53 protein-coding genes, 2 tRNA genes and 1 other RNA gene (1 of these 56 running past the window's edge) are annotated in these 57,113 nt (G+C 70.5%); 29 read left to right on the top strand and 27 right to left on the bottom strand.

Features of this window, described 5'->3' with window-relative positions:
• The 4 genes from ABD932_RS37640 to ABD932_RS37625 form a co-directional block, all read left to right on the top strand.
• On the top strand, nt 1-1,491 hold the 3' portion of the coding sequence (locus ABD932_RS37640) for a bifunctional glycosyltransferase family 2/GtrA family protein (RefSeq protein WP_345020119.1). 3 nt of this gene lie to the left of the window's left edge; only the last 1,491 of its 1,494 coding nucleotides appear in the window; its start codon lies beyond the left edge, outside the window; the stop codon is at nt 1,489-1,491.
• On the top strand, nt 1,488-3,731 hold the full coding sequence (locus tag ABD932_RS37635; RefSeq protein WP_345020117.1) for an ArnT family glycosyltransferase: 2,244 nt from the start codon (nt 1,488-1,490) through the stop codon (nt 3,729-3,731). Before ABD932_RS37640 ends, ABD932_RS37635 begins: the two co-directional genes overlap by 4 nt.
• A gap of 102 nt (nt 3,732-3,833) precedes the next feature.
• Complete coding sequence (locus tag ABD932_RS37630) at nt 3,834-5,348, top strand: MFS transporter (protein WP_345020115.1); 1,515 nt, start codon at nt 3,834-3,836, stop codon at nt 5,346-5,348.
• A 121-nt stretch (nt 5,349-5,469) separates the two neighbouring features.
• Nucleotides 5,470-6,234, top strand: a complete 765-nt coding sequence (locus ABD932_RS37625) for a TetR/AcrR family transcriptional regulator (RefSeq protein WP_345020113.1) — start codon at nt 5,470-5,472, stop codon at nt 6,232-6,234.
• Nucleotides 6,235-6,260: 26 nt separating this feature from the next.
• Here ABD932_RS37625 and ABD932_RS37620 read toward each other — a convergent pair whose 3' ends face one another.
• From ABD932_RS37620 to ABD932_RS37605, 4 genes are all read right to left on the bottom strand, one after another.
• Complete coding sequence (locus tag ABD932_RS37620; RefSeq protein WP_345020111.1) at nt 6,261-6,734, bottom strand: PPOX class F420-dependent oxidoreductase; 474 nt, start codon at nt 6,732-6,734, stop codon at nt 6,261-6,263.
• A gap of 176 nt (nt 6,735-6,910) precedes the next feature.
• A complete protein-coding gene (locus ABD932_RS37615) occupies nt 6,911-7,735 on the bottom strand; it encodes a YceI family protein (protein ID WP_345020109.1) in 825 nt (274 codons plus the stop codon).
• A gap of 98 nt (nt 7,736-7,833) precedes the next feature.
• Complete coding sequence (locus ABD932_RS37610) at nt 7,834-10,266, bottom strand: MFS transporter (RefSeq protein ID WP_486389374.1); 2,433 nt, start codon at nt 10,264-10,266, stop codon at nt 7,834-7,836.
• Between the two features lie 122 nt (nt 10,267-10,388).
• Nucleotides 10,389-10,838, bottom strand: coding sequence for a MarR family winged helix-turn-helix transcriptional regulator (locus ABD932_RS37605; protein ID WP_345020105.1), 450 nt, complete (start codon nt 10,836-10,838; stop codon nt 10,389-10,391).
• 206 nt (nt 10,839-11,044) lie between these two features.
• Between ABD932_RS37605 and ABD932_RS37600 the strand changes: the two genes are divergently transcribed.
• Nucleotides 11,045-11,245 carry a hypothetical protein gene (locus ABD932_RS37600; RefSeq protein WP_250087824.1) on the top strand — a complete coding sequence of 67 codons (201 nt, stop codon included), beginning with the start codon at nt 11,045-11,047 and terminating at the stop codon, nt 11,243-11,245.
• 46 nt (nt 11,246-11,291) lie between these two features.
• On the opposite strand, the gene ABD932_RS37595 is transcribed toward ABD932_RS37600, so the two are convergent.
• The 9 genes from ABD932_RS37595 to ABD932_RS37555 form a co-directional block, all read right to left on the bottom strand.
• Nucleotides 11,292-12,041, bottom strand: a complete 750-nt coding sequence (locus ABD932_RS37595; RefSeq protein WP_345020100.1) for a hypothetical protein — start codon at nt 12,039-12,041, stop codon at nt 11,292-11,294.
• A gap of 49 nt (nt 12,042-12,090) precedes the next feature.
• Nucleotides 12,091-13,011, bottom strand: coding sequence for an RNA polymerase sigma factor SigF (locus tag ABD932_RS37590; protein WP_345020098.1), 921 nt, complete (start codon nt 13,009-13,011; stop codon nt 12,091-12,093).
• A 268-nt stretch (nt 13,012-13,279) separates the two neighbouring features.
• Nucleotides 13,280-14,164 (bottom strand): RNA polymerase sigma factor SigF, encoded by an 885-nt coding sequence (locus ABD932_RS37585; protein WP_345020096.1) that lies wholly within the window; start codon nt 14,162-14,164, stop codon nt 13,280-13,282.
• 146 nt (nt 14,165-14,310) lie between these two features.
• Nucleotides 14,311-14,604: a Dabb family protein gene (locus ABD932_RS37580; RefSeq protein WP_126393354.1), complete on the bottom strand. Its 294-nt coding sequence runs from the start codon at nt 14,602-14,604 to the stop codon at nt 14,311-14,313.
• Nucleotides 14,605-14,625: 21 nt separating this feature from the next.
• On the bottom strand, nt 14,626-14,805 hold the full coding sequence (locus ABD932_RS37575) for a hypothetical protein (RefSeq protein WP_126393353.1): 180 nt from the start codon (nt 14,803-14,805) through the stop codon (nt 14,626-14,628).
• A 152-nt stretch (nt 14,806-14,957) separates the two neighbouring features.
• Nucleotides 14,958-15,042 (bottom strand) — tRNA-Ser (locus ABD932_RS37570).
• A gap of 55 nt (nt 15,043-15,097) precedes the next feature.
• Nucleotides 15,098-15,529, bottom strand: coding sequence for a tRNA adenosine(34) deaminase TadA (gene tadA / locus ABD932_RS37565; RefSeq protein WP_345020283.1), 432 nt, complete (start codon nt 15,527-15,529; stop codon nt 15,098-15,100).
• Nucleotides 15,530-15,603: 74 nt separating this feature from the next.
• A complete protein-coding gene (locus tag ABD932_RS37560; RefSeq protein ID WP_345020281.1) occupies nt 15,604-16,134 on the bottom strand; it encodes a tRNA adenosine deaminase-associated protein in 531 nt (176 codons plus the stop codon).
• A 316-nt stretch (nt 16,135-16,450) separates the two neighbouring features.
• A complete protein-coding gene (locus ABD932_RS37555) occupies nt 16,451-16,663 on the bottom strand; it encodes a hypothetical protein (protein ID WP_345020095.1) in 213 nt (70 codons plus the stop codon).
• Between the two features lie 138 nt (nt 16,664-16,801).
• Between ABD932_RS37555 and upp the strand changes: the two genes are divergently transcribed.
• The gene (gene upp / locus ABD932_RS37550; RefSeq protein ID WP_126393350.1) at nt 16,802-17,437 is read left to right on the top strand and encodes a uracil phosphoribosyltransferase; all 636 of its coding nucleotides are present in this window, start codon (nt 16,802-16,804) and stop codon (nt 17,435-17,437) included.
• Between the two features lie 128 nt (nt 17,438-17,565).
• Here the strand turns inward: upp and ABD932_RS37545 are convergent, their stop codons facing one another.
• Nucleotides 17,566-18,207, bottom strand: a complete 642-nt coding sequence (locus ABD932_RS37545) for a LytR C-terminal domain-containing protein (protein WP_425587578.1) — start codon at nt 18,205-18,207, stop codon at nt 17,566-17,568.
• Between the two features lie 144 nt (nt 18,208-18,351).
• Entirely contained in the window at nt 18,352-18,648 is a 297-nt protein-coding gene (locus ABD932_RS37540; RefSeq protein WP_003999914.1) for a type II toxin-antitoxin system VapB family antitoxin, read from the bottom strand.
• A gap of 623 nt (nt 18,649-19,271) precedes the next feature.
• On the opposite strand from ABD932_RS37540, the gene ABD932_RS37535 reads away from it, so the two are divergent.
• Complete coding sequence (locus tag ABD932_RS37535) at nt 19,272-20,975, top strand: helicase HerA-like domain-containing protein (RefSeq protein WP_345020092.1); 1,704 nt, start codon at nt 19,272-19,274, stop codon at nt 20,973-20,975.
• Nucleotides 20,976-21,160: 185 nt separating this feature from the next.
• Here ABD932_RS37535 and ABD932_RS37530 read toward each other — a convergent pair whose 3' ends face one another.
• From ABD932_RS37530 to ABD932_RS37505, 6 genes are all read right to left on the bottom strand, one after another.
• Nucleotides 21,161-21,286 (bottom strand): hypothetical protein, encoded by a 126-nt coding sequence (locus ABD932_RS37530; protein ID WP_345020090.1) that lies wholly within the window; start codon nt 21,284-21,286, stop codon nt 21,161-21,163.
• A gap of 47 nt (nt 21,287-21,333) precedes the next feature.
• Nucleotides 21,334-21,663 (bottom strand): hypothetical protein, encoded by a 330-nt coding sequence (locus ABD932_RS37525; protein WP_345020089.1) that lies wholly within the window; start codon nt 21,661-21,663, stop codon nt 21,334-21,336.
• Between the two features lie 86 nt (nt 21,664-21,749).
• On the bottom strand, nt 21,750-22,439 hold the full coding sequence (locus tag ABD932_RS37520) for an HdeD family acid-resistance protein (protein ID WP_345020087.1): 690 nt from the start codon (nt 22,437-22,439) through the stop codon (nt 21,750-21,752).
• A gap of 89 nt (nt 22,440-22,528) precedes the next feature.
• On the bottom strand, nt 22,529-23,122 hold the full coding sequence (locus ABD932_RS37515; protein ID WP_126393348.1) for an HhH-GPD-type base excision DNA repair protein: 594 nt from the start codon (nt 23,120-23,122) through the stop codon (nt 22,529-22,531).
• Between the two features lie 25 nt (nt 23,123-23,147).
• Complete coding sequence (locus ABD932_RS37510) at nt 23,148-24,635, bottom strand: hypothetical protein (protein ID WP_345020084.1); 1,488 nt, start codon at nt 24,633-24,635, stop codon at nt 23,148-23,150.
• Nucleotides 24,636-24,766: 131 nt separating this feature from the next.
• The gene (locus ABD932_RS37505; RefSeq protein WP_345020082.1) at nt 24,767-25,486 is read right to left on the bottom strand and encodes a siderophore-interacting protein; all 720 of its coding nucleotides are present in this window, start codon (nt 25,484-25,486) and stop codon (nt 24,767-24,769) included.
• A gap of 78 nt (nt 25,487-25,564) precedes the next feature.
• On the opposite strand from ABD932_RS37505, the gene ABD932_RS37500 reads away from it, so the two are divergent.
• The 4 genes from ABD932_RS37500 to ABD932_RS37485 are packed head-to-tail and all read left to right on the top strand — an operon-like array spanning nt 25,565 to nt 29,595.
• Complete coding sequence (locus ABD932_RS37500; protein ID WP_345020278.1) at nt 25,565-27,697, top strand: penicillin acylase family protein; 2,133 nt, start codon at nt 25,565-25,567, stop codon at nt 27,695-27,697.
• Nucleotides 27,690-28,355, top strand: a complete 666-nt coding sequence (locus tag ABD932_RS37495; protein WP_345020081.1) for a GNAT family N-acetyltransferase — start codon at nt 27,690-27,692, stop codon at nt 28,353-28,355. The genes ABD932_RS37500 and ABD932_RS37495 overlap by 8 nt, the downstream gene beginning before the upstream one ends.
• Nucleotides 28,352-28,825, top strand: a complete 474-nt coding sequence (locus ABD932_RS37490) for a cupin domain-containing protein (protein ID WP_345020079.1) — start codon at nt 28,352-28,354, stop codon at nt 28,823-28,825. The genes ABD932_RS37495 and ABD932_RS37490 overlap by 4 nt, the downstream gene beginning before the upstream one ends.
• Nucleotides 28,822-29,595, top strand: a complete 774-nt coding sequence (locus tag ABD932_RS37485; RefSeq protein WP_345020077.1) for an SDR family NAD(P)-dependent oxidoreductase — start codon at nt 28,822-28,824, stop codon at nt 29,593-29,595. The genes ABD932_RS37490 and ABD932_RS37485 overlap by 4 nt, the downstream gene beginning before the upstream one ends.
• Before the next feature lie 82 nt (nt 29,596-29,677).
• On the opposite strand, the gene ABD932_RS37480 is transcribed toward ABD932_RS37485, so the two are convergent.
• Nucleotides 29,678-30,031, bottom strand: coding sequence for a hypothetical protein (locus ABD932_RS37480; protein WP_345020075.1), 354 nt, complete (start codon nt 30,029-30,031; stop codon nt 29,678-29,680).
• A 385-nt stretch (nt 30,032-30,416) separates the two neighbouring features.
• Between ABD932_RS37480 and ABD932_RS37475 the strand changes: the two genes are divergently transcribed.
• From ABD932_RS37475 to ABD932_RS37450, 6 genes are all read left to right on the top strand, one after another.
• Nucleotides 30,417-32,171, top strand: coding sequence for a copper resistance CopC/CopD family protein (locus tag ABD932_RS37475; RefSeq protein WP_345020073.1), 1,755 nt, complete (start codon nt 30,417-30,419; stop codon nt 32,169-32,171).
• 223 nt (nt 32,172-32,394) lie between these two features.
• Entirely contained in the window at nt 32,395-33,708 is a 1,314-nt protein-coding gene (locus ABD932_RS37470; RefSeq protein WP_345020072.1) for an ABC transporter substrate-binding protein, read from the top strand.
• Nucleotides 33,705-34,682 (top strand): carbohydrate ABC transporter permease, encoded by a 978-nt coding sequence (locus ABD932_RS37465; RefSeq protein ID WP_345020070.1) that lies wholly within the window; start codon nt 33,705-33,707, stop codon nt 34,680-34,682. The genes ABD932_RS37470 and ABD932_RS37465 overlap by 4 nt, the downstream gene beginning before the upstream one ends.
• The gene (locus tag ABD932_RS37460; protein WP_345020068.1) at nt 34,679-35,563 is read left to right on the top strand and encodes a carbohydrate ABC transporter permease; all 885 of its coding nucleotides are present in this window, start codon (nt 34,679-34,681) and stop codon (nt 35,561-35,563) included. Before ABD932_RS37465 ends, ABD932_RS37460 begins: the two co-directional genes overlap by 4 nt.
• 46 nt (nt 35,564-35,609) lie before the next feature.
• The gene (locus ABD932_RS37455) at nt 35,610-36,926 is read left to right on the top strand and encodes a glycoside hydrolase family 36 protein (protein WP_345020066.1); all 1,317 of its coding nucleotides are present in this window, start codon (nt 35,610-35,612) and stop codon (nt 36,924-36,926) included.
• A complete protein-coding gene (locus tag ABD932_RS37450) occupies nt 36,923-38,950 on the top strand; it encodes a beta-galactosidase (protein ID WP_345020064.1) in 2,028 nt (675 codons plus the stop codon). Before ABD932_RS37455 ends, ABD932_RS37450 begins: the two co-directional genes overlap by 4 nt.
• A gap of 30 nt (nt 38,951-38,980) precedes the next feature.
• Here ABD932_RS37450 and ABD932_RS37445 read toward each other — a convergent pair whose 3' ends face one another.
• The 4 genes from ABD932_RS37445 to ABD932_RS37430 form a co-directional block, all read right to left on the bottom strand.
• Entirely contained in the window at nt 38,981-39,454 is a 474-nt protein-coding gene (locus tag ABD932_RS37445) for a hypothetical protein (RefSeq protein ID WP_345020063.1), read from the bottom strand.
• Between the two features lie 217 nt (nt 39,455-39,671).
• The gene (locus ABD932_RS37440) at nt 39,672-39,872 is read right to left on the bottom strand and encodes a hypothetical protein (RefSeq protein ID WP_345020061.1); all 201 of its coding nucleotides are present in this window, start codon (nt 39,870-39,872) and stop codon (nt 39,672-39,674) included.
• A gap of 8 nt (nt 39,873-39,880) precedes the next feature.
• Nucleotides 39,881-41,467 (bottom strand): alpha/beta hydrolase, encoded by a 1,587-nt coding sequence (locus tag ABD932_RS37435; RefSeq protein ID WP_345020060.1) that lies wholly within the window; start codon nt 41,465-41,467, stop codon nt 39,881-39,883.
• A 206-nt stretch (nt 41,468-41,673) separates the two neighbouring features.
• Nucleotides 41,674-42,468 carry a polysaccharide deacetylase family protein gene (locus ABD932_RS37430; RefSeq protein WP_345020059.1) on the bottom strand — a complete coding sequence of 265 codons (795 nt, stop codon included), beginning with the start codon at nt 42,466-42,468 and terminating at the stop codon, nt 41,674-41,676.
• Nucleotides 42,469-42,699: 231 nt separating this feature from the next.
• Between ABD932_RS37430 and ABD932_RS37425 the strand changes: the two genes are divergently transcribed.
• The 10 genes from ABD932_RS37425 to ABD932_RS37380 all read left to right on the top strand — a co-directional run bounded on the left by ABD932_RS37425 (nt 42,700) and on the right by ABD932_RS37380 (nt 55,015).
• Nucleotides 42,700-43,896, top strand: coding sequence for a hypothetical protein (locus tag ABD932_RS37425; protein WP_345020057.1), 1,197 nt, complete (start codon nt 42,700-42,702; stop codon nt 43,894-43,896).
• Between the two features lie 380 nt (nt 43,897-44,276).
• Nucleotides 44,277-45,758, top strand: coding sequence for a xanthine dehydrogenase small subunit (locus ABD932_RS37420; RefSeq protein WP_345020055.1), 1,482 nt, complete (start codon nt 44,277-44,279; stop codon nt 45,756-45,758).
• Nucleotides 45,755-48,190, top strand: a complete 2,436-nt coding sequence (gene xdhB, locus ABD932_RS37415; protein ID WP_345020053.1) for a xanthine dehydrogenase molybdopterin binding subunit — start codon at nt 45,755-45,757, stop codon at nt 48,188-48,190. The genes ABD932_RS37420 and xdhB overlap by 4 nt, the downstream gene beginning before the upstream one ends.
• Before the next feature lies 1 nt (nt 48,191).
• Nucleotides 48,192-49,001, top strand: a complete 810-nt coding sequence (gene xdhC / locus ABD932_RS37410; RefSeq protein WP_345020051.1) for a xanthine dehydrogenase accessory protein XdhC — start codon at nt 48,192-48,194, stop codon at nt 48,999-49,001.
• A 262-nt stretch (nt 49,002-49,263) separates the two neighbouring features.
• Entirely contained in the window at nt 49,264-49,716 is a 453-nt protein-coding gene (locus ABD932_RS37405; RefSeq protein WP_345020276.1) for a nucleoside deaminase, read from the top strand.
• Between the two features lie 249 nt (nt 49,717-49,965).
• Entirely contained in the window at nt 49,966-50,925 is a 960-nt protein-coding gene (locus ABD932_RS37400) for a cucumopine synthase-related protein (protein ID WP_345020049.1), read from the top strand.
• Between the two features lie 88 nt (nt 50,926-51,013).
• On the top strand, nt 51,014-52,060 hold the full coding sequence (locus ABD932_RS37395) for an NAD(P)/FAD-dependent oxidoreductase (protein ID WP_345020047.1): 1,047 nt from the start codon (nt 51,014-51,016) through the stop codon (nt 52,058-52,060).
• Between the two features lie 67 nt (nt 52,061-52,127).
• Complete coding sequence (locus tag ABD932_RS37390; protein WP_345020045.1) at nt 52,128-53,894, top strand: carbamoyltransferase family protein; 1,767 nt, start codon at nt 52,128-52,130, stop codon at nt 53,892-53,894.
• A gap of 12 nt (nt 53,895-53,906) precedes the next feature.
• Nucleotides 53,907-54,392, top strand: coding sequence for an SRPBCC family protein (locus ABD932_RS37385; RefSeq protein ID WP_345020043.1), 486 nt, complete (start codon nt 53,907-53,909; stop codon nt 54,390-54,392).
• Nucleotides 54,389-55,015 (top strand): histidine phosphatase family protein, encoded by a 627-nt coding sequence (locus ABD932_RS37380; RefSeq protein ID WP_425587577.1) that lies wholly within the window; start codon nt 54,389-54,391, stop codon nt 55,013-55,015. Before ABD932_RS37385 ends, ABD932_RS37380 begins: the two co-directional genes overlap by 4 nt.
• Before the next feature lie 64 nt (nt 55,016-55,079).
• On the opposite strand, the gene ABD932_RS37375 is transcribed toward ABD932_RS37380, so the two are convergent.
• Nucleotides 55,080-55,167 (bottom strand) — tRNA-Ser (locus ABD932_RS37375).
• Nucleotides 55,168-55,240: 73 nt separating this feature from the next.
• On the opposite strand from ABD932_RS37375, the gene ffs reads away from it, so the two are divergent.
• Together ffs and ABD932_RS37365 are read left to right on the top strand one after the other, a co-directional pair.
• An RNA gene (gene ffs / locus ABD932_RS37370) (signal recognition particle sRNA small type) lies at nt 55,241-55,337 on the top strand.
• A gap of 263 nt (nt 55,338-55,600) precedes the next feature.
• A partial coding sequence (locus tag ABD932_RS37365) for a DNA polymerase III subunit gamma and tau (protein WP_345020041.1) occupies nt 55,601-57,113 on the top strand: 1,513 nt, incomplete at its 3' end.

Here is a 57,113-nt window from a genome sequence, read left to right as displayed (position 1 = left end):
CGAACCGACTCTTCTCCCGGCACCCTGCCGGCGCGGGAGCACCTCCCGGCCGGCGACGCCGGTACGCCTGTCCTGGACGTAGTGATCCCCGTCTACAACGAGGAGAAGGACCTCCAGCCGTGTGTGCTGAGACTGCGTGATCACCTCAAGCGCACGTTCCCGTACGCGTTCCGCATCACCATCGCGGACAACGCGTCGACGGACACCACCCCCCAGGTGTCCCAGCGGCTGGAGGCGGAGCTCCCGGAGGTCAGGGCCTTCCGGCTGGAGCAGAAGGGGCGCGGCCGGGCGCTGCGGGCCGTCTGGTCCGCCTCGGACGCCCCGATCCTCGCCTACATGGACGTGGACCTGTCCACCGACCTCAACGCGCTCCTCCCCCTGGTGGCGCCGCTGATCTCGGGTCACTCGGACCTCGCGATCGGTTCCCGTCTCTCCCGCTCCTCGCGCGTGGTGCGCGGGGCGAAGCGGGAGTTCATCAGCCGCTCGTACAACCTCATCCTGCGCGGCTCGCTCCAGGCCCGCTTCTCGGACGCCCAGTGTGGCTTCAAGGCCATCCGGCGCGATGTCGCGCAGGTGCTGCTGCCGCTGATCGAGGACACCGGCTGGTTCTTCGACACCGAGATGCTCGTCCTCGCCGAGCGGGCCGGGCTCCGTATCCACGAAGTCCCCGTCGACTGGGTCGACGACCCCAACTCCACGGTCCACATCGTGAAGACGGCGACCGACGACCTCAAGGGTGTGTGGCGGGTCGGCAAGGCCCTCGCCTCCGGCGCTCTGCCGCTGGACCGGCTCACCCGCCCCTTCGGTGACGACCCCCGCGACCGCGACGTCCAGGACGTCCCCCGGGGCCTGGCCCGCCAACTCGTCGGCTTCTGTGTCGTCGGCGGCCTGTCCACCCTCTTCTACCTGCTCCTCTACAGCGGCTTCCGGGTCTTCACCGGTTCGCAGATCGCCAACGCGCTCGCCCTCCTGGTCTCCGCGATCGCCAACACGGCGGCCAACCGGCGTCTGACCTTCGGGGTGCGCGGCCGCGGTGGCGCCGTACGGCACCAGGCGCAGGGCCTGGTCGTCTTCGGCATCGGCCTCGCCCTGACCAGCGGTTCGCTCGCCGCCCTCAACGCGGCCAGCAGCAACCCGGCGCACTCCACCGAACTCGCGGTCCTGATCGCCGCCAACCTCGCGGCGACCGTGCTCCGCTTCCTGCTCTTCCGGGCGTGGGTGTTCCCGGACCGACGCGATACCGACTCGACGGTCGTCGCCTCGGACCTGCCGGGCCCCGACCCGTCCTCGCCGAGCTACTCCATGGCCGGGCAGCCCGCTGCCCACTACGGCCCGCTCCCGCAGCGCCCGGTGGCGCAGGGCGCGCCGCACCACACGGACGAAACCGCACAGTTCCGCGCCGGTGAAGCCGCGGACGGCACCTGGCGGGACACCACCGTGCGACTGCAGCCGGTGCGCCCGCACAACACCGACCCGAGGGACTCCCGATGACCATCCACTACGACCGGACGACGACACAGGGCAGAGGCACGAGCCCCGGCGCCTGGGGGCGCCCCCCGGCACCTCCGTCCGCCGCCACACCGGCCCCCGACTCCGGTGAACCCAAGCAGCCCTTCGTACGGCGGCTGTGGCGCGGCCGCCCCGAGGACCCGCGCTGGGCCCGCCCGGCCTTCCTCGGCCTGCTCCTCGCCACCCTCGCCCTCTACCTCTACAACCTGAGCGCCTCCGGCTACGCCAACTCCTTCTACTCGGCGGCCGTCCAGGCCGGCAGCCAGTCCTGGAAGGCCTTCTTCTTCGGCTCCCTGGACGCGGCCAACGCCATCACCGTCGACAAGCCGCCGGCCTCCCTGTGGCCGATGGCCCTGTCGGTGCGGCTGTTCGGGCTCAGCTCGTTCGCGATCCTGCTGCCCGAGGTCCTCATGGGCGTCGGCACGGTGGCCGTGGTCCACGCGGCCGTGCGCCGCCGGTTCAGCCCCGCGGCCGGCCTGATCGCGGGCGCCGTGCTCGCGCTCATCCCCGTCGCGGCGCTGATGTTCCGGTTCAACAACCCGGACGCGATGCTGGCCCTGCTGATGGCCGTGGCCTGCTACTTCGTCATCCGGGGTCTGGAGGACGGCCGTACCAAGTGGCTCGTGTGGGCCGGTGTCGCGATCGGCTTCGCGTTCCTCGCCAAGACCCTGCAGGCCTTCCTGATCCTGCCGCCGCTCGCGATCGTGTACGCGGTCTGCGCGCCGGTGTCGGTGAAGAAGCGGATCGGTCAGCTGGCCGCGGGCCTGGTCGCGATCGTCGTCTCCGGCGGCTGGTGGGTCGCGATCGTCGAGCTGTGGCCCGCCTCCTCCCGCCCGTACATCGGCGGCTCGCAGAACAACTCCTTCCTGGAGCTGACCTTCGGCTACAACGGCCTCGGCCGGCTCAACGGTGAGGAGACCGGCAGCGTCGGCGGCGGTGGCGGCGGCAACGGCGGCGGCAACTGGGGCGAGACCGGCTGGGACCGGCTGTTCAGCTCCAGCATCGGCGGCCAGATCTCCTGGCTGATCCCGGCCGCGCTGATCCTGCTGGTCGCGGGTCTGGTGGCCACGCGCAAGGCGCGCCGTACGTCGGTGACCCGCGGTTCGTTCCTGGTCTGGGGCGGCGCGCTGATCACGACCATGCTGGTCTTCAGCTACATGCAGGGCATCTTCCACGAGTACTACACGGTGGCCCTCGCCCCGTACATCGCCCCGCTGATCGGCATGGGCGCGGCGCTGCTCTGGGAGAAGCGCGACACGGCGTGGGCGTCGCTGAGCCTCGCGGCCGCGATGACGGCCACCGCGGTCTGGGGCTACGTCCTGCTCAACCGCTCCACCGACTACCTGCCCTGGCTGAAGTGGCTCGTCCTGGTCGGCGGTCTGGCCGCCGCGCTGGGCCTGATCTTCGCCTCCAAGCTGGGGCGTCAACTGACCATGGCCGTCGTCGGGTTGGGCCTCACCGCAGCGCTGGCCGGCCCGACCGCGTACACCCTCACCACGGTGAACGAGGGCCACACCGGCTCGATCGTCACCGCCGGTCCGGCGGTCGCGGGCGGCCGGGGCGGCCCGGGTGGCGGAGGCGGCGGCATGGGCGGCGGTCCCGGTGGGGGCGGCATGCCGGGCCAGAACCAGCAGGGCCAGCAGGGCCAGCAGAACGGCAACGGCTTCCCCGGTGGCGGTATGCCGGGTCAGCAGGGGCAGAACAACCAGCAGGGTCAGCAGAACGGCAACGGCAACACCCAGGGCCAGGGCCAGGGCCAGAACCAGGGCCAGAACCAGCAGGGCGGCATGCCCGGCGGTGGTCAGATGGGCGACGGCGGCGGCATGGGTCGCGGTGGTGGCATGGGCGGCCTGCTCAACGGCGCCAGCGTCAGCGACGAGGCCAAGGCGCTGCTGGAGAAGAACGCCGGTGACTACACCTGGGCGGCCGCGGCCATCGGCGCCCAGAACGCGGCGAGCTACCAGCTCTCCACCGGCGACCCGGTGATGGCGATCGGCGGCTTCAACGGCACCGACCCGTCCCCGACGCCGGCCGAGTTCAAGAAGTACGTGGAGGACGGCAAGATCCACTACTTCATCGCCAGTGGCAGCGGCGGCGGCATGGGTGGCAGCAGCGACGGCACCTCCTCGCAGATCAGCTCCTGGGTCCAGGAGAACTTCGAGTCGGTGACGGTCGACGGCACGACGTTCTACGACCTGACGCAGCCCAAGAGCGCCGGCTGACGGCAGCTGACGGTCTCTGGTGAGGGGGCGGTGGCTCGGTCCACCGCCCCCTCTTCGTATCTCCGTTGTACGCCGTATAGGAAGTGTTCTACGGTGTACAGCATGACGACGTCCCCCCAGGAACAGGCCCCGGCCCAGCCGGAGCCCCAGCCGCAGCCCCAGTCACCGGGCGGTCACCCCCAACGCTGGCTGATCCTCGGTGTCATCTGTCTCGCGCAGCTCACCGTGCTGCTCGACAACACGATCCTGAACGTGGCGATCCCCTCGCTCACCAGCGAACTGGGCGCCGCCACCTCGGACATCCAGTGGATGATCAACGCGTACTCACTGGTGCAGTCCGGTCTGCTGCTGACCGCGGGCAGCGCCGCCGACCGCTACGGCCGCAAGAAGATGCTGGCCGTGGGCCTCGTCCTGTTCGGCGTCGGCTCGCTGGTGGCCGGACTGGCGGACAGCTCCGGGCAACTGATCGCCGCCCGGGCCGGCATGGGCATCGGCGGCGCACTGCTGATGACCACCACACTCGCCGTCGCGATGCAGATCTTCACGCTGGAGGAGCAGCCGAAGGCGATCGGCATCTGGGCGGCCGTGAACTCGCTGGGCTTCGCGACCGGACCGCTCCTCGGCGGCTTCATGCTGGACCACTTCTGGTGGGGGGCGATCTTCCTGATCAATCTGCCGGTCGCGGCGCTCGCCCTGGTGGCGGTCGTCATCCTGGTCCCGGAGTCGAAGAACCCGCAGGGCGACCGACCCGACCTCCTCGGCGCCGTGCTCTCCACGATCGGCATGTCCTCCCTGGTCTTCGCGATCATCTCCGGCCCCGAGCACGGCTGGACGTCCGGCAGGGTGCTGGCGTCGGCGGCCGTCGCGGTCGTGGTGCTGGCCGGCTTCGCGTACTGGGAGAGCCGGATCCCGTATCCCATGCTCGACATGCACTTCTTCAGGAACCGCCGGTTCACGGGAGCGGTGGCCGGCGCGGTGCTGATCGCCTTCGGCATGGGCGGATCGCTCTTCCTGCTCACCCAGCACATGCAGTTCGTGCTCGGGTACGGCCCCCTGGAGGCGGGGCTGCGCACGGCGCCGCTGGCGTTGATGATCGTCGCCCTGAACTTCACCGGAGTGGCGGCGAAGTGGTCGGGCAAGCTCGGGACACCCGTCGCCATCGGGCTGGGCATGACGGCCATGGCCGCCGGCCTCGTCTCGATCGCCACGCTCACCGAGCACGGGTATCCGGGCACGCTGCTCGGGCTGGTCCTCATCGGCGTGGGCGCCGCGATCGCCAGCCCGGCGATGGCCCACGCGATCATGAGCGCGATCCCGCCGGAGAAAGCCGGCGTCGGCGCCGGTATCAACGGCACGGTGGCGGAGTTCGGGCAGGGCTTGGGCGTCGCGGTGCTGGGCGCTGTGCTGAACTCGCGGTTCGCGGCGTTGATTCCGGTGGCGGCGAGTTCCCTGCCGGGGGCGTTGGCGGCGGCGGGGTCGGCGGAGGAGAAGGGACGCATCACCGATGCGTTCGCCTCCGGGTTGGAGACCAGCCAGTTGGTGGGGGCGGGGGCTGTGCTGGCCGGAGGGTTGGTGGCGGCGGGTCTGCTGCGCAGGGCTGAGCGGGCCGGCGCCTAGGAGCTCGGGGCGCTGGGTAGTTGTGCGACTGCGGGCCTCATTGTGGCTGGTCGCGCAGTTCCCCGCGCCCCATTGGGGGCGCTTAGCATGACCAGCATCAGAACGTCGAGGAAGGTGCGCCATGGCCAGGGCAGCCGGGGAGTCCGCGCGGACCAGCGTCTGGCTGGAGGGCAAGGAACGCCGAAGCGGACGCGGCGGGGGACAGCCCTCCGGCCTGGACCGTGACCGCATCACCGCCACCACGGTCCGGCTGCTGGACGCCGAGGGGCTGGCCAAGTTCTCCATGCGGCGGCTGGCGGCCGAGCTGAACGTGACCGCGATGTCCGTCTACTGGTACGTCGACACCAAGGACGACCTCCTCGAACTCGCCCTGGACACCGCCTTCGGCGAACTGACGCTGCCCGACCCGGAGGCCGACGAGGACTGGCGGGACCAGCTGCGCGCGCTGGCCCGCATGTACCGCGACCTGCTGGTCCGCCACCCGTGGCTGTCGCCGCTGATCGGCACCTACGTCAACATCGGCCCGAACAGCCTCGCCTTCTCCCGCCTGGTCCAGCGCATCATCCGCAAGACCGGGCTGCCCGCGCACGGCCTCGTGGCCGCCATCTCCGCCGTCTTCCAGTTCGTGTACGGCTTCGGCACGATCGAGGGCCATTTCATCGCCCGCAGCGCGGCCTTCGGCATGACCCCCGACGACTACTTCCAGCACGCCATGAGCACGGTGACGCAGTCCCCGGAGGCCGCCGACATCGTCCAGGAGTCGGCCGAACTGATGGAGGCGCGGGGCGGCGACACGGTCGAGGAGATGTGGCAGCGGGACTTCGAGTTCGCCCTGGACCTGTTGGTGGCGGGCATCGAGGCGATGGTGGAGCGCAGCGCCTCTTGAGGGGCGCGGGGCTGTGTCGACAGGTCTCAGGCGTCACCCTCGACAAGCCGCGCAGGAAACCCACCCGTAGCCACCGGCCCCCACTTCTCCGGCGTCACCCGAATGATCGACTTCCCCTGCTTCACCATCGCCGCCCGGTACTCGTCCCAGTCCGGATGCTCCCCGGCGATGTTCCGGTAGTACTCGACGAGCGGCTCCACGGAATCCGGCGAGTCGATGACCTCCGCCGTCCCCTCGACCTGCACCCAGGGCCCGTTCCAGTCGTCACTCAGCACGAGCAGGCTGACCCGCGAGTCCCGCTTCGCATTCCGCGTCTTGGCCCGCTCGGGATACGTGGAGACCACGATCCGCCCCGAATCATCGACCCCGCAGGTCAACGGCGAGGCCTGCGGGCTGCCGTCGGCCCGCCGGGTCAGCAGGATGGCGCGATGACGGGGCCGTACGAAGTCGAGCAACTCTTCGAGCGAGACGCGGGTGTTGGTCGCGATGTTCGGTGCCATGGGCTCAGCGTAGGCGCTGGGCGTCCGTCTCAGCGTGACCCTGCCGTGCGTAGCCTTGCGGCGGCCTCGCTCGCAGCACTACGAGTCGACGGCACCGACTACTCGTACTTGGCCACAAGCCACGTTGCCGTGCCGGGCACGCTCCACGTCAGAACAAGCAGTCCTGCCCCGCAGCGTCACGCCTGAGGGAGCCCTTCCCCCTGCACCGCCTGAACATCCAACTCCACCTTCAACGTCGTCCCGATGGCCGCGATCCCCGCCTGCACCACCTGGTTGTAGTTCATCGCGAAGTCGTCCCGGTGCAGTTCCGCCGTCGCCCGGAACGCCGCCCGTGTCCCGCCCCACGGATCGGCTCCCGTGCCGAGGTAGGACAGGTTCAGGTCCACGGGCCGTACGACGCCGTGCATGCCGAGCTCGCCGTGCACCGTCCAGCGGTCGGAGCCGGCGGCAGCCGTGACGCCCGTCGAGCGGTAGGTGATCTCGGGGTACTTCTCCACGTCCAGGAAGTCCGGCGACTTCAGGTGCCCGTCCCGCATGGCGTTGCCCGTGTCGATCGAGTCGGCCCTGATGACCGCCTCCACCCGGGACTTGGTGACGTCGTCGGGCGCGATCTCGACGGCTCCCGTGAACTCCGTGAAACGCCCCCGGACGCTGGAGATGCCCAGGTGCTGGGCGACGGCGGCCACGGACGAGTGCGCCGGGTCGATGGTCCACGGCCCCGGCGGCGGCAGTTCCGTGCCGCCCTGGCGGGCCAGCGTCACCGTGCCGACCTCGGCCCGGCCGCTCGCCGTCACGATCGCGCTCGCGGCGGCGGGGGCGTATCCGACGGCGGTCACGATGACGGTGTACGCCCCCGCCGCCAGCGGCATCGCGTCCCGTACGGCTCCCTCCGCGTCCGCCTCGGCCCGCAGCACCTGCGTCCCGGTCATGTCGGTCACCGTGACGACCGCGTGCGACACGGCCCATCCGTCCCGGGTACGGATCCTCGCGGTCAGTCCCATCTCACGTACTCCTCACAAGCTCAAAAGAAACCGGCCCGTGGCGGGCGGCACCGCCTCCGCTCAGAGCGCGCGCCGCCTCACCACGGGCCGGGGCCCGACTACTCGCCGGGGTGGGCGAGTTCGATGTCGTGGTCGTCGGCGCCGCGGCCGGTGACCGTCAGGGCGGTGGCCACCGGCGGGTAGCCCGTCGCGATGACCGTGTACTCGCCGCCGTCCAGGTCGGTGAAGGCGTACGCCCCGTCCGCGCCGGTGGTGGCGGTGCCGACGACGTTGCCCGCCGCGTCGACCAGCGTCACCCGCGCGTCGGCCAGCGGACCGTGCGGCGCCCGTACGACGCCCTGGACCTGGGCGCCGGCGTCGAGGTCCACCTCGATCCGGGTCACCCCCGTGCCGCCGATCTCGACGGGCAGGGCGCGCGGCCGGAACCCGGCGGCGTTCACCGCGACGGTCACGGCACCCGGCACCAGCTCGGCGAAGCCGAACTCGCCCTGCTCACCGGTGGCGGCGGTGGCCAGCAGGTCGCCGCGGACATCGGTGACGATCACCATGGCGTCCTTGACCGGCAGCGCGCTCCCCGCGGCCCGGACCAGACCGGTCAGGCCGCTCGTGCCGCTGAGCAGGATGTCGTACGCCACCGGCTCGTCGCCGCCCACCACGATCGTGGACGCCTGCGGCTGGAAGCCGTCGGCGGAGGCGATCAGGACGTACGAGCCCGCGCCCGGCGCGTCCACGGCGTACGCACCGTCGGCCTGCGCCACCGACCGGCCCAGCTGCCGTCCGGCCAGCGAGATCAGCGTGACCGCCGCCTGCGGCACCGGCGCGCTCTCGGCGCCCCGCACGAAGCCGCGCACCGGGACACCACCGGACGAACCGGCGGGCTCCTCGGGCCGTGCCACCGTGGCGACGGCGGCGAGCTTCTGGGTGCCGTCGGGAGCGGCCTGGGTGTCGGAGGAGGTGACGGCCCAGCTCGGGACCCTCTCCTGCGCGGCGGCCGGCGCCGGAACCTCGGCGGCCTCCGGAGTCTCCGGCTCGGCGGCCTGCGCCAGGGCACCCTTCGTCTTCAACGGGACCTCCTTGATGAACAGGGCGAACAGGAGGGCGAGGAAGGCGATCGGCGCGGCGTAGAGGAACACGTCCGCTACGCCGTGGCCGTACGCGCTCTCGATGACCGTGCGGACGGGCGCGGGCAGTGCGTCGAGGTCGGGGATTTCGCCGTGGCCGGAGGAGCCCTGCACGCCGAGCTTGGTCAGGCCCTCCTCGGCGTAGTGCGTGATGCGGTGGCTGAGGACCGCGCCCAGGGCCGAGACGCCCATGGCGCCGCCGAGGGAGCGGAAGAAGTTCACCACCGAGCTGGCGGCGCCCAGGTCGCTCGGGTCCACCTGGTTCTGCGTGGCCAGGACCAGGTTCTGCATCATCATGCCGACGCCGAGACCCAGCAGGGCCATGAAGATCGCGACGTGCCAGTACTCGGTGTCGTAGCGGATCGTGCCCAGCAGGCCGAGGCCCGCCGTCACCAGCACACCGCCGGCCAGCAGCCACGCCTTCCAGCGGCCGGTGCGGGTGATGACCTGGCCGGAGACGGTCGAGGAGATGAACAGGCCGACGATCATCGGGATCGTCAGGACGCCGGACATGGTCGGCGACTCGTTGCGGGCCAGCTGGAAGTACTGGCTGAAGAAGATCGTGCCCGCGAACATCGCGATGCCGACGAAGAGCGAGGCCAGCGAGGCGAGGGTGATGGTGCGGTTGCGGAACAGCCGCAGGGGGATGATCGGCTCGCTCGCCTTGGTCTCGACGAAGACGAAGATCAGCAGGAGCGCCAGCGCGCCACCCGTCATCGCGCCGGTCTGCCAGGACAGCCAGTCGTACTTGTCACCGGCGAAGGTCACCCAGACCAGCAGCAGGCAGACCGCCGCGGTGATGAAGAAGGCGCCCGCCCAGTCGACCTTGACCTTCCGCCTGACGACCGGGAGGTGCAGGGTGCGCTGCAGCACGACGAGCGCGATCACGGCGAAGGGCACGCCCACGTAGAAGCACCAGCGCCAGCCCAGCCAGTCGGTGTCGGTGATGACACCGCCGATCAGCGGGCCGCCGACCATCGCGGTGGCGAACGTGGCGCCGAGGTAGCCGTTGTACCGGCCGCGCTCACGCGGGGAGATCATCGCGGCCAGGATGATCTGGGCCAGCGAGGAGAGCCCGCCCATGCCGATGCCCTGCACGGCACGGAACGTGATGAGCATGGCCGGGTTCTGGGAGAGACCGGCCGCCGCGGACCCGGCGACGAAGATGACGAGGGCCAGCTGTATGAGCAGCTTCTTGGAGAAGAGGTCGGCGAGCTTGCCCCACAGCGGTGTGGACGCGGTCATCGCCAGCAGCGACGCGGTCACCACCCAGGTATAGGCGCTCTGGCCGCCGCCGAGGTCCTTGATGATGTCGGGCAGGGCGTTGGAGACGATCGTCGACGACAGGATCGCCACGAACATGCCGAGCAGCAGCCCGGTCAGCGCTTCCATGATCTGCCGGTGCGACATCGGAGCGCCGTGGGCGGACGGGCCTCCTGAATGCTTGGCGTGGGCCCGCACACCGGCTGGTGTGGTCGTTGCCATGGGCTTCCTTCTCTTACTGGCTCGCCGGCTCTGTGGCTCGGGGGCTGTTACTGAGTGATCGCGGGTGTACGGAAGTCGTCGAAACTGGCCCTCAGCCGGGCCATGAGCCGGGTGAGCTGGGCGACCTCTTCGTCGGTCCAGTCGCTCAGCCGCTCGGCGAGCAGCTGCGCGGTCCGCCGGGACATCTCCCGGAGGCGGTCCTCACCGGCCGGGGTGAGGTGCAGGATGCGGCTGCGTTTGTCCGCCGGGTCGGGGGAGCGCCTGATCCAGCCGCGCGCGGCGACGTGGGCGACATGGCGACTGGTCACCGACATGTCCACGGCGAGCAGCTCGGCGAGCTTGCTCATGCGCATCTCTCCGTGGCGGGCCAGCAACGTCAGTACGGCGGCGGAAGCCGCGGGGCAGTCGGACGGCAGCGTCCGTCCCATCTCCCGCTTCACGACGCCGAAGGCGCTGAACTGGCGGACCAGCTCCTCGTACTGCGCCTGCTCGGCCATCACACCTCCCGTATTTGTTGCTTTGGGCAACCATAGAAGCGATTGGTTGCTACAGGCAAATAAATGGAGGGGTGTGAGCCGCAAAAACTTGGCAAAGGCAAGTATTGCGACCGTAAATGTGCAGGTGGGGTGGGTCCTGTGACCCCCTGTGCAGGGGCGGGGTCCGCACTTGGGCCGAACGGGCGGATTCGCTAGGGTCTCAGGCCATGGCTAACACCCAGGGCCCCCAGGGCAACCACGACCCCGCAGGCAGCACCCAGATGTTCCGCGCGTTCGTCGACGAGGGCCCGCAGGGCGGTCGGCAGCAGGCCGCCTCCTCCGGCGGCCCCCGCATCGGCCTGATCCTCGGCATCGTCGCCGCCGTGGCGGTCCTTGCGGCGGTGGCCTATCTGGCGTTCGGCAAGTAGGGCTTACGGCTCCTGCTCCCCTCGGGCGTAAGGGCCCTACAGGCCCCTACTCCCACCGGACGGTGACGTCCCGCGTCTCGATGTGCATGCCCAGCGGCACGCGCCAGGCGTCGACGCACACCGTCCAGGTCCTCTCCTTGCGCGCGCCGGCCCCGATCGGCGCCGGGAGCTCCTCCGTCGACTCCACCGTCGCCCAGTCGATGCCGAGGGCGCCGATGATGTGGGTGCCGAAGGTGACGGTGCCCGAGCGTATGGCGGTGCCGCCGGAGTTGTGGAAGTCGAGAGTCACCTTTTCGCACCAGCGTTTGTCCGTGGGCTCCCGTACGGGGTCGCTCACGGCCAGCCTCGCGGGCGCCGGCGGTGTCGCGGCCGCCGGGGGTGCGGGTGAACTGCCGGGCGGGGCGGCGGAGTCGGCCGGTGTGCCCGCGGGTTCGCTGGTGTCGCTCGGGAGTTGTGCCGGGCTCTCCGTTCCGTCGGAGGCGGGCGGCGCCTGACTCCCGTCCCGCTCGGCGGAGTTGCCCGAAGTGGCCACAGATCCACGGGCTCCGCCGGTGCCTCCGTCATCACTGCTTGCCGGTCCGTCGAGCGGCACCAGCGTCACCTCGCCCGTCGGCCGGGCCGCCGGACCGGACACCCTCGGCGGACCGCCCGCCGCACCCGTCGCGACGTACCCCTCGCCACCCCCACCGCCCCCGCACGCGGCCAGTACCCCGCCCAGACAGACGACGGCCGCCGACGCGCCGATCAGGGCGCACCGACGGCCATGTGTCCATGTCGTCCATGGTGAGCGAAGCATCGGGCCATGGTGGCTGACGCTCCGTCAAATATGAAGGGGGCGGAAGGGGTCAGTCGGAGATGAGGCCCTCGCGCAGCTGCGCCAGCGTCCGGGTCAGCAGTCGGGAGACGTGCATCTGGGAGATGCCGACCTCCTCGCCGATCTGCGACTGGGTCATGTTGGCGAAGAAGCGCAGCATGATGATCCGCCGCTCGCGGGGCGGGAGTTTGGCCAGCAGCGGCTTGAGGGACTCGCGGTACTCGACGCCCTCGAGAGCGGTGTCCTCGTAGCCGAGGCGGTCGGCCAGGGAGCCCTCGCCGCCGTCGTCCTCCGGGGCCGGGGAGTCCAGCGAGGAGGCCGTGTAGGCGTTGCCGACCGCGAGGCCGTCGACGACGTCCTCCTCGGACACGCCCAGCACGGCGGCGAGTTCGGTCACCGTCGGGGAGCGGTCCAGCTTCTGGGAGAGCTCGTCGCTGGCCTTGGTGAGGGCCAGGCGCAGCTCCTGCAGACGGCGCGGGACGCGCACCGACCAGGACGTGTCGCGGAAGAACCGCTTGATCTCGCCGACCACCGTCGGCATCGCGAACGTCGGGAACTCCACGCCCCGTTCGCAGTCGAAGCGGTCGATCGCCTTGATCAGGCCGATGGTGCCGACCTGGACGATGTCCTCCATCGGCTCGTTGCGCGAGCGGAAGCGGGCGGCCGCGTAGCGCACGAGGGGGAGGTTGAGCTCGATCAGGGTGTCCCGGACGTATGCACGCTCGGGGCTGTTCTCGTCCAGGGCGGCGAGCCGCAGGAACAGGGAGCGGGACAGGGTGCGGGTGTCGATGTCCCCCGAGACCGGCACGGCCGGGACATCAGTTGCCGGGAGGGCCGGGGCCTCGGCGGCCGCCAGGGCCGTCACATCATCGATGGGGCCGAGCGCGGCGTCGGGCGCGGACTCGCTCTTCGTGAGCGTGAGCACCTTCGAGCTGCCCTGGTCTGCGGACATGCCACCCCCTTTGGGTCGCGGGACGGTCGAGGCGAACGCTCCGATCGAGGAACGCCAACCTTCACCTGAATACCGGAGCCGAGGCCACGGCAAACGCGCTTCCCGAAGAATGTCACATGTCGGCAACACGCTGTAGTGACATGTCGACATGTGAGACTTGAATCCGCCCTGGATAAACGGGGTCTGACGGTTTTTCATCGCAGAACTGTCGGGATCCGCCCTGGTGAGCGATTCGCTCGTGCCGGTTACCCGTCGATCCTGTTTGCGGTTACGCGTCGATCCGGTTCGCCGAACGCAGCCGCTGGAAGCTACGCGCGAGTAGCCTCGAAACGTGCATCTGGGAGACCCCGAGTTCCGCACTGATTTGCGACTGGGTGAGGTTGCTGTAGTAGCGCAGGAGAAGGATTCTCTGCTCGCGTTCGGGGAGTTGCACCAGCAGGTGCCGGACCAGATCCCGGTGCTCGACGCCGTCCAGGGCCGGGTCCTCGTAGCCCAGCCGGTCCAGCAGCCCGGGCAGCCCGTCGCCCTCCTGCGCGGCCTCCAGCGAGGTGGCGTGGTACGACCGCCCCGCCTCGATGCAGGACAGCACCTCGTCCTCGGTGATGCGCAGCCGCTCGGCGATCTCGGCGGTGGTGGGGGTGCGCCCGAAGGTGGTCGTCAGGTCCTCGGTCGCGCTGTTGACCTGGACCCACAGCTCGTGCAGCCGGCGCGGTACGTGGACCGTGCGGACGTTGTCGCGGAAGTACCGCTTGATCTCGCCGACGACGGTCGGCATCGCGAACGTCGGGAACTGCACGCCCCGATCGGGGTCGAAGCGGTCGATGGCGTTGATGAGCCCGATGGTGCCGACCTGGATCACGTCCTCCATGGGCTCGTTGCGGGAGCGAAAACGGGCGGCCGCATAGCGCACGAGCGGGAGGTTCGCCTCGATGAGCGCCCCGCGCACGCGGTTGTGCTCCGGCGTGCCCGGCTGCAACTCCTTGAGCTCGCCGAAGAGCACCTGGGTGAGCGCCCGGGTGTCGGCTCCGCGGCTCCGGGGCGGCGCGGCCGCGGGGGTGTCCTCCTGGCTGGGTGCTTGGGGGCCGGGAGCCTGGGAGCTCGGGGCTTGAGGCGCAGTACTGGCCGGCACGGTCAACTCCACCTCGTGATCCATCAACTCATCGGTCAAAAGCGGTCATAGCATCACAAGACAGTTCATTGTGTTCAAGTACCGCATAATCCCGTGTTGGGGATGGATCAGTGCGCAAGACACGCGAAAGCCCCCCGCCGTTCCGGCGGAGGGCTCTGGCGCACACAGGCTCAGTATTCGTAGTCCGCGATCACCCAGGTGGCGAACTCCCGCCACAGGGTGACGCCCGCCTGGTGCTCGGGGTGCTCCGCGTACGTCCGCAGGGCGGCCGGGTCCTCGAAGGCGGAGTTGATGGCGAAGTCGTAGGCGATGGGGCGGTCGCTGATGTTCCAGCCGAGTTCCCAGTGCCGGATCTCGGCGATCTTTCCCTCGAGCGAACGGAAGGCCTCGACACCCTCCACGACCCGCGGGTCGTCGCGCTCGACGCCCTCGTTGAGCTTGAAGAGGACCAGGTGGCGGATCATGGGTACTCCCTGGGTCAGGCCCTAGCTGTCGCCCCCGTTGGCGATCCACGTCATGAAGTCGCCGATGGCCTTGGCGGCGTCCGATATGCCCTCGAACCCTACCTGCACGTAGTCGGCGGCCTTGGCCGGGTCCGTGATGATCACGTAGAGCAAGAAGACCACGAGCACATAGACGGCGACCTTCTTCGAATTCACCGCCATCGCGGCCTCCCCTACGCCTGCTGTGTCTGGTGTGCCGAATGAGTCGAAAGAGCCGAAAGGGCCCCCAGTTACCGGCGGTGAGTGTAACCTCCGCACCTCTCCGGAGATCAACAGCACGAAGGGCCCCGTCTGTCGACGGGGCCCTTCTTCAGCGGTAGCGGAGGGATTTGAACCCTCGGTGACTTGCGCCACACTCGCTTTCGAGGCGAGCTCCTTCGGCCGCTCGGACACGCTACCGAGGGAGACCTTACAGCACGGTGGGCCCTGCTCCGAAATCGGTATTCGGGGCCGGTCACCTGTCCCGGAAGAAGTCCGTGAGGAGGCGGGCGCACTCCTCGGCCAGCACGCCCTCGATCACCTCGGGGCGATGGTTGAGCCGCCGGTCGCGTACGACGTCCCAGAGGGAGCCCGCCGCGCCGGCCTTCTCGTCCCGGGCGCCGTAGACGACCCGGTCCACCCGGGACTGCACGAGGGCGCCCGCGCACATCGTGCAGGGCTCCAGCGTGACGACGAGCGTGCAGCCGGACAGCCGCCACTCGCCGACCTCGGCCGCCGCCCGCCGGATCGCGAGGACCTCGGCGTGAGCGGTCGGATCGCCGTTCGCCTCGCGCTCGTTGTGGCCGACGCCGAGCACGGTCGTACCGTCCGCGGCCAGCACGACGGCGCCGACGGGGACGTCGCCGCCCCGCACGGCCAGTCCGGCCTCGTCCAGGGCGAGCCGCATCGCGGCCCGCCAGCGGTCGCGTACGGGGTCGGGCGCCGCAGGCACCCCGGGCACCGACCCCTGGTCGAACGAGGTCAGCGGACGGTCTCCAGCACCTCCGAGGCGCCCAGCGCCTCGGCGATCGACCCGAGCGCGTCCTCGGCGTCCAGGGCCTTCAGCTCCTTCTCGCTGACGCCGAGGTCGTCGAGGATCTCGCTGTCGCCGACGGGGCTGTGCGGGACCGCCTCGGCCCCGCCGCCGTCCTCTTCGTCGTCCGAGTCGCCGTCGGGCTCCTCGGTGCCGTCGAGGTCCAGGGAGTCCAGGTCGGCGCTGTCGTCGCCGGGCTCCCTGCCGAGCAGTTCGTCGGTGAGCAGGATCTCGCCGTAACTGCTGCGGGCAGCGGCGGCGGCGTCCGAGACGTAGATACGAGGGTCGTCCTCGCCGTCGATCCGGACGACGCCGAACCAGGCGTCCTCCTGCTCGATGAGCACCAGCACCGTGTCGTCCTCGGGAGAGGCTTCACGGGCCAGTTCGGCCAGATCCGACAGGGTCTCCACATCGTCGAGCTCTGTGTCGCTCGCTTCCCACCCGTCTTCGGTGCGCGCGAGCAGTGCGGCGAAGTACACCGTGACTCTCCCACTGGTCATAGGCGTGCCGGTTGGGCTTCCCCCCGGCGGAGGTTGCGGGCGGGGAGGCTCGGGGTCCGAGCCCCACCCACTCGGAATCGTGGCAGAAACAAGGCGTTCAGGGGACGTCTTCGGCACCCTGTGTCCGGCAGTTTTGATCGCGTTGGCCCGAGGGGGTCCGCGAGCGCGTCCGTAAAGGACTCACCAGCGCACTCGTTGCCGCCACCTGCGGATCGTACGCGGCTTTTCCGGCTGTCCACGCACGCCCGCCGCTCCAACGCCCCCGAGAGCCGCGGATCTTCCCCTGCGGCTCGCCCTACCAGCGGAACGTTCGCATGCGCATCGCGTGCCGCAGGCGGGCCGCCTTGGCGCGGCGCGGCTGCACGCGGTCCCGCAGTTCGCGGGCCTCGGCGAGCTCCCGCAGGAACTGGGCGCGGCGCCTGCGGCGCGCGGCGTCGGTCTCCGACTGCGTGTCCCGCGTGTCCTGCGTGTCCTGTGTGGGATCCGCTGGGGACTCAGGATCGGGCATAGGGTCACCACCCCCGGTACGTCCCTCCCACTTTCCCTCCGATGGGCGGTTTGATGCCAGGGCAAGGGTCAAGTGATGGCCTATGGCTTGCTGCGTGTGAGGGCGCTGGGCCTATCCGGCCCGGTTAATGTTGTGGACATGCGTCTCCACGTCGTCGACCACCCCCTGGTCGCTCACAAGCTCACCACGCTGCGCGACCAGCGCACCGACTCTCCGACCTTCCGTCGGCTCGCCGACGAACTGGTCACCCTGCTCGCCTACGAGGCCACGCGGGACGTGCGCACCGAAGCGGTCGACATCACGACCCCGGTCACCGACACCACCGGCGTCAGGCTCTCCCACCCGCGCCCGCTGGTGGTGCCGATCCTGCGGGCCGGCCTCGGCATGCTGGACGGCATGGTCCGGCTGCTGCCGACCGCCGAGGTGGGCTTCCTGGGCATGATCCGCAACGAGGAGACGCTCGAGGCGTCCACGTACGCCACGCGCATGCCGGAGGACCTCTCCGGGCGTCAGGTGTACGTCCTGGACCCCATGCTCGCGACGGGTGGCACGCTGGTCGCGGCGATCCGGGAGCTGATCAAGCGCGGGGCGGACGATGTGACGGCCGTGGTGCTGCTGGCCGCGCCCGAGGGCGTCGAGCTGATGGAGCGGGAGCTGGCGGGGACGCCGGTGACGGTGGTGACGGCGGCGGTCGACGACCACCTCAACGAGCACGGGTACATCGTGCCTGGGCTGGGGGATGCCGGGGACCGGCTTTACGGCGCGGCCGAGTAAGGCGGTCCGGAACGCCTCTTCGTCGCAGGGGTGCGGATGTGGGGCGGCTGAGGGGCCGTTGTGGCTGGTGGCGCCCCCGCGGCGGGGCCGCACATTCGATACGGCCCCGCGCCCGTCATCGGCGTTGCTCAGCAGCTCTTCTCTGATGTGCCGGACGTCGGCTCGGGCTTGGCCAGCGCGGCCAGTGCCTTGTCGGCGTCCGCCTTCTTCGTCAGGCCCTTGAAGGCCGTGCCGATGATCAGGTCGACGTCCTTGCCCTTGCGGGCGGCGTCGGTGCGGCGCTCGGCCGCGGTGAGCTGGGTGGCGAGGACGGGCAGCGAGGTGGTCTCCGACGCGCCCGGGCCGAGCAGTATCCCGGTGCCCTTGACCTTCTTGTCGAACTCCTTGGTCGCGTTGCCCACGTCGCCGATCTTGAAGCCGCGCTTCTTCAGCTCGTCCGCCGTCTGCTTGGCGAGCCCGCTTCGGGTGGTGGCGTTGAAGACGTTGACGGTGATCCCGCCCGGCTCGGGCAGCGGCGCCGTGGCGGTGGCAGAGGGGGTCACCTTGCTCTCGCAGTCGGCCTTCGCGCCGGCTGCCGAAGCCTTTCTGCCGTTGCCCGTGAAGACGTCGATGAGCTGCAGGGTTCCCCAGCCGATCATGCCGAGCACGGCGACGGAGGCGACGGCCATGACCACGAGCCTGCCGCGCCGCCGGGGACGGCGCATCCGCGGGTACTTGTTCCCCCTGATCCGGTACCGGCCGCCCATGCCCGGGGGAGTCAGCATGCTCATGGGCGCAGCGTAGTGCGCCCGAGCGGCCCTGCCTACCAGATGATCATTCGATACCGCTCAGTCCAACCCGAAAGGGCCAAAGGTTGACGCGCGGAAGCGCCGGCCGGGCTCGTGCGGGCTCGGCCGGGGCGGGGGGGCGGTTCGTCAGTCCAGTTCCAGGACTCTCGCATGCAGCACCTGACGCTGCTGCAGCGCCGCGCGCACGGCGCGGTGGAGGCCGTCCTCCAGATACAGGTCGCCCTGCCACTTCACGACATGCGCGAAGAGGTCGCCGTAGAACGTCGAGTCCTCGGCGAGCAGCGTTTCCAGATCGAGCTGACCCTTGGTCGTCACGAGCTGATCGAGGCGGACCGGGCGCGGCGCGACGTCCGCCCACTGCCGGGTGCTTTCCCGGCCGTGGTCGGGGTACGGCCGGCCGTTTCCGATGCGCTTGAAGATCACACGGAAAGCCTACCGGTCAAGACGTTCCGGGCGCAGCCATGGCGACGGAGTGCGACGCTGGAAAAGCTTGGGCAAATCCGGGCGAAGCGGCGAGGTGTGAGGGAACCGTGGCCGGATCGGAAGCCGCAACGGACCTGAACGGAAGCGGGCGTGGCGGCCGGAGCCGAACCGAACGTACGTCGGAACGGGTGGTGGATCGGCGGTCCGCAGGCACCCGGAGCGGGGTCGCTCGGCCGGCGGAAGGGTGGTCGCCCGGGCGGCGGAGCGGGGGTCGGTGCGGTGGTCCGGGCGGCGGCCCGGGTGGCGGTCGGCGGTGTCGGTGTGGCGGTCGGAAGGTGGTCGGTGGGTGGTCGGCTCGGTCGGCGGGCGGGTGGGGCCGGAGTCGGCGGTGAGCCGGGCACGCGGTGGCACACAGGCCGACGGACTGGACCGGAGGTCGCGCCGGGGCAGGAGCCGGCCGCCGGCGCGTGGGCTGGGCGGGCGGCCGCAGCGCGGACCCTGCGGTGGGCCGCGGTACAGGCACCCGCGTCGGCCCATGGCCGGTGGCCGCACGTCCGAGCGGCTTCCGGGAGCCGCTCGGCGCACAGGACGCATATCGGAGCTGAAGCGGGCGGAGGCCTGACATGAGGGATCGAGAGAGCACGCCCAAGGGCGGTTCCGGGACCGTGCCGCAGACCGCTGCCCCGGAGGCGCGTGGCAGTGCTCCCGCGCTTCCGCAGGAGGCGCTGGAGATCGCCGCCGGGTACGCGTTCACCGGGCCCGCCCTCGACCTGGGCGCCCTGCTCTGGGAGGGGCGGTGCCTGCCCGACGCGCAGATCCGGATCCCGCTGAGCGTGCTCAACCGGCACGGCCTGGTCGCGGGCGCCACCGGCACCGGCAAGACCAAGACGCTCCAGCTGATCGCCGAGCAGCTGTCGGCGCAGGGCGTGCCGGTGTTCCTGGCGGACGTCAAGGGCGACCTCTCCGGGATCGCGGCGCCGGGGCAGTCGAACGACAAGGTGCGGTCGCGCGTCGCCGAGGTGCACCAGCAGTGGGCGGGGACCGGCTTCCCCGCCGAGTTCTACGCGCTCGGCGGCATCGGCCGCGGCATCCCCGTACGCGCCACGATCACCAGCTTCGGCCCCGTCCTGCTGGCCAAGGTCCTCCGGCTCAACCAGACCCAGGAGCAGTCGCTCGGCCTGATCTTCCACTACGCCGACACCAAGGGCCTGGAGTTGGTCGACCTCAAGGACCTCAGAGCCGTCGTCGCCTTCCTCACCTCCGACGAGGGGCGGACGGAACTGAAGAACATCGGTGGGCTCTCGACCGCCACGGCCGGGGTGATCCTGCGGTCCCTCACCGCGTTCGAGGCGCAGGGCATGGCGGATTTCTTCGGGGAGCCGGAGTTCGACACGAGCGAGTTCCTGCGGACGGCGGCGGACGGGCGTGGCGTCGTGTCGGTCCTCGAACTGGCCGCAGTGCAGGACCGGCCGCAGCTGTTCTCGACCTTCCTGATGTGGCTGCTCGCGGATCTGTTCCACGACCTGCCGGAGGTCGGCGACGCCGACAGGCCCAAGCTGGTCTTCTTCTTCGACGAGGCGCATCTGCTGTTCGACGACGCGTCCGAGGCGTTCCTGGACTCGATCACCCAGACCGTGCGTCTCATTCGCTCGAAAGGGGTCGGCGTCTTCTTCGTGACGCAGACCCCGAAGGACGTACCCGCCGAGGTGCTGGGCCAGCTCGGCAACCGTGTCCAGCACGCGCTGCGCGCGTTCACACCGGACGATCAGAAGGCGCTCAGTGCGACGGTGAGGACCTTCCCCAACTCGGCGTACGACCTGGAGGAACTCCTCACCGGCCTCGGTACCGGCGAGGCCGTGGTGACCGTGCTGAGCGAGAAGGGCGCTCCGACGCCGGTCGCCGCGACCCGGCTGCGGGCGCCCGAGTCGCTGATGGGGCCGATCGAGGCGGACGCGCTGGAGCAGGCGGTGACGGCGTCCGGGCTGTACGGCCGATATGCACAGGCTGTGGACAGGGAGTCGGCGTACGAGAGGCTGCAGGCGTCCCGCGGGGCGAAGGGGCCGGACGAGATGCGCGGCGCGAAGGGACCCGACGAGATGCGCGAGGCCGTGGCCGCCGGGGAGCGGAAGGCCGGGGAGCGCGGGGCCGGGGAGCGGGGGCCCGGCGCGCGCAGGGCCGGGCAGAAGGCCGAACAGAAGGAGCAGGCCTCGGTCGTCGAGCAGGTCGTCGGGAGCGGCATGTTCAAGTCCCTGGCTCGGTCGATCGGTACACAGATCGGGCGTGAGATCACCCGGTCGATCTTCGGGACGGCGCGGCGGAGGCGGTAGCCAGGCGGGGGGGCGGCGGAGGTGGCGGTTCTCGGGGCGGTACCTGGTGAGGGGACAGGTCTTCGGAGCGGCACCGGCCGAGGCGGCAGGTCGTCGGGGCGGCGCGGGTGGACGTGGCAGGTCGGCGGCGGCGCGGCGGAGGGCCGGGCGGCGGGGGGAGTCCGGTCTCCTCCGCCGCGCCCGCGTCAGCCGCGCTCCCGTTTCTGCGGGGACTGCTGCGGCTTCTCCTGCTTCACCTGCGGTTTCGGGGCGTTGCGTACGGCCTCGGCGCGCAGCAGGGCGCGCAGGACGGCGTAGTGGTCGGTGGGCATGACTGTGCTCCTTGTGTCGTACTGACTGGCCTCGTCGCGGGGGTCTGTCAGCAGCGCAGGACCACGGTGCGCAGGATGTGCGGGACGTACGGCGGCCGGGGCGGCCGTGGGGCGGGGAGGGAGAGGCGGGCCGGGACGCCCGGTGCCGGTTTCGGCAGGGGCGCGGGGCACAGTCGTACGGTGCTGCGCCGGTCGGCGCGGGCCGGTGGCCGCAGGACCGTGTCGAGGGCGTCGTGCTCGGTGGCCTCGCCGGAGATCCCGGCCACGGCGGGCACGGCGTGCGCCTGGGTGTGCGCGCCCGGCACCAGCAGGGCGAGCAGCAGCACGAGGACCCGCAGCCAGGTGCGGCTGCGCGGGAGGATGCGCGCGGTGCTCACGGGAGGTCATCTCCCCGGTGGCCGTACGGCGTTCATCGCGGCGGGCGTGAGATCCGCCCGCTCGGCGTACCGGTGCGCCGCGCCCGTCACAGTTCGTGCGGGACTTGACGGGCCCGTCCCCGCATCCGGACGCCGGTGACGATCTCGACGACGCCGACCGCCACCAGCCACCAACCGCCGAGCAGCGTGAGCACGGTGACCGACTCGATCGGGGAGTCGATCAGCACGATGCCGCCGATGATGGTGACGACGCCGAGGAGGATCTGCCAGCCGCGGGCCGGCATGGACCGGTCGGAGGCGGCGGCCAGGGTCTGGGTGATGCCGCGGAAGAGCCAGCCGATGCCGATCCACAGGGCGAGCAGCAGGATCGACTGCATCGGGCGGCGGAAGCAGAACAGGCCGAGCAGGACCGACAGGGCGCCGCTGATGAACGCCAGCACCCGCAGCGAGGTCGTCTTGTGCGTGCCGAAGGCGGCGATCAGCTGGAAGACGCCGCTGATCAGGAGGTAGAGGCCGAACAGGACACCGGAGACGAAGAGCGAGGCGTCCGGCCAGGCCAGGATCAGGATGCCCAGGATCAGGGAGGCGACGCCGGTGAGCAGGACGACCTGCCAGGCGGCGCGGGAGAGGGCGTGCAGGGGGCCTTCGAAGGGCGGCTCGGGCTCGTGGGGCGTCCCTGGCTCGCGGGATATGCCCGGTCCGGGTGGACGGCCGGCATGGACCCGGCGGTCGTCGTAGTCGCGGCCCCCGGGGGAACCGGTCGGTGCCTCGCTCATGCTCCATGCTGGGAACGAGGCCGCCCACCCCGCCATCCGGGACGGGCCACTCGACTGACGCCGGACGCGGCCGCGTCCCGGGGGGAACGCTACTTGCGGGCCGCCTTCGCGGCCTTCGCCGCCGCCTTCATCTCCTGCTTGTGCGCCCGCACCTTGGCCAGCGACTCCGGCCCGGTGATGTCGGCGACGGACCGGAAGGACTCCGCCTCGCCGTAGGCACCGGCGGCCTCCTGCCATCCCGTCGGCCGCACGCCCAGCTGCTTGCCGAGCAGCGCGAGGAAGATCTGGGCCTTCTGCTTGCCGAAGCCGGGCAGTTCCTCCAGGCGGCGCAGCAGCTCCCGGCCGTCGTCGACGCCCTTCCAGACGAGCTCGGCGTCACCGTCGTAGTGCTCGACGAGGTACTGGCACAGCTGCTGGATCCGCTTGGCCATGGACCCCGGGTAGCGGTGCACGGCCGGCTTCTCCGACAGCAGGGCCGAGAACGCCTCCGGGTCCTGGGCGGCGATGTCGTGCGCGTCCAGGTCGTCCGCGCCGACCCGGTCCGCGATCGTACGGGGCCCCTTGAACGCCCACTCCATCGGAACCTGCTGGTCCAGCAGCATGCCGACCAGCGCGGCGAGCGGGCTGCGGCCGAGGAGTTCGTCGGCCTCGGGGTCCTGGGCGAGGTGAAGGGTGACGTCCATGACCCCGATCATGCCTCTGCCCGGGTCAGTTCTCCACGTGAGGGCTGGTGAGGGCGGCGCCGAAGTAACCCTTCATCCCGCGTACGGTGATGCCGGCGCTCTTGCCGCACAGGTTGGCCGAGCCGTTCAGGACGGGGCCGGATGCCGAGCCGCGGGCGACCCAGACGCAGCCGTCGGAGTTCTCGGTGGGGGCGCCGACGACCGTCTCGGCCTTGCCGTCCTTGTTGAGGTCGACGAGGTGGACGGCCGCGCCGAACCCGTCGCCGGTCTCCGCCGTGCCGGGGACGCCCGCGGTGTCCTGGGTGTATCCGGCCGCCTTGGCCGTGGTCAGGCCGGAGGCGGAGCCGCGAAGGAGGACGGCGGAGCCCGCCGAAGCGCGCGACCCGATGGCCTCCTCGGGGGAGCCGATGAGGACGTCGGCGTACCCGTCGGCGTTGACGTCACCGACGCTCAGGGACTGGCCGAACCAGTCGCCCCACTCCGCGCTGCCGGGAACGCCGGCCGTGTCCTGGTGGAAGACCTTCGGCTTCTGCTCGGCGGTGATGCCCTGGGCACTGCCGTAGAGGACCTGGATCTCGCCGCCGCGGCGGGCCGCGGGTGTGGGTGCGTTGAAGTGGGAGTCGTCGCCCGCGATGCCGGTGACCAGGTCGCCGTAGCCGTCGCCGTTGAGGTCGCCGATCTGTCCGGCGTGTCCGTCGGCGTACGGAAGTTCGACGCCCTGGTTGACGAAGGGGTCGTCGGCGCCGGGGGCGCCCGCGTCGAGGGTCACCGGACCGCGGATGTCACCGTCGGTGGGGCCGGCCAGATAGAAGCGCTCCGCCCTGCCGTCGCCGTTCACGTCGCCCATCACCACGCCACGGGCGTTCTCCCGCCACTCGAGGTAGCTGGAGGCGGCCTGGCCGGTGCGGGTGAAGGGACCGCTGTAGGACACGACGTTGCAGCCCGAGCCGACGCCGACCTCCGGGGCGCCGTCGCCGTTCATGTCGCCGGTGGCGATGGACATGCCGAAACGGCAGTAGGTCCTGTCCTCGCCGTACCCGGCCGGAGGTGCGAGGTTCGCGCCGCCCCGCAGCCCGTTCGGCCCGCCCCACACCACGGTCACGGAGCCCCGCGACGCGGCGTCGCCGACATCCTCGCCCGGGGCCCCGACGAGCAGGTCGGCGTAGCCGTCGCGGTCCAGATCGGCGCTGGTCACGGTCCTGCCGAAGCGGTCGGACTCCTCGGCGGTACCGGGGATCCCCGTGGTCGCCTGGGTGATGACCGTGCGTCGGGTGGTGCTCACCGAGGACGCCGAGCCGTAGAGCACGACGACGGAACCGGCCTCCTCCACCGTGCCGTTGGCGGCGCCCGGCGCTCCGACGGCCAGGTCGCGATAGCCGTCCCCGTTGAAGTCGTCCTGCACGGCTGCCGTGTTGGCGCCCTTGTACGGCGCGGCGGCGGAGGACGTCACCGGAGTGAGGCTGACGGCGACGGAGGCGGTGAGCACGGCGGCCGCCGTGACTGCTCTGCGCAACGGGACTCCCAGTCTTGAGCAATGGACGTCCCAGTGGACACACCAGCCACACGAATGGTTGTACGGTCAGCCCCCCAATTGCTGTGGTCGGGCCCGCCCGTAGCTGTGGTCGGGTCCCCCAATGGTTGTGGTCAGGGCCGCCAATAACCCAGCGCGTTCACCCGCTGCTTCGGCACGCCCAGCTCCCTGCGGACGTACGCCGTGAGCGCCCGGGTCGTCGCCGTGTCGCAGGCGATCCAGACGTACGGGTCAGGGGTGCCCTTGAGGAGGTCGGGGAGGGCCTCCTTCACCTGGGCGACCAGGTGGGCTCCGGCGTCGCGCCTCGGGAGGGTCCGTATGTCGTGGCGGGCGGGCTCGGCGCGGAAGGGGAGGTCGCCCTGCTCACCCTCGAACCACACCGTCGCCGGGGCCGAGTCCAGGGCGGTGAGCAGGGAGTTGAGGGCGGGGAGCGAGGCCGGGTCGGCGACGGCGAAGACGTGGGAGGGCGCGGGGTCGGGGTCGGTGAAGCCCGTGCCGTGGATGGTCGCCTCGATCGTGTCGCCGGGCTTCGCTTCCCGCGCCCAGTCGCTGGCGCGGCCCTCGTGCAGGGCGAACTCCAGGCTGAAGGTGCCGGCCGCCGGGTCCGGGTCGACCAGGGTGTACGCCCGCTGGTGGGGCTTGCCCGCGTTGTCGAACCACAGGCGGACCCACATCGTCGGGTGGACGCCGGTCGCCGCCAGCATCCCGCCGTCCGTGAGGTGGACGCGGCGGTAGTGCTCGGTGACGTCCTCCGCGCCCGTCACCGTGAACACGAAGTCCTTCGCGCGCAGCAGCTTCAGGACCGCGCCCTCCCAGCCGTGCCCCTGCGCCATGGCTTCTTCACCCTTCAAGTACGATTCCTGCCCAGATTACTTAGGGAAGCCTAACCTAAAGCATTGGAGGGACACAGGGTGACGGGTGAGATCTACCGCGACGCCTGGGGCATTCCGCATCTCCGCGCGGACGACGTGACCGAACTCGCCCGCGCCCAGGGCCGGGTCACCGCCCTCGACCGGGCCTGGCAGCTGGAGGTCGAACGGCACCGCGCCCGGGGCACGTCCGCGTCCTTCCTCGGCGCCGAGGCGCTGCCCTGGGACCGGTTCGTCAGACGGGCCCGCCTGGACGACACCGCGAGACGGTGCTTCGCCGAGCTGGAGAGACGGGACCCGTCGACGGCCGGGTGGGTGCGGGCGTACGTCGACGGGGTCAATGAGGGGCTGGCCGAGGGCGCCCGCCGTACACCGGAGTTCGCGAGGGCCGGCCTCGCTCCCGGCCGCTGGGAGCCCTGGACCCCCCTCGGCGTCTGGCTCGGCATCCACATCCTGTTCGCCGGCTTCCCGGCCAAGCTCTGGCGCGAGCAGGTCGTCCGGCATCTCGGCGCGGACGCGATCGGGCTGTTCGCCACCGACGGACCCGGCACCTCCGGCAGCAACGGCTGGCTGGTGAGCGGCGAACGGACCGTCACCGGGCACGCGATCATCGCCGGCGACCCGCACCGCTTCATCGAGGAACCCGGCGTCTACCAGCAGATCCACCTCTCCTGCCCCGAGTTCGACGTCGTCGGCCTCGCCGTCCCGGGTGTCCCGGGCATCGCCCACTTCGGCCACACCGGCACGGTCGCCTGGGCCATCACCAACGCGATGGCCGACTACCAGGACCTGTACCGGGAGCGGCTGCGGCGCACCGGGGCGGGTGTGGAGGCCCTGGGACCGGACGGGGTGTGGCGGCGTGCCACGCGGCACACCGAGGTCGTGGAGGTGGCGGGGGAGGAACCGGTCGAGGTCGAGGTGATCGAGACGGAGCGGGGGCCGGTGATCATCGGGGGGCCTGAGGGGTTGCCCGAGGAGCACGAAGCGTTGTCCGAGGGGCTGGCGGATGGTCTGCAGGAAGGTTTCTCCCCACCCCTCGCCGTAGCCCTCCGCTACCCACCCCGCGTCACCGCCGACCTCGGCTTCAGCGCTCTCCTCCCCCTCCTGCGCGCCCGCCGGGTCGCCGACGTCGACCGTGCCGTGGACCTCTGGGCCGAGCCCGTCAACGTCGTCCAGGCCGCCGACACCGAGGGCGGCCTGCTGCACCGGGTCGCCGGAAGGGTGCCGGTGCGCTCCGCGGCCAACCGCGCCCGGCTGGTGCCCGCCTGGGAGCCCGGCCACGACTGGCAGGGTTGGCACGAGACGCCCCGCGGCGGCCTCACCGACGGCATCGCCGCCATGGCCAACCAGCGAGGCCTCGCCACTCCCCTGGGCGTCGAGTTCGCCCCGCCCCATCGCGCCGACCGCATCACGGAGCTGCTGGGGGAGAAGGCCCGCTGGTCCGCCGCCGACATGCCGGCGATCCACATGGACACCCGACTGGCGTCCGCGGAACCCCTGTTGGACCTCCTGAGCTCCCTCGACACCCTCACCCCCGAGGCCGCCCGCATCCGCCGGGCCCTCCTGGCCTGGGACCGCCGCATGGACGCGAGCAGCGAGGCCGCGGCCCTGTACGCGGAGGTGCGCGGGGCGGTCGTACGACGACTCGCCGCGCACCCCGCCTTCGCCGCGCTCTCCTCCCCGCCCGCCTACCCGGAGGTCCTCCTCCCCTGGCTGGCCCTGCTCCCACGGGTCGGCTTCGCCCTCGAACACCTGCTGCGTGCCGAGGAGTTGTACGGCATCGACCGCGCCGAGGCGGTCCGCTCCGCGGTGGAGGAGGTGGCCGCGGAGCAGCCCACCGCAGACGGGCGGACCTGGGGCGACACCCACCGCCTCGCCCCCTGGCGGGCCCTCCCCGACCCGTCGTACGACGCGCCCGGCCTCTCCGGCGACCACGACTGCGTACTGTGCACCTCGGCCGTCCCCGGCCTCACCGACCTGAGCGTGCGAGGCCCGGGCGCCCGCTACGTCTGGGACCTGGCCGACCGCGAGGCCAGCCGCTGGGTGGTCCCGCTCGGCGCCTCCGGAGTTCCGGGTTCCCCCCACCACCGCGACCAGCTCCCCCTGTGGCTGGGGGGAGAACTGGTCCCGGTGCTCACCGATTTCACCCAGCTGACGAAGGAATCCGATGTCTGAGCGGTCCGCGACAGTCCCCGCCCCCGAAGCCGTCTCCGAAGCCGTCTCCGAAGCCGCCCCCGAGCGCACCCCCGAACCCGTCCACGAACAGGCGGTGGACGGCTTCGGCACCGTCCGAATCCGCCCCCTCGACCCGTACGCCGACGCCGAGGTCGTCCACGGCTGGGTGAGCGAGGAGCGGGCCGCCTTCTGGGGCATGAACGGCCTGACCAGGGACCAGGTGGCCGAGATCTACGCCCACATGGACACCCTGGACACCCACCACGCCTTCCTGGTCCTGCGGGACTCCGACCCGGTCGCGCTCCTCCAGACCTACGAGCCGGAGGCCGACCGCGTCAGCGAGTGCTACGACGTCCGCCCCGGCGACATCGGCGTCCACCTGCTGCTGGCGCCCGCCGGTGCCGGGGGCGGGCGGCCCGGCTGGACCTCGTCGCTCCTGATGGTGATCACGTCGTACGTCTTCCTCACCCTGGGCCGGCAGCGGGTCGTGGTGGACCCCGATGTGCGCAACGAGAAGGCCGTCGCCCGTTTCCTCAGGCAGGGCTTCACGGCGGGCCCGGCGGTGGTGCTGCCGGAGATCGACCTTCCGGAGGTGCACATACCGCGGAAGGACGCCCAACTGGCCTTTCTCGACAGGGCGGTAGCCTTCCCGGCGTGACCCCTGAAGACCTCGTCGCGCACTACTCACTGGAGCCGATCCCGCGGGAGGGCGGCCTGTTCCGGCGCACTTGGGCAGGACCGGAGCTGGCCGACGGGCGCCCGCAGGGCTCGGCGATAGTCGTGCTGCTCACCGCGGACGACTTCTCGGCCCTGCACCGCCTGCCGTCCGACGAGGTCTGGCACTTCTATCTGGGCGACCCCCTGGAACTCCTGCTCCTCGCCCCCGACGGCACGTCCCGCACCGCCGTGCTCGGCCCCGACCTGCTGCACGGCCAGCACATCCAGCTCACCGTGCCCGCCGGTACCTGGATGGGCGCGCGGGTGGTGACCGGCGGGTCCTGGGCGTTCTTCGGCTGCACGATGGCACCGGGCTTCACCTACGAGGGCTACGAGCACGGCGAGTCGGCGGAGCTGACGGCGCGGTATCCCGCGGAGGCCGCGCGGATCGCGGCACTGTGCCGCCCATGAGCGGACGCGGACTCCTCGAAGGACAGGTCGCCCTGGTCACCGGTGCGGGCGGGGGCATCGGGCGCGGGATCGCGACGCGGTTCGCGCAGGAGGGGGCGGCCGTCGCGCTGCACTGCCGTACGGCGGTGGAGGCGGCGGGGGAAGTGGCGTCCCGTATCCGGGAGTCGGGTGGACGGGCGGTTGTGCTGCGGGCCGACCTGACGGACGAGGAGGCGTGCCGGCGGGTGGTGGCCGAGGCCGCCGAGTGGGGGGACGGGCGACTGACCGCGCTGGTCAACAACGCGGGCGTACAACCGACACGGGGGCTGCCGGGCATGACGGTGGCGCAGTGGCGGGCGGTCGTGGACACCAACCTGTCGAGCGTCTTCGCGTGCACGCAGGCCGCGGCCGAGGTCATGCGGGGGCAGGACGGGGGTGGTTCGGTGACCCACATCGCGTCCATCGAGGCCAGGGGTCCGGCGCCCCTGCACGCCCATTACTCCGCCTCCAAAGCGGCGGTCGTGATGCACGCCCGCTCGGCCGCCCTGGAGTACGGCCCGTTCGGCATCCGCGTCAACACGGTCTCGCCCGGGCTGATCCACCGGGAGGGGCTGGAGGAGGCCTGGCCGGAGGGCGTGCGGCGGTGGGAGCGGGCGGCGCCGGTCGGGAGGCTGGGGCGGGCGGAGGACGTCGGGGACGCGTGCGTGTTTCTGGCGTCGGGGCTGGCGTCCTGGGTGACGGGGCATGACCTGGTGGTGGATGGTGGGGTGTCGGCGGGGCCGGGGTGGTAGCCGGTACGCCTGGAAACGCCGAGAGCCCCGGATCTCTGCGGGGCTCCCGATCTGCGTGCACTCGGCACTGAGGACGCTGGACCTACGCGCCGGCCGGCTCAGGGGGTTCCTCGGCCGCTGCCTTGCCGCGGCCGATGGTCATGGACCAGCGCACGGTCGTCGGTGCATCGACGGAGACGGTCCCCTCGTCCTCTGCTCCGGCGATGTCCACCTGGTTGTGGATGGTGCTCACTTCGCTGTCGAGGCATTCCAGTGGAAAGGAGACGGCAGTTGGTCGCACGGTGACGTTGATGGTCCCGTCCCCTTGGCATCGCACGGCGACGATGAGCGCGTCGCCTTTCTTCCCCTTGCCGAACTCGAGGCTGCGACTACCGTGCGTCTCACCCTGCTCCAGGGCAACGGTCTCGGTCGGGTCCAGCTCTGGAGGCTGCGCCACGGACGGCTCCGTGGAGTCGCCGGACGGGCCAGTCTCCGTCTCCACAGGCCCGCTGGGCGTGGAGGACTTCGCGGGCTCCTCCGCGTTGGAGGTGTCTGCGGAGCAAGCAGCCGCGGGAAGTACCGCAGCAACCGCAAGAAGGCTCAGGGCAGCCAGAGTTCGGCGAGACATTTCACTTCTTCCAGGTGGCCCGGTCTACACGCCGGGGCGTGTAGAGCGTAGTCACCGCGCAAAACCGCCGCCGGGCGCTGAGCCCGAACGCCTTCCCATCCGTACCTCCCCCCGAGGCCTCAAGTCCGACGACGGAGATGTGACACACGTGGGGTGCGATGACCGACGACAACCGCGGTGCCGAGCCAAAGGGCGGCGCGGACTTCAACGGCTGGTGCTGTTGGGCCCCCTGCTGGTCCTGTTCCTCCTCGGCGGCACAAGCCCCGCGTCGGCCCACGCTGCCCTCCGCTCCACCGACCCCGAGGACGGAAGCCTCCTCAAGTCGGCCCCCCGCCACCTCACCCTGAGCTTCACGGAGTCCGTCGGCCTGCTGGAGGACTCCTTCCGCGTCCTGGACCCGGACGGGCGCCGGCTGCGTACGGGAGAGCCGCAGCACGGCCCGGACAGCAGTGACACCGCCCGGGTGACGCTGCCGGCGAAGCTGGCCCAGGGGACGTACACCGTCGCCTGGCGGGTGGTGTCGGCGGACAGTCACCCGGTCTCCGGCGCGTTCACCTTCTCCGTCGGCAAACGGTCCCTCGCCATGGCCCCGGTCGACACCGGCCCCACCGAGGACCCGGCGACCAAGAGCCTCTACAACATCGCCCGCTATCTGGCCTATCTCGCCGCGGCCCTGCTCATCGGCACCGCGACGTTCATGGCGGTCTGCCGCCCGCCGGACGCCCTCGTGCTCGCCAGGCTGCTGAGGACGGGCTGGTGGACGCTCCTCGCCGCCACCCTCGCCCTGCTGGTGCTGCGGGGCCCGTACGAGGCGGGTGAGGCCCCGCTGGGGGCCCTGAGCGCCGACTCCCTCACCCGCACCCTGACCAGCCGCCCCGGCGTCGTCCTGCTGGCCCGCCTCGCGCTCCTGCTGGTGGCCGCCGTCTATCTCGTACGGCTGACCAGGCGCCGCCGGCCCTACGGCTGGACCGGCGCCGCCCTCGCCGCGGGCCTCGCCGTGACCTGGGCCGCCGGCGAGCACGCCTCCGCGGGCATCCAGGTGCCGGCGGCGATGACGTCCTCGGCCCTGCACCTGCTCGCCACGGCCGTCTGGCTGGGCGGCCTCACGGCCCTGCTCGTCACGCTGTACCGCGCCCACCTGACGCCGGCCGCCGTCACCCGCTTCTCGCGCCTCGCGTTCGCTTCCGTGACCGTCCTGGTCGTCACCGGCGTCTACCAGTCCTGGCGCGGCCTCGGCTCCTGGGACGCGCTCACCGGCACGACGTACGGCAGGCTCCTGATCCTCAAGCTGGCCGCGGTGGGCCTGCTGCTCGCGGCGGCGGCCGTGTCCCGCCGCTGGACGGCGCGGCTCGCGACGGCGGACGCGGAGGCGGAGACGGTCGTGCGCGAGAAGGTTCCCGAGCCGGTCGGGGGCCCGCCCCTGCCGGAGGCGCCGGGCGAACGACCGGAAGGCTCGGCACCGGTGGACGACGAGCACGCGGCACACCTCACGCACCGCCGCGCCCTGCGCCGCTCCGTCCTCGCCGAGGTCGCGGTCGGCGCCGCCGTGCTCGCGGTCACCACGATCCTCACCAGCACGCTGCCCGGCCGGGCGCAGGCCGAGGCGGCGGCGCAGTCGCCCGCCGTGGTCGGCGCGTCCGTCACCAACGTCCCGTTCGACGTCGGCACCCCCGGCGGCCGCGGCAAGGTCCAGATCACCCTCGACCCGGGCCGGGTCGGCGACAACTCCATCGAGGCCCTCGTCTTCGGCCCCGACGGCGGCGTCTCCGTCGTCCCCGAGCTGCGGATCTCCTTCACCCTCCCGGCCAAGGACATCGGCCCCCTGGACGCCGAGCTCACCGACAAGGGCGGCTACTGGGGCAACAGCTTCCTCAACCTGCCCATCGCCGGGAAGTGGGAGATGAAGGTGACCGTGCGGACGTCGGAGGTCGACCAGGTGAGTGAGACCCGCACGGTGGTCGTGCGCTAGGGCCTGTCCTGGTCCCGGCTCCCCCGGGAAACACGTACGAGGGTTCAAGATCGGTTCGGGATATCGGTCACGTTTCCGAAACGGCGATCGACATCTCTTGACGCATGACCTGACATACGGCTGTTATTGCGCCACCGTGTTCGGTCAAGTTGATTTCTGATCGGTTAAGAGGGACTTCAGCGAGCCCACCCTCACGATCGAACCCTGCCCTCAGGAGCCGTAGATGCACGACCTCTCTCCCTCCGGTCTCTCCCTCCCCTCGCCCAGCCGCCGCACCCTGCTGCGCGGCGTCGGTGGCGCCGCCGTACTCGGCGCGGGCATCCCGCTGCTCAGCGCCTGTGGCGGCAGCGGTACGGCGAGCGACCCGAAGACCGTCACCCTCGGCTCCAAGGCGTCCGACCCGGTGCCGAAGAAGGCGTTCGCGGACATCTACGCGGCGTACAAGAAGAAGTCCGGCATCACGGTCGACGTGAACACCAAGGACTCGAACACCTTCCAGGAGCAGATCAACTCCTACCTCCAGGGCACGCCGGACGACGTGTTCACCTGGTTCGCCGGCTACCGGATGCAGTTCTTCGCGGCCAAGGGACTGGCCACGCCGATCGACGACGTCTGGAAGACCATAGGGGGCAACTTCCCCGAGGCGATGCACAAGCTCAGCAAGGGCGAGGACGGCAAGTACTACTTCGTGCCGCTGTACACGTACCCGTGGGCGCTCTTCTACCGGAAGAGCGTCTTCCAGGAGAAGGGCTACGAAGTCCCCACCACGTGGGACGACTTCGTCGCGCTGTGCAAGCAGATGAAGAAGGACGGGCTGGTGCCCATCGCCTTCGGTGACAAGGACGCCTGGCCCGCGCTCGGCACCTTCGACCAGATCAACTTCCGCCAGAACGGCTACGACTTCCACGTCGAGCTGATGGCCGGCAAGGCCTCCTGGACCGACGCCAAGGTGCGCAAGACCTTCGACCTGTGGACCGAGATCCTCCCCTACCACCAGGAGGGCGCCACCGGCCGCACCTGGCAGGACGCCGCCCAGACGCTGGCCTCCAAGAAGGCCGGGATGTACCTCCTCGGCACCTTCGTGGCCCAGCAGTTCACCGACAAGGCCGCCCTGGAGGACCTCGACTTCTTCGCCTTCCCGGAGATCGACCCGGCGTACGGCCAGGACACCGTCGAGGCGCCCACCGACGGGTTCATGATGAGCAAGAGCCCGAAGAACAAGACCGAGGCGGTCAAGCTCCTCCAGTACCTGGGCACCTCGGACGCCGAGGACATCTACCTCAAGTCCGACCCGAGCGTGGTGCACGCCTCCACCAACGCGGACACGTCGTCGTACACCGCCCTGCAGAAGAAGGCGTACGACATGATCGCCGGCGCCAAGTCCCTGACCCAGTTCATGGACCGCGACAGCCGGCCCGACTTCACCTCCACGGTGATGCAGCCCGCGCTGCAGAAGTTCGTCCGTGACCCCAAGGGCGTCGACAGCCTGCTGTCCTCGATCGAGCGCCAGAAGAAGACGATCTTCGCTTCCTCATGACCACGAACACGACCAAGGAGATCCCGGAGGCGGCCACTGTGCCGCCTTCGGGCGCTGCCCCCGCCAAGAAGGTGCCTCACGGGCACCGCCGTCTGCTGACCCGACGCGACCGGCTCACCCTCGGTCTGATGGCGGGTCTGCCGACCGTCCTGCACATCGCCCTCGTCTGGGTGACCGCCCTCGCCTCCATCGCGCTGGCCTTCACCACCTGGGACGGCATCGGCTTCGACTCCATCAAGTGGGTCGGGCTGCAGAACTTCAAGGAACTCTTCGAGCAGAACCCGCAGTTCTGGCCGGCCGTCCAGCACAACGTCATCTGGTTCGTCGTCCTGATCGTGATCCCGACCCCGCTCGGCTTGTTCCTGGCCGTGCAGCTGGACAAGAAGATCCGGTTCAGCAGGGTGTACCAGACCGCGTTCTTCCTGCCGGTCGTGCTGTCGATGGCCGTCATCGGCTTCGTCTGGCAGCTGATCTACAACCCCGACACCGGCCTGATCAACAGCCTCATCGGGGCCAACGAACCCGGCAAGTACATCGACTGGATCGGCGACCCGGACCTCAACCTCTGGGCGATCCTCGTCGCCGCGTCCTGGCGGCACACCGGCTACATGATGATCCTGTACCTGGCCGGCCTGAAGGGCGTCGACCCCTCGCTGCGGGAGGCCTCCGCGCTCGACGGCGCCAACGAGTGGCAGACGTTCAAGAACGTCATCTTCCCGACGCTGCGCCCCACCAACACGGTCGTCCTGGTCGTCACCATCATCGAGGCCCTGCGCGCCTTCGACCTGGTCTTCGTCTTCAACAAGGGTGCCGAGGGCACCGAGCTGCTCTCGATCCTGGTCACCAACAACATCATCGGCGAGTCCAGCCGCATCGGTTACGGCTCCGCCATCGCGGTCGTCCTGCTGCTGATCTCCCTGATCGTGATCATCCCCTACCTGGTGGCCACCTTCCGGAAGGAGCGGCGCGCATGAGCACCAACGCCATGACCAAGCCCCGTACGCCCGTCCGCCCCGCCCGGATCCTCCTGCACCTCTTCCTCGCCGGCGCGGCGCTGGCCTGGCTCGCGCCGCTGCTCTGGGCGATCTACTCGGCGATGCGGCCGTACGCGGAGACGAGCGAGAAGGGCTACGTGTCCTGGCCGGACACGCTGAACTTCGACAACTTCACGAACGCGTTCACGCAGTCGGACATGAGCCACTACTTCGTCAACACCATGATCATCGCCGTCCCGGCGGTGCTGTTGACGCTGTTCCTGTCCTCGATGGTCGCCTTCTACGTCAGCCGCTTCGACTTCCGCGTCAACCTGGCGCTGCTGCTGGTCTTCACGGCGGGCAACCTGCTCCCGCAGCAGGTCATCATCACCCCGCTGTACCGCCTGTACCTGCTGGTCGACCTGCCCGGCATCACGATGAGCGGCAAGCTCTACGACTCCGCGCTCGGCCTGGTCCTGATCCACGTCGCGTTCCAGTCCGGCTTCTGCGCCTTCGTGCTCAGCAACTACATGCGCACGCTGCCGCACGAGCTGACCGAGGCCGCGCTCGTCGACGGCGCCTCGGTGTGGCGGCAGTACTGGCAGATCGTGCTGCCGCTGTGCAAGCCGGCGATGGCGGCCCTGGCGACGTTGCTGTCCATCTGGATCTACAACGACTTCTTCTGGGCCCTGGTCCTGATCTCGACCGGCGAGAACATGCCGATCACCTCGGCGCTGAACAACCTCACCGGCGCGTACTTCACGGACCCGAACCTGGTCGCGGCCGGTGCGTTGCTGACCGCGATCCCGACGCTGATCGTCTACTTCGTGCTGCAGCGGCAGTTCGTGAGCGGTCTGACGCTGGGCGCCAACAAGGGCTGACCGCGCCCGACGACGGCTATCGGCCCCTTTCTTGAAAGAGACCCCCGTGCACCACCCCTTCACCCCCGTCGCCACCGTGCCCGTGGACCCGGCCCGTGCCCGTGTCCACGAGGAGGGCTGGCAGTCCTGGAGCCCGAGCGGCTCCTACGCCCTCGGCGAGAAGCCGTACCGCCCGACCAACGACAACTGGGGGACGGTCTGTTACCGCCCCGGCGTCACCGTCCCCGAGGACGCCTTCCAGGGCGAGGGCCTGCTGGCGCTCGACCCCGGCGACGGGACGCCGGTCCGCCTGTGGGCGGCGACGGACCCGCTGACCGAGGTCCCCTCCATCCGGCTGGTCGTGACGGACGGCGTGGCGGAGGTCGGCGCCGACGGCCCGGTGAAGGAGTGGACGGGCGCCACCGTCCAGTCGGTGCTGGGCGACTGGGCCGACAGCCTCCGGCTGGCAGCCCCCCGCCCGGCCCCGACGGTCTGGTGCTCCTGGTACGAGTACTTCACCGCCGTCACCGAGGACGACATCCACGAGAACCTCCGTGCGATGGACACCCTCGACCTGCCCGTCGACGTGGTCCAGATCGACGACGGCTACCAGAAGGCCCTCGGCGACTGGCTCACCCTCTCCGGCCGCTTCCGCTCCCGCGAGGGCATCGCCGACGCCATCCGCGCCCGCGGCCGCCGCGCCGGCATCTGGACGGCCCCCTTCCTGGTCGACCCGGCGAGCGACCTGGCCGCCGAGCACCCGGAGTGGCTGGTGCGCACCGCCGACGGCGACTTCACGCACGCCGGCCGCAACTGGGGCCACGACCTGCGCGTCCTGGACACCACGCACCCGGAGGCGGCGGCGTATCTGACGGAGGTCTTCCGGACGCTGCGTGCCGAGGGCTACGACTACTTCAAGGTGGACTTCCTCTACGCGGGCGCGCTGCAGGGCGTACGGCACGACGCGGAGTCGGACGCGCTGACGGCGTACCGCTCCGGCATCCGGCTGATCCGGGACGCGATCGGCGAGGACGCCTACCTGCTGGGCTGCGGGGCACCCCTGCTCGCCTCCATCGGCCTGTTCGACGCGATGCGGGTCAGCCCCGACACGGCACCGCACCGCCGCCCCGAGGCCGACGACTACAGCCAGCCCGGCCAGGACCCCGCCGAGTTCACCGGCGTCGGCCGCCAGTGGCAGCACGGCCGCCTCTGGATCAACGACCCCGACTGCCTGATGGCCCGCCCGGCGGTGGAGACCCGTGAGCGGTGGGCGGCGCACGTCGAGGCCACGGGCGGCCTGATGGCGTCCAGCGACCGGCTGCTGTCGCTGGACCAGTGGGGCGTGGAGACGACGCGCCGGCTGCTGTCGGGAGGTGCCCGATGACGCGCGAGCTTCCAAGCGAGCCTTCCCGCGGGCTTTCGGTGGAGGGCATCGCCTACGGCGGTGACTACAACCCCGAGCAGTGGCCCGAGGAGGTCTGGGCCGAGGACGTACGCCTCATGCGCGAGGCGGGCGTGAACATGGTCAGCGTCAACATCTTCGCGTGGGCGCTGCTGGAGCCGCGCGAGGGCGAGTACGACTTCTCGCGCCTCGACCGGATCCTGGCCCTGCTCCACGAGAACGGCATCGCCGCCGACCTGGCCACCCCGACGGCGGCACCCCCGGCCTGGTTCTTCCGGGCCCACCCCGAGGCGCTGCCGGTGGACAAGGACGGGCGCGGACTGTCGTACGGCAGCCGCCAGACGTTCTGCCCGTCGAGCCCCGCCTACCGCGAGGCGGCCCTGCGCATCACGGGCGAACTCGCCCGGCGCTACGCCGACCACCCGGCGGTGGTGATGTGGCACATCCACAACGAGTACGGCTGCCACAACGCCGAGTGCCACTGCGACGAGAGCGCGGCGGCCTTCCGGCGCTGGCTGCGGGCGAAGTACGACGACCTGGCCGCCCTCAACGACGCCTGGGGCACCACCTTCTGGAGCCAGTGGTACTACGACTGGGACGAGATCATCCCGCCCCGCCCCACGGGCGCCGTCCCGAACCCCACCCACCAGCTGGACTGGCGCCGCTTCTGCAGCGACGCACTGCTGTCGCTGTACGAGGCGGAGCGCGAGGTGCTGCGTGCGGCGGCCCCGGCGATCCCCGCCACCACCAACTTCATGGTGATGTACAACTTCGACGCGCTGGACTACTGGCGCTGGGCCCCGAAGCTGGACATCGTCTCCAACGACCACTACCTCCAGTCCGCCGACCCCGAGTCGCAGATCGACATCGCGCTCAGCGGCGACCTGGTCCGCTCCCTCGCGGGAGGCCCGTGGCTGCTGATGGAGCACTCCACGGGCGCGGTCAACTGGCAGCCCGTGAACAGGGCCAAGGGGCCCGGTGAGCTGCGGCGCAACGCGCTCGCCCATGTCGCCCGCGGCGCGGACGGCATCGCCTACTTCCAGTGGCGGGCGGCGAAGGCGGGCGCCGAGCAGTGGCACTCGGCGATGCTCCCGCACGCCGGCACGGACAGCCAGATCTGGCGGGACGTGGTCCGGCTCGGCGCGGACCTGCGGGCCCTCGCGGAGGTGCGCGGCAGCGTCGGCACCGCCGAGGTGGCCGTCGTCTGGGACTGGAACGCCCGCTGGGCGATGGAACTGCCGTCCCAGCCGAGCGCCGAGCTGCGCTTCCAGGACCTGGTGCGCGCCTGGTACGAGCCGCTGTGGCGCGCGGGCGTCGCGGTGGACTTCGTACGCCCGGACGCGGACCTGTCGGCCTACCGGGTGGTGTTGGCCCCCTCGCTGTACCTGGTCGACGACGAGGGCGCGGCGAACCTGGTGTCCTTCGCGGCGGGCGGCGGCACGCTGGCGGTGGGCTTCCACAGCGGGGCGGTGGACGAGAACTGCCATGTCCGGCTGGGCGGTTACCCGGGCGCGTTCCGGGAGGCGCTGGGGGTGCGGACCGACGAGCTGTTCCCGCTGCTGCCCGGGGAGTCGGTGGGTCTGAGCGGCGGCGGCACCGGGACCCTCTGGTCGGAGCGCGTGTGCCTGGCGGGCGCCGAGCCGGTGGAGACGTACACGACGGGCCCCCTGGCGGGCGCACCGGCGGTGACGCGCAACTCCCTCGGCGAGGGCACCACGTGGTACCTCGCCACGCAGCCGGACCCGGCGACGCTGGCCGCGCTGCTGGACCGTATCCGCACCGAAGCGGCCGTAGAGCCGGTCCGGGCCACCCCGCAGGGTGTCGAGGCGGCACTGCGCCGCGGCCCCGACGCCGACTACCTCTTCCTGATCAACCACACGGACCGGGATGCCGAGGTCCCCGTCTCCGCGCACGCCAGGGAACTCCTCACCGGCAAGTCGGCGGACGGCTCGGTGGCCGTCGCGGCGGGGGAGGTGGCGGTGGTGCGGGAGCCGCGCGGGGACTGAGGAACCGGTGCGGGGGAGACGGGGTGCGCGTCAGTGCGCGAACGGCGGCGCGAAGCACCCCGTCTCCATGTACGGGCCGTTGGCCCGCACGTCGAAGTTGGACTTCTGCACGAACGCCACGACGCAGGCATCCGCATGGACGCGCAGGCCGACCCTCGCCCCTTCGGGGGTGACGTACCCGCCGTCGCGGTAGCGCGACTCCATCTCCCGGACGGTGAGCGACCCACCGAGCCGCCTGCCGTCCGCGGAGACCCGTTCCTCCTCGTACCCGAGCCGAAGCAGCGCCGCGCGCACCGTCGCCGGATCCCACTTCCGCTGCTCCCACAGCCGCTCGAGCACCGGCCTGATGCGCTCGGCCTCCCGCTCGGCGTCCTTCGCGTGCGCGGGAGACATCTCGCCGGGCTGCCGGTGGGCGTTGTTCTCGTTGTAGTGCGGAGCACCGTCACCGGCCCCCGGCTCCACATACGGCGAGGCTCCCGGCGCGGCGCTCTCAGAAGCGCTCACCGAAGCACTCGCCGATGTACCGGGCGTGGCCCCGGCCGCCGGATCCGACGCCCGCACCTGACCGCAGGCAGTGAGCGCCAGTCCGGCGGCCAGGAGGAGCCCGACAGCGGCAACAGGTCTGCGACGAACCGAAGTTGAGGGCGTCATGCCGGGAGTCTGTCACCCGGGCCGAGGGCCCGGATGGGTGGTTCCACGGGCGATACCTGAGTACGCGTACTCACGACATGTTCGCTTCGTCCTTCGACTCGTCGGGGAAGAACAGCCGCACGCCCCCGTAGATCGCCCCGAAACAGCCCAGCACGAGAGCGAACCGTCCGACCCTCGCAGTGCCCTCCCAGTCGGCCGGAGGCCCGAGAGCCAGCCAGAACGCGACAGCCATCGTCGCGAGCACCAGCATCAGGCCGGCCGACCGACGCACCCCGCGCTTCATTCGGCGGCCAGGCCCGGGATCCCGGGCGGCGTCGGCAGCGGCAGCGGGTTGACGCCGTTGCGCTCGCCCGCCGCCGGGGCGGCCTGGCAGGTCAGGTCCGACGCCGGCAGCCTGCCGGTGGTCAGGTAGGCCGTGGCCGTCTTGTCCGCGCAGGACTTGGAGCCGTAGATGCCGTGGCCGACGCCCCCGGCGACGGTGACCATCTTCGCGCCCTTCATGACCCGGCGCAGGCCCTGGCCGCTGGTCAACGGGGTCTGGGGGTCCCACTCGTTCTGCAGGATCAGCGCGCCGACCTTGTTGTCGACCTTCGTGGCGGCCTCACCGCCGTTCTTCTTCCAGAACGCGCACGGCAGGATGTTGGAGACGAAGTCGCCGTACAGCGGGTACCTGGCCTTGTCCCGGATCGCGTCGGCGCGGTACTGCTCGGGATCGCGCGGCCAGTTGCGCGTGTCGGCGCAGACGACGGACCAGAAGCCGGCGGTGCCGTTGTCCGAGGGCACGGCGCGGCCGAACGACGGCGGCTGGGGCGTGGGCGTCGCCGGCGTCGTGGTCTCGGGGGCGGCGGACCGACGGCTTCCCGCGGCGGCCTTCTTCAGCTCGACGATCGACTCGGCGGCATCGCGCACACTGAAGAACGTGCCAGGGCTGCCGGAGCGGATGTCGTAGCCGGTCAGCTTGGTGCCGTCGAGGTCGATCGGCTTGCGGTCGGCCTGTGCGACCAGGTCGTAGAAGGTCTTGCGGACCGCCTCGGGCGTCGCACCCAGCTTGTACTTGGAGTTCCGCTCGGCGGTCCACTCGGTCCACCGCGTGAAGGCGGGCTCGCTGCCCTCCGCCCAGACCTGGATCATGCCGCGCCAGACCCGGGCCGGGTCGACGGCGCTGTCCAGCACGAAGCGGTCGACGCGCCCCGGGAACATCTGCGTGTAGACCGCGCCGAGGTAGGTGCCGTACGAGTACCCCAGGTAGGAGATCTTCTTCTCGCCGAGCACGGCACGGATCACGTCCATGTCCCGGGCGGTGTTGCGGGTGGTGATGTGGCGCAGCTTGTCGCCCTGCCTGGCGTCGCACTTCTCGGCGACGGTCCGGGCCCACTTCACGTCCTTGGCGAACGTCTCGGCCTTGTACGCCCGTTCCCAGTTCTGCTCCCCGGACGTCAGGCCGCAGCCGACGGGAGAGCTCTGCCCCATGCCGCGCGGGTCGAAGCCGATGAGGTCGTACTTGTTCTTCACGGACTTCGGCAACTCGCCCGCCAACTGCTGCGGCAGGTCGAGGCCCGGCCCGCCCGGGCCACCCGGGTTGAGCAGGAGCACACCGCGGCGCTCGCTCTTCTTGCTCGTCTTCAGCCTCGATATCGCGAGGTCGAGCTTCTTGCCGTTCGGGCGGCTGTAGTCGAGCGGCACCTTGATCGTGGCGCACTGGAAGGCCGCCGGCATCGCCGAGTCACATCGATGCCAGGCCGGCTTCTGCTGAACGTACTGGCTCAGAGGGTTCCCGGCGGCCGATGCCGGCGCCGGTGCGAGCGCGGGTACGAGCGCGGCGACGGTACCGACGGCCAGGAAGGGGGCTATTCGACTTCTGCGCACGTGGGGGGTCCTTGGAGTTGGTACAGATGACACGCACCAACCCTTCCGTGCGGAGGAGTTGGGCGAATCCATCACAGGGGCAGGATGTGTCCGACCGTGGAGGGACGGCGGGCGTCACGGATGGTCCGGGAGTCGCACAACCGCGACCGGCTTCGCACCGTCTTGCTCAAGTGGTCCTTGCTCAAGTGGCCTTTGCTCAGGGCTGGTCAACGCACGGGAAAGCCGAAGGAGTACCCCTGCTCCTTCAGCCACGGCAGGAGTTCACGCAGGGCGGTCACGGTCTGGGAGCGGTCTCCGCCTCCGTCGTGGAAGAGCAGGGTCGGGCCGTTGGACATCTCGCTCTTGACGGTGGCGACGATGGCGGCCGTACCCGCCCGCTCGAAGTCCTTGGAGTCGATGTTCCAGCCGAGCGGACGCATGCCACGGGATGCGGCGAGGTGCCGGCTGTAGGGGGTGAAGGCACCTCCCGGGGCCCGGTAGTACAGCGGGCGGACGCCCCCGGACGCCTTGGTGATCATGCGCTCGGCGTCCAGGATCTGCTGTGACTGGTAGGCCTCGGACTGGCGGTCCATGGTGACGTCGTGCGAGACGCTGTGGTCGCAGAGCCGGTGCCCGGCCGCCACCACGTCCTTGACCAGGTCCGGGTGGGCTTGCGCCTGCGTGCCCACCATGCAGAACGTGGCCTTCACGCCGTTGTCCCGCAGCACTTCCAGCATCTGCGGGGTCCAGGCGGGGTCCGGCCCGTCGTCGATGGTGATGTTGACGCTTCGGGCACCTCCGTCGGAGGCATGCACGATCTCCTCCGACACCGGCACCGTCTTCCGGCCCTGCGCCTGGGCGTTGGGATCGGACGGCGACGCCGAGACATTCGACCGGTCGGGCCGTTCCTCCGAGGAACCGAGCCGGGTGTCCCAGAGCGAGGTCATGGCGGCCACCGCGGTCACCCCGAGCGCCGCCGCGATCACCTTGCCGTACCAACCCCGTCCGCCGCTGTGCGCCATGTCTTCTGTTCCTTGCCGTCGCTGTGGGGGCCTGTGCGTCCGGCAAGAGGGGGGAAAGCGGCCGCGGGATCCGTCTGTTACCGATCACGGACAATTCCGCAGGGATGCCGCGACGACCGGCGCCGGATCACGCTCACGGACCGAACCCGCACTGCCCTCCGGCCATCTCAAGGAAGGGGGCATGACCTGTGGGCACCGTGCGAGGCGACAAGAACCGAAGGGGGGAGAAGCGTGCCGGCGATCAGTCAGCGGGTGCACCTGGTGCTGCTCGCGGCCTGGACGACCCTGTGGTTCGCCGTGGTCCAGCCACACGGGGGCTTCTCCTGGCACTACCTGCGCACCGGCGGGGAGCTGCTCTACGCGGGCACGGGCAGGCCGGACGGCGGTCTCGCCCTGTACGCCCACCACCCCGAACTGCAGATGGGCCCCGTCAGCTTCCTGACAGCGGGCCTGTTCAACCCGTTTCCCGAGCCGGTCGGGCAGTTCCTCGCCGCCGCCCTGATGTCCCTGCTCGGCCTGGTGATCCTGGTGGTCGCCGGACGCAGCGCCGCCTGGCGCTTCCTGGGCACCGGGACCAACCACCAGCGGCTGCGGCAGCGCGTGCTGATCGCGGGCCTTGCCTTCATCCCGATGTGGATCGAGGTCTCAGTCCGCTTCGGCCACCTCGACGACGTACTGGCCCTCTTCTTCACAGCCCTGGCCGTGCACTCCCTCACCCGCGGCAACGCCGCCGCGACCGGCGTCTTCCTGGCCCTGGCCATGGACTCCAAACCGACCGCGCTGGTCTTCCTGCCGCTGCTGCTCGCACTGCCGAGGGGGCAGTGGCTGCGCGCGGGCCTGTGGTGCGCGGGCCTGGTGGCGGTCGCCTGGCTGCCGTTCTTCCTGGGTTCCCCACAGCCGTTCGCCGCGGCCGAGTTCACCATCCCCAACCAGCCTGCGTCCGCGCTGCGCTGGCTCGGCGTCGACGACCCGCAAACCCCTCCCTGGGACCGGCCCGCACAGGCCGCCGTAGGCCTGGCCCTGGGCTGCGTCGCCGTCCGCCGAGGCCGCTGGCCCGCCGTCGTCCTGCTCGGCGCCAACGCCCGGATCGTCCTGGACCCCAGCGTCTACACCTACTACACCGCCTCCGTCCTGCTGGGCACCCTGCTGTGGGACGTGATCGGCCAGCGACGCCTCGTGCCCTGGTGGAGCTGGATCGCACTGATCACCCTGTACGGCACCGTCTTCGTCGTCCCCGACGACGCGACGCGCGGCCTGATCCGCCTGGCCTTCGTCGTCGCCTCCACGGCATATGTCCTGTTCTGGCCGGTACGGGACCGCCGCCGACGACACTCGCCATCCCTTCGCGGCGGGCGGGCGGGGAGCGACGACACCCTGGACGTGACGAAGTGCACGACACCGGGTAAGCCGAAGGCGCCGAGCCCCTGACCTGCCACGGTGCCGTGGCTTTCGAGATGCGGAGGCCACCCCCTTGACCTGGGTGGCCCCGGCCACTAATTTGCGGTAGACGTCGACCCATAACCATCGAAAGGAGGCGACCAGCGGATGAACACCAGCTCTGATCTTGGTCGCCTCGCCCAGCGCACGGTCTGGGTTCCGGGTCGGATCGCGCACGGCTGCTGATTACGCCGTTCTGATGTGCCCGTCCGTGGCACATTCCGGGTTTCCCGTCACCATTTTTCTGCACGTCGCTGTTGCGTGCCATTTTGCGCCCGCTCCGTTCACGTGGTGCGTCTGAACACAGAAAGCTGCCTGAAATTGGCGAACATCATGAATCGACCGATCACGCACGGAAACGAAGGCCTGTCATGACAGAGGCGCGGATCACGGTCAACGGGAAAGAAACACCGATTTCACCGGCTGCGCCCCACACCACCGTGCTGGATTTCCTGCGCGAGCGTGGCCTCACCGGTACCAAGGAGGGCTGCGCCGAGGGCGAGTGCGGCGCCTGTTCGGTCCTGGTGGCCCGACCCGGGGTGAACAAGCCCACCGACTGGGTGGCGGTCAACGCCTGCCTGGTCCCGGCCGTGGCGCTCGACGGTCAGGAGGTCATCACCTCCGAGGGTCTCGCCACCGTCGGCGAACCCGGCACGCCGCCCACCCTGCACCCGGTGCAGGAGGAGATGGCGGTCCGCGGCGGCTCCCAGTGCGGCTACTGCACCCCGGGCTTCGTCTGCAGCATGGCCTCCGAGTACTACCGGCCCGACCGCTGCGCGCACACGGACTCGGACTCGCAGTCGCACTCGGCCGACAGCACCGACCACGAGCACGGTCCGAACGGCTTCGACCTGCACGCACTGAGCGGAAACCTGTGTCGCTGTACCGGCTACCGCCCGATCCGCGACGCCGCGTTCGCCGTCGGTGAGCCCACGGACGAGGACCCGCTGGCGCAGCGTCGCGAGCAGGCCCCGCCCGCACCGGTCGCCACCGAGTACACCCAGGACGACAGCACGTTCCTGCGGAAGGAAACGCTCACCGAGACGCTGGAGCTGCTGCGTGAGCGGCCCGACGCGGTCGTGGTCGCCGGCTCCACCGACTACGGCGTCGAGGTGAACATCCGCTCCCGCCGCGAGGGTTGCGTGGTCGCCATCGACCGGCTGCCCGAACTGAGGGAGCTGCGCGTCGAGCCCGACCACATCGAGATCGGGGCGGCGCTGACGCTCACCGAGATCGAGCGCCGCCTCGACGGCCAAGTCCCGCTCCTGGCCGAGCTGTTCCCGCAGTTCGCCTCCCGGCTCATCCGCAACAGCGGGACCCTCGGCGGCAACCTGGGCACCGGCTCGCCCATCGGTGACAGTCCGCCGGTGCTGCTCGCGCTGGAGGCGTCGCTGGTGCTCGCCGACGCCGACGGGGAGCGAGTTGTCCCGCTGGCGGAGTACTTCACCGGCTATCGGCAGAGCGTGCGCCGTCCCGGCGAGCTGATCCGCGCGGTGCGCATCCCGCTGCCGCTGTCGCCGGTCAGTGCCTTCCACAAGATCGCCAAGCGACGCTTCGACGACATCTCGAGCGTGGCGGTCGCCTTCGCGCTCGACATCGAGGACGGGATCGTCCGCAAGGCGCGCATCGGCCTGGGCGGCGTGGCCGCCACCCCGATCCGCGCCCTCGCCACCGAGGTTGCCCTGGAGGGCAAGCCCTGGTCGGCGGAGACTGTAGAGGCAGCGGCCCGAGTGCTACGAGGCGAGGGCACTCCGATGGACGACCATCGCGCCAGTTCCCTCTACCGTTCCGCGATGCTCGGCCAGAGCCTGCTCAAGCTGCACGCACAGAACACCGAGGCGGTGTCGTCATGAGTCACCTGTCCGAGCGTCCCGAGAAGCCGGTCGTCGGCGTCTCCCTGCCGCACGAGAGTGCCTTCCAGCACGTCACCGGCACCGCGCTCTACACCGACGACCTGGTCCAGCGCACCAAGGACGTGCTGCACGCCTACCCGGTGCAGGTCATGAAGGCCCACGGCCGGATCACCGCGATCCGCACCGAGCCCGCGCTCGCCGTGCCCGGCGTGGTCCGCGTGCTGACCAAGGCCGACGTGCCCGGCGTCAACGACGCCGGCATGAAGCACGACGAGCCGCTCTTCCCCGACGAGGTGATGTTCCACGGCCACGCCGTCGCCTGGGTGCTCGGCGAGACCCTGGAGGCGGCCCGGCTCGGTGCGGCGGCCGTCGAGGTGGACCTCGACGAACTGCCCTCCGTGATCACGCTGCAGGACGCGATCGCGGCCGAGAGCTTCCACGGCGCCCGGCCGCTCATGGTGCACGGCGACATCGACGCCGGCTTCGCGGACTCCGCGCACGTGTTCACCGGTGAGTTCCAGTTCTCCGGTCAGGAGCACTTCTACCTGGAGACGCACGCGGCGCTGGCCCAGGTCGACGAGAACGGGCAGCTGTTCATCCAGAGCAGCACCCAGCACCCGTCGGAGACCCAGGAGATCGTCTCCCATGTGCTCGGCGTGCCCGCCCACGAGGTGACCGTGCAGTGTCTGCGGATGGGCGGCGGCTTCGGCGGCAAGGAGATGCAGCCGCACGGGTTCGCGGCCATCGCCGCGCTCGGCGCCAAGCTGACCGGCCGGCCGGTCAGGTTCCGGTTCAACCGGACCCAGGACCTGACCATGTCCGGCAAGCGGCACGGGTTCAACGCCACCTGGAAGATCGGCTTCGACGCCGAGGGCCGTATCCAGGCCCTGGACGCCACGCTGACCGCGGACGGCGGCTGGAGCCTGGATCTGTCCGAGCCGGTCCTCGCCCGCGCGCTGTGCCACATCGACAACACGTACTGGATCCCCAACGCGCGTGTCGCCGGACGCATCGCCAAGACCAACACGGTCTCCAACACCGCCTTCCGCGGCTTCGGCGGACCCCAGGGCATGCTGGTGATCGAGGACATCCTGGGCCGCGTCGCACCGCAGCTGGGCCTCGACCCCATGGAGCTGCGGGAGCGCAACTTCTACCAGCCCGGCCAGGGCCAGACGACGCCGTACGGGCAACTGGTCACCCAGGCCGAACGGATCTCCACCGTCTGGCAGCAGGTGCGGGACGACGCCGGCATCGCCGACCGCAAGCGCGAGATCGCGGCCTTCAACGCCGCGCACCCGCACACCAAGCGGGCGCTCGCGATCACCGGCATCAAGTTCGGTATCTCGTTCAACCTCACAGCCTTCAACCAGGGCGGGGCGCTGGTGCTGATCTACAAGGACGGCTCCGTCCTGATCACGCACGGCGGCACCGAGATGGGCCAGGGCCTGCACACCAAGATGATGCAGGTGGCCGCGACCACGCTGGGCATCCCGCTGCACAAGGTACGGCTCGCCCCGACGCGTACCGACAAGGTGCCCAACACCTCGGCCACCGCGGCCAGTTCCGGCGCGGACCTCAACGGTGGGGCGATCAAGAACGCCTGTGAACAGCTGCGCGAGCGGCTGCTGCAGGTCGCCGCCACCCAGCTCGGGGCGAACGCCTCCGACGTACGCATCGTCGAGGGCGTCGCGCGCGCCCTGGGCAGCGACAAGGAGCTGGCCTGGGACGACCTGGTGCACACCGCGTACTTCCAGCGGGTGCAGCTGTCGGCGGCCGGTTTCTACCGGACCGAGGGGCTGCACTGGGACGTCAAGTCGTTCCGCGGCACCCCGTTCAAGTACTTCGCCTACGGCGCCGCGGCGACCGAGGTGGAGGTCGACGGCTTCACCGGCGCGTACCGGATCCGGCGCGTGGACATCGTGCACGACGTCGGCGAGAGCCTCTCCCCCATGATCGACATCGGTCAGGTCGAGGGCGGTTTCGTGCAGGGCGCGGGCTGGCTGACGCTGGAGGACCTGCGCTGGGACACCAGTGACGGCCCGAACCGCGGCCGGCTCCTGACCCAGGCGGCGAGCACCTACAAACTGCCGAGCTTCTCGGAGATGCCCGAGGAGTTCAACGTCAGGCTGCTGGAGAACGCCACCGAAGAGGGCGCGGTCTACGGCTCCAAGGCGGTGGGCGAGCCCCCGCTGATGCTGGCGTTCTCGGTGCGCGAGGCGCTGCGGCAGGCCGCCGCCGCGTTCGGGCCGAGCGGGGTCAGCGTCGATCTGGCCTCGCCCGCGACGCCGGAGGCGGTGTACTGGGCGATCCAGGAGGCCCGCCAGGGCGGCGACGCCTCGCGGCTCGGTCATGCCGTCAACGGGCACGCCGTGAACGGTCACTCCGCGAACGGCAAGGTCCGTACCGACGCTGAAGCGCTGAGCGGTGCCTGACATGACATGGATCGCCGCGGTCGCGCGGTTGCGAGCACGCCGGGAGCCCGGCGTGCTGGTGACCGTCGCGACCGTGCGCGGCCACGCCCCGCGCGACGCCGGTGCGAAGCTGGTCGTGGGGCGGAGTGAGACATGGGGCTCGATCGGCGGGGGCAATGTCGAGGCCGTCGCGATCGACCGGGCCCGCGAGATGATCGCCGCGTCCAAGCCGGAGCCCGAGCTGATGGATTTCGCGCTGAACGACAAGGTGACCAACCAGCACGGCGTGCAGTGCTGCGGCGGCACGGTCCAGGTGCTGCTGGAACCGCTGCCGGTGGTCCGGGCGGTGGCGATCTTCGGCGTAGGGCACGTCGGCCTCGAACTGGCGCGCATCCTGGCACGTCAGGACCTCGACCTCCACCTGATCGACTCCCGCGCCGACATCCTCACCAAGGAGCGGCTCGACGTGCTGGCGGACGCGGTGGCGCAGGTGCACACGCATCACACGCCGCTGCTGCCCGAGGAGGTCCTGGAGGACCTGCCGCGGGGCACCCACATCCTGATCATGACCCATGATCACGCCGAGGACGCCGCTCTGTGCGACGCCGCCCTGCGCACCACCCATCTCGGCTCCATCGGGCTGATCGGGTCGGCGGCCAAGTGGGTGCGGTTCCGTAAACGCCTCGCCACCGAGGGCGGTCACGACGAAGCCACCATCGATCGGATCAAGACCCCGATCGGGCTGGCCGACATCACCGGCAAGGAACCCGCGACCATTGCCGTGAGCGTCGCGGCCGATCTGCTGCGCGCTTTCGAGAGCGAGGAGCACTGACTCACCCCCAGCTCTCCGATCCTGTTTCGGGCGGAAGGCGCTGGGGTTACCGACTCCTGCCATTCATGCGAATCTACAAGAGGGGCCAGCCGACCAGGCAATTCCTTCATGGTTTCGGTGACTGACCCTCGACGGGGCCCGACGGGTGTACTTGCGCTGTTCCGCACAAACAGCAACGGGGAGTTCCCGCCGTCTGCAAAAAGGAGTAACCGTGACCGCGCACATCCAAGAAGCGAGCATCCAGGAGATCGAGCGCGCCTGGATGGACGAGGCCATCGGCCTTGCCACCACCAGCGTGAAGAACGGCGGCGGTCCGTTCGGCGCCCTGATCGCCAAGGACGGCGAGATCGTCGCGATCGGGAACAACAAGGTCACGTCGCACCTGGACCCGACGGCGCACGGCGAGGTGAGCGCCATCCGTGCCGCCTGCCAGAAGCTGGGCACCTTCTCGCTCGAGGGCTGCGTCCTGGTCACCTCGTGCGAGCCGTGCCCGATGTGTCTGTCCTCCGCGCTGTGGGCGCGCGTCGACCGGATCATCTTCGCTGCTGACCGGGACGACGCCGCGGTGGCCGGTTTCGACGACCGCAAGTTCTACGACCTGTTCGAGAAGCGGCCCGCAGAGCTGTGGCCGCTGGCGATCGAGCGGGTGGACATGCCCAACCGCACGGCGCCGTTCGACGCGTGGCTGGCGAAGACCGACCGCGTCGACTACTGAGAGCCCGTTCGAACGAGGCCTCTGGGCCGCCGTGTTGAGACGTCCGACACCTCAACACGGCGACCTGGGGGCCTCGTCGGCTTTCTGCCCTTGTGCAATTGGCCAAGCCCATCTGAGCTGCGGTTCCGTAGAAACGCACAAACTGAGGCTCCGGGGCCGATCAAGGTTTCATGCTTTCAACGCCTGCCCGGAACAGGCCAGTTGGCGATGGACTCCTAGGACAAGCCGAACCAACGAACGGGGAAAGCCTTGTCCGAGAAGCTGCCTGGCCGTCAGATCGAGATCTCCTGGCCCGACCTCGGCATCACGGTCACCGCCGACCTTGACGACCGCAACCCGGCACTCGCCGACGCCCTGTGGGAGTCCTTGCCCTACCAGAGCCTCCAGGGACACGCCCTCATCGCGGGAGAGCACCTCTACCACGTAGCGCCGATACCCACGCTGCTGCACACCCCCCACGCCACCCGAATCCCCGACCGGCGCGAGGCCCCCGACGGCACCGTGTTCTGCTCGGGCCTGCAGCATCTGGGCATCAAGTACGGCACCCTGACCGAGCCGATGCCCGCCACCCCCGTCGGCCGGATCCGTGAGGCGGACATGCCCGCCCTGCTGGAAGCCGGGGCCGCGATCTGGGACGCCGTCTACTCCACGAAGAAGCAGATCCTCGCCGAAGTCCGCCGCGCGGGCGAGCCGGGCGGCCACCGCATCCCGATGCTCCACGCCACCAACACGGCCGCCAGCCACCTGATCGCCGACATCTACGCCGAGACCGAGCAGATCTGGCTCGCACCCCCGGCCGAGCTGGACGACCTCCACCAGGGCGTCATCCCCTCCCAGGCAGGCAACTTCGGCACCGTCCTGCCCACCCTGCTGTTCGTCAACGGCGAGACCCGGCCCCTGGGATACGCCGCCTACGGCGGACTCGTACGCGCTGCGGTCCAGGGCATGCCCATGGACTCCCTCGTCCACATGACCCGCCTCCTGGTCGGCGTCCCCGCCGAGTTCCTCGGCTACTGCGGTCTGGAGAAGCTGTGGGCGTTCACCCAGCGCTTCCTCGACGTCCTCGACCGCCTCGACCGTGACGACTTCTACGCCGTCACCGGCCAGATGGCCCTCTACATCAACTGCCTCGGCGGCTGGAACCTCCAGCTGTACCCGTGGGAGACCGGCGACCACCTGCGCCAGCAGGGCGCCCAGGAAGCCGCGTAGCCAAGCCCGGAGCGCAGTCCGCCGAGGAGATGACGACACCGGCAGTCATCCTCGCCGCCTGAACCCACACCACAGGAGAAGGAAGACCTTGAGCGCCCTGCCTGCCCGCGCTGACGCCGTCGTCATCGGCGGGGGAGTGATCGGAACCTCCGCCGCCTACCACCTCGCCGAAGCCGGAGTGAACACCGTGCTGCTGGAACGCGGAAGCCTCGGCGGCGGGGCGTCCGCGCACACGGCGGGCATGGTCCGCACCTACTTCCCCGGCGACCCCCACACCGGGCAGATGGCCGTGCGCAGCCTGAACGCCTATCAGGACTTCGCCCGCCACACCGCGGCCCCCCTCGCCCTGAAGCGGCTCGGTTTCCTGGTGCTGTTCACCGACGAACAGCAGGTCGCCGATTTCGAGGCCGGCCATCAGGCCCAGCAGGCCGCCGGCGTCCAGGTCGGCCTGATCAGTGCGCGCGAAGCGTCCGGACTCAACCCGCTGATCAACGAGCGCGCCGTCCTGGCCGCCGCCTGGTCGCCCGAGGCGTACCACGTGGACGGCCTCGACATCGTCCGCGGCTACGCCGCCGCCGCCCGCAACCACGGCGCGCGTCTGTTCACCCACACACCCGTCACATGCATCGACGACGACAACACCGTCCACACCCCGCAGGGCGACATCAAGGCGGACAGCATCGTGTGCACGGCCGGGCCATGGTCCGGCGAGGTGGCATCCATGGCGTCGGTCGACCTGCCGATGAGACCCCACGTCATCGAGATGTTGTTCACCGACGTCCCGCCCTCCCCGCGCCCCGATCTGCCCATGACGATGCACGCCGCATCCGGCCTGCGGATCCGCTCGTGGAAGGACCGCATCCTCCTCGCCATGGGCGCACCCAAGGCCGGCGAAACGCGCGAAGCCTGGCTCGGCCGTATCGCCGGCCATCTCGGCACCCTGTTCCCCGCCTTGGACGGCATCGGCCTGCACCGCGCGTGGAGCGGCGATTTCGACGCCAGCCCCAACAACACCGCCTTCATCGGCGAACACCCCACCCGCCGCTTCCTGTACGCGGCCGGATTCACCGGCGCCGGCCTGTGCCAGGCGCCGGCGGCCGGGGAGAAGCTCCGCGACCTACTGATGGCCAAGTAGCCCCGTAACAGGCCCCATAACAGGAAAGATTGCTGTGATCGTTCTCGGATGTAATGGATTCAGCCGGGTGTCGGAATTCTTCTCCGAACGCCTCGGTGCGACCGGCATCAACAAGCATTACCTCTTGGGCCACGACGCCGCCGCCGCACTCCTGATCGACGGCCGCTTGGTCGCCGCGGTCGAGGAAGAACGCCTCAACCGGGAGAAGAAGACCACCGACTTCCCCGTGAACGCGATCGACTGGTGCCTCGAGGAAGCCGGGATCACGTTCGATGACGTCGACCTGTTCGCCTTCCCCTGGAACTGGTCCACCCAGGTTCTGAACGAGATCCTGGACGGCATCGGCACCTCGCCGATGCCACAGGCCGCGAAGACCCGCCTCATGGGCGACATGGCGGACCTGTTCGACCAGGTCGTCAGCCACGAGGCGATCCTCGCGGACTTCGAGGCCCGCACCGGACACCGCCCGGACCCGGCCAAGGTCCGCTTCGTCCCGCACCACCTGGCCCACGCCACGACCGGCTACTACCTCGCCGGCATGAAGGACGCGGCCTTCCTCGTCAGCGACGGCCGAGCCGAACGCTTCTCGACCTTGACGGGCGAGATCCGCGAGGGCCGGATCACCGTCTTCGACGACACGGTCACCGGCGCCCAGTTCTCCATGGGCACCCTGTTCTCGTCCATCACCCGCTTCCTCGGCTTCGTCCCCAACAACGACGAGTACAAGGTGATGGGCCTGGCCGGATACGCGGCCCCGCCGACGCCGAACCCGTTCATCGACAACCTCCTACGGCTGCACGACGACGGCCGCTACACCTTCACCAAGCCCCTGCAGACCGACAACCTGCACAGCCACGACGCCCTGTTCGAGGAGTACTTCGGCCCCTTCGAGGACACCCTCGAATACAAGGCCCGCGTCGCCGCCGCCGCGCAGCAGATGCTGAACGTCGCCACCGCCTACCAGGTCGCCCACCTGGAGAGGAGGACGGATCTCGACCGGCTGTTGTTCGAAGGCGGCGTCGCCCTGAACTGCCTGAACAACACCCCGCTGTTCGAAGGCTCCCGCTTCGAGGACATGCAGGTCAGCTTCGGCGCCTCCGACACCGGCATCACCATCGGAGCCGCAGCCCACGCCTGGCTCAACCACCCCGACACCGCCCCCGCGGACATCAGCGCCGCCTCCGAGCCCGTCACCCCTTACCTGGGCCCGTCCTACGACGAGGCCGCGACAGAGAAGGCCCTCCAGGCCTTCACCGACCGCGTCGTCGTCTCACGCCTGGACGACGACGAGGTGATCGACCAGGTGGCGAAGCTGCTGACGAAGAAGGTCGTGATCGGCTGGTTCGAAGGCCGCGTCGAGCACGGGCCACGCGCGCTGGGACATCGCAGCATCCTCGCCAACCCCGGCTTCAGCGACATCAAGGACATCATCAACACCCGGGTCAAGCACCGCGAGCCCTTCCGCCCGTTCGCTCCCCTCGTCCTCGAGGAGCAGGCACCGAAGATCTTCGACATGGGGCGCAAGACCAGTTCCCCGTACATGACGTTCGTCTTCCCCGTCCGCGACGAGTACACGGACCGCATCCCCGGCGCCGTACACGTGGACGGCACCTCCCGTATCCAGACCCTGACGGACGAGGGGACCCCACGGCTGACGGCCCTGCTGCGGAGGTTCACCGAACTGACCGGCACCCCCTGCCTGATCAACACCTCGTTCAACGTCGCCGGCGAACCCATCGTCTGCACCCCTACCGACGCCCTGAACTGCTTCATGGGCACCGAGATCGACTATCTGATCCTCGGAAACCACCTCATAGCCAAGACCGAGTCCTAGAAGGAGCAGGCTGTGCCGATCCATATCCAGCGCAAGCACACCATGTACCACTCCACCATCCTCGAGGCCGACCCGGACACCGTGTGGGCGACCGTCCGCGACGCCATGCAGATCCTGGAGATCGTCTCTCCGGGCGACCTGGACATCCACACCGACGTCACCTGGACGGAAGGCGGCTCGGTGGACACGGTGCCGGCCCGCTACGACTTCAAGCTCACGCTCAACGGCGGCCTCGTCCAGCAGGAGATCGCCGCCCGGGACGAGATCAACAAGACCCAGTCCTACCGGGCCGTCGCCCCCACCAGCGGAGTCCAGAGCTACGAGGCCACCATCCGCGTGCGTCACATCACCAACGACCCGGCCCGCAGCTTCTTCGAGTGGTCACGGATCCTGGAGATCGCCGAGGACGCCGACCTGAACGTGGTCGAGGCCATCATCGACGTCATGGAAAAGCAGACCGACGCCGTACGGGACCACTTCGCGAAGACCGCGAAGTGAGTGACGCGACGACGCTCGTACTGCTGCGGCACGGCGAAACCCTGCTCACCCCGGAGCGGCGGCTCTCCGGCAGCGGAGGATCCAACCCGGGACTCTCACCGGCCGGACGCCGCCAAGCCGAAGCGGCGGCAGAGGCTCTCGCCCACCGCGGCGACATCGCGGCGGTCGTCACGTCACCGATGCGGCGCTGCCAGGAGACCGCTCATTCCGTGGCCGCGCGCCTCGGCCTGAGCGTCCGGGTCGACCGGGACCTGCGGGAAGCGGACTTCGGCGCCTGGGAAGGCCTGACCTTCACCGAAGTCCGCGAACGCTACCCGGACGACCTGAGCGCATGGTTCGCCTCGCCCGAGATTCCCCCCACGGGCGCAGGCGAGACCATGCAACAGGTCACCCGCCGGGTCGCCGCCGTACGAGACGGCCTCATGGCCCAGCACGCCGGCGCCACGGTTCTGGTCGTCTCCCACGTCGGACCCCTCAGAACCCTGATCCGCCTCGCTCTCCAAGCCCCACCACACAGTTTGTTCCGCATGGAAGTCGCAGCGGCCTCCCTGTCGACGGTGACGTACGACGAGGACGGCACCGCCACGGTGGAGGCCCTCAATGACACCCACCACTTGAACTGAACCGCACGTCGAAGGGCCCCACCGCGAACGGTGGGGCCCTTCGACATCGTGCCCGGTGAGGCACTGGCGGAGGATACGAGATTCGAACTCGTGAGGGGTTGCCCCCAACACGCTTTCCAAGCGTGCGCCCTAGGCCTCTAGGCGAATCCTCCGCCGGAAACATTACATGACGCTGGAGGGTGCTAGCGAACTCGTTCGGGCGCCCGGCGATCGGGTAGGCTGGGGCTCAGCCCCTCACGCGGCGCTATCTGACTGAACTCCCCCAGGGCCGGAAGGCAGCAAGGGTAGGTTGGCTCTGGCGGGTGCGTGAGGGGTCTTGTGTTTCCCCGGAGCACGCGAGGTCCGCCGAGTCTGACGAGGCTGCCGGGGACACTGAGGCCACTGGAGCCACTGGGGCTGTCGGGCTTCGCAGACGCCACCGACCCCAGACGCCCCAGACGCCACCGACCCCACCGATGCCACGACGCCGCCTCGGGTCACGCCGGTGCAGGACCTGGGCGCCCACACCGGGCAGGTTTCACCCAGCGGGTATCCCGCCCTCCGGGCCGGTCCGCGTTGTCAGTGGGCGCCTATAACCTCGTATGCGTGTCGTCTCTCGCGCTGTACCGCCGCTATCGCCCGGAGTCGTTCGCCGAGGTCATCGGGCAGGAGCATGTAACCGACCCGCTGCAGCAGGCGCTGCGGAACAACCGGGTCAATCACGCGTACCTGTTCAGCGGTCCGCGCGGCTGCGGCAAGACGACCAGCGCGCGGATCCTCGCGCGGTGCCTGAACTGCGAGAAGGGCCCCACGCCGACGCCGTGCGGGGAGTGCCAGTCGTGCCAGGACCTCGCCCGCAACGGCCCCGGGTCGATCGACGTCATCGAGATCGACGCGGCATCGCACGGTGGTGTGGACGACGCCCGTGAGCTGCGCGAGAAGGCCTTCTTCGGACCCGCGAGCAGCCGCTACAAGATCTACATCATTGACGAGGCCCACATGGTCACGTCGGCCGGCTTCAACGCGCTGCTGAAGGTCGTCGAGGAGCCGCCCGAGCACCTGAAGTTCATCTTCGCCACCACCGAGCCCGAGAAGGTCATCGGGACCATCCGGTCGCGGACCCACCACTACCCCTTCCGGCTCGTCCCGCCGGGCACCCTGCGGGACTACCTCGGCGAGGTCTGCGGCCGCGAGAACATCCCCGTGGAGGAGGGCGTACTACCCCTCGTCGTGCGCGCGGGTGCCGGGTCCGTGCGTGACTCCATGTCCGTCATGGACCAGCTGCTCGCCGGAGCGCGGGAGGAGGGTGTGACGTATGCCATGGCCACCTCTCTGCTCGGGTACACCGACGGCTCGCTGCTCGACTCCGTCGTGGAGGCCTTCGCGACCGGTGACGGGGCCGCCGCCTTCGAGGTCGTGGACCGGATCATCGAGGGGGGCAACGACCCGCGTCGCTTCGTCGCCGACCTGCTGGAGCGGCTGCGGGACCTGGTGATCCTGGCCGCCGTGCCGGACGCCGTGGAGAAGGGGCTCATCGATGCCCCCGCCGACGTCCTGGAACGCATGCAGGCCCAGGCCGGCACCTTCGGCGCCGCCGAGCTGAGCCGCGCCGCCGACCTGGTCAACGAGGGCCTGACGGAGATGCGGGGGGCCACCTCACCGCGGCTCCAGCTGGAACTGATCTGCGCGCGCGTGCTGCTGCCGGCGGCCTATGGGGACGAGCGTTCCGTCATGGCCCGGCTCGACCGGCTGGAGCGGGGCGTCAACTTCTCCGCGGGCGCCGGCATGCCCGCGATGGGATACGTGCCCGGTCCGGACGCTCATGGCGGTGCGGCCGCAGTGCCCGTTCCGCCGGGCGGTGGCGCTGCCGCGGCCAGGGCGGCCGTACGGGCGTCGGGGGCGCCCGGTGCCGGCCCGGCAACTGCTCCCGGCGCGGCTCCGGCAGGGCAGGGCGTCCCCATGGGCCAGCCGACGCCCACGGCACCCTCCGCGACCCCAGCGCCCCCCGCACCCCCCAACTCCCCCACGCCCTCCGACCCCACGTCCCCGGTCGGCCCACCGCAGACCAGCCGGCAGCCTCAGCCGCACCAGGCCCCGCCCACCCCGGCGCCCACACCCG

It is taken from the genome of Streptomyces shaanxiensis (assembly GCF_039537145.1).
GTDB classification, from domain to species: Bacteria; Actinomycetota; Actinomycetes; order Streptomycetales; family Streptomycetaceae; genus Streptomyces; species Streptomyces shaanxiensis.
Note: the sequence above shows the minus strand (reverse complement) of the source record. Positions and strands in the feature narration are given on the sequence as shown.

What these genes read in the sequence shown, in the direction of transcription:
- ABD932_RS37635 (WP_345020117.1), top strand. Translation starts at nt 1,488, where the DNA reads ATGACCATCCACTACGACCGGACGACGACACAGGGCAGAGGCACGAGC.
- ABD932_RS37630 (WP_345020115.1), top strand. Translation starts at nt 3,834, where the DNA reads ATGACGACGTCCCCCCAGGAACAGGCCCCGGCCCAGCCGGAGCCCCAG.
- ABD932_RS37625 (WP_345020113.1), top strand. Translation starts at nt 5,470, where the DNA reads ATGGCCAGGGCAGCCGGGGAGTCCGCGCGGACCAGCGTCTGGCTGGAG.
- ABD932_RS37620 (WP_345020111.1), bottom strand. Translation starts at nt 6,734, where the DNA reads ATGGCACCGAACATCGCGACCAACACCCGCGTCTCGCTCGAAGAGTTG.
- ABD932_RS37615 (WP_345020109.1), bottom strand. Translation starts at nt 7,735, where the DNA reads ATGGGACTGACCGCGAGGATCCGTACCCGGGACGGATGGGCCGTGTCG.
- ABD932_RS37610 (WP_486389374.1), bottom strand. Translation starts at nt 10,266, where the DNA reads ATGTCGCACCGGCAGATCATGGAAGCGCTGACCGGGCTGCTGCTCGGC.
- ABD932_RS37605 (WP_345020105.1), bottom strand. Translation starts at nt 10,838, where the DNA reads ATGGCCGAGCAGGCGCAGTACGAGGAGCTGGTCCGCCAGTTCAGCGCC.
- ABD932_RS37600 (WP_250087824.1), top strand. Translation starts at nt 11,045, where the DNA reads ATGGCTAACACCCAGGGCCCCCAGGGCAACCACGACCCCGCAGGCAGC.
- ABD932_RS37595 (WP_345020100.1), bottom strand. Translation starts at nt 12,041, where the DNA reads ATGCTTCGCTCACCATGGACGACATGGACACATGGCCGTCGGTGCGCC.
- ABD932_RS37590 (WP_345020098.1), bottom strand. Translation starts at nt 13,011, where the DNA reads ATGTCCGCAGACCAGGGCAGCTCGAAGGTGCTCACGCTCACGAAGAGC.
- ABD932_RS37585 (WP_345020096.1), bottom strand. Translation starts at nt 14,164, where the DNA reads ATGGATCACGAGGTGGAGTTGACCGTGCCGGCCAGTACTGCGCCTCAA.
- ABD932_RS37580 (WP_126393354.1), bottom strand. Translation starts at nt 14,604, where the DNA reads ATGATCCGCCACCTGGTCCTCTTCAAGCTCAACGAGGGCGTCGAGCGC.
- ABD932_RS37575 (WP_126393353.1), bottom strand. Translation starts at nt 14,805, where the DNA reads ATGGCGGTGAATTCGAAGAAGGTCGCCGTCTATGTGCTCGTGGTCTTC.
- tadA (WP_345020283.1), bottom strand. Translation starts at nt 15,529, where the DNA reads ATGCGGCTCGCCCTGGACGAGGCCGGACTGGCCGTGCGGGGCGGCGAC.
- ABD932_RS37555 (WP_345020095.1), bottom strand. Translation starts at nt 16,663, where the DNA reads ATGCCCGATCCTGAGTCCCCAGCGGATCCCACACAGGACACGCAGGAC.
- upp (WP_126393350.1), top strand. Translation starts at nt 16,802, where the DNA reads ATGCGTCTCCACGTCGTCGACCACCCCCTGGTCGCTCACAAGCTCACC.
- ABD932_RS37545 (WP_425587578.1), bottom strand. Translation starts at nt 18,207, where the DNA reads ATGAGCATGCTGACTCCCCCGGGCATGGGCGGCCGGTACCGGATCAGG.
- ABD932_RS37535 (WP_345020092.1), top strand. Translation starts at nt 19,272, where the DNA reads ATGAGGGATCGAGAGAGCACGCCCAAGGGCGGTTCCGGGACCGTGCCG.
- ABD932_RS37530 (WP_345020090.1), bottom strand. Translation starts at nt 21,286, where the DNA reads ATGCCCACCGACCACTACGCCGTCCTGCGCGCCCTGCTGCGCGCCGAG.
- ABD932_RS37520 (WP_345020087.1), bottom strand. Translation starts at nt 22,439, where the DNA reads ATGAGCGAGGCACCGACCGGTTCCCCCGGGGGCCGCGACTACGACGAC.
- ABD932_RS37515 (WP_126393348.1), bottom strand. Translation starts at nt 23,122, where the DNA reads ATGGACGTCACCCTTCACCTCGCCCAGGACCCCGAGGCCGACGAACTC.
- ABD932_RS37505 (WP_345020082.1), bottom strand. Translation starts at nt 25,486, where the DNA reads ATGGCGCAGGGGCACGGCTGGGAGGGCGCGGTCCTGAAGCTGCTGCGC.
- ABD932_RS37495 (WP_345020081.1), top strand. Translation starts at nt 27,690, where the DNA reads ATGTCTGAGCGGTCCGCGACAGTCCCCGCCCCCGAAGCCGTCTCCGAA.
- ABD932_RS37485 (WP_345020077.1), top strand. Translation starts at nt 28,822, where the DNA reads ATGAGCGGACGCGGACTCCTCGAAGGACAGGTCGCCCTGGTCACCGGT.
- ABD932_RS37470 (WP_345020072.1), top strand. Translation starts at nt 32,395, where the DNA reads ATGCACGACCTCTCTCCCTCCGGTCTCTCCCTCCCCTCGCCCAGCCGC.
- ABD932_RS37465 (WP_345020070.1), top strand. Translation starts at nt 33,705, where the DNA reads ATGACCACGAACACGACCAAGGAGATCCCGGAGGCGGCCACTGTGCCG.
- ABD932_RS37460 (WP_345020068.1), top strand. Translation starts at nt 34,679, where the DNA reads ATGAGCACCAACGCCATGACCAAGCCCCGTACGCCCGTCCGCCCCGCC.
- ABD932_RS37450 (WP_345020064.1), top strand. Translation starts at nt 36,923, where the DNA reads ATGACGCGCGAGCTTCCAAGCGAGCCTTCCCGCGGGCTTTCGGTGGAG.
- ABD932_RS37430 (WP_345020059.1), bottom strand. Translation starts at nt 42,468, where the DNA reads ATGGCGCACAGCGGCGGACGGGGTTGGTACGGCAAGGTGATCGCGGCG.
- ABD932_RS37420 (WP_345020055.1), top strand. Translation starts at nt 44,277, where the DNA reads ATGACAGAGGCGCGGATCACGGTCAACGGGAAAGAAACACCGATTTCA.
- xdhB (WP_345020053.1), top strand. Translation starts at nt 45,755, where the DNA reads ATGAGTCACCTGTCCGAGCGTCCCGAGAAGCCGGTCGTCGGCGTCTCC.
- xdhC (WP_345020051.1), top strand. Translation starts at nt 48,192, where the DNA reads ATGACATGGATCGCCGCGGTCGCGCGGTTGCGAGCACGCCGGGAGCCC.
- ABD932_RS37405 (WP_345020276.1), top strand. Translation starts at nt 49,264, where the DNA reads ATGGACGAGGCCATCGGCCTTGCCACCACCAGCGTGAAGAACGGCGGC.